The following is a 57,671-nucleotide window of genomic DNA, read 5'->3' as shown; positions in this document are numbered from 1 at the left end:
GACGATCGCGGGCGGGACCGGTCTCGCCGCGGGACCGGCGATCGGTCACCTCGCCGACCGTGTCGGCGCGCGCGAGGTCTACCTGTGCACGCTGATCGCCGAGGCGCTGGCCACCGCCGGCCTCGCCCTCGTCCACAGTTTCGGGCTCTTCGTCGTCGTCGCTGCCGCGATCGGCATCGCCGAACAGAGCAGCAGGGCGGTGCGCGGCGCGCTGATCGCACGGATCGGCGGTCGCGACCGCGCCCGACTGCGCGGCTACCTGCGATCTGTCACGAATATCGGAGTGGCGCTAGGTGCCGCCGGTGCGGGGCTGGCCATCCGATTCGACACGCGCACCGCGTATCTGGCCCTGATACTTGTCGACGCCGCGAGTTTCCTGCTCACCGCGCTGGTGATCGCCCGTATTCCACGCCAGCCCCCGCTGCCGAGAACCGAGCGTGACCGCGCCGTACGTCCCGGCCGTTTGGATCTGCCCTACTTGGCCGTCACCGGGATATGCGGCGTGCTCTCGCTGCAGTACGCGGTGCTCACAGTGGCGCTGCCGCTGTGGATCGTCGCACACACTTCGGCTCCGGCCTGGCTGATCTCGCCGCTGCTGCTGACGAACACCCTGCTGGTCGTCGTCCTCCAGGTGCGAGCGGGCCGCCGCGTCGATTCCATCGCCGACGCGACCACGATCACCCGCCAGGCCGCCGCCCTGCTGGCGCTTGGCTGTCTGTTGTTCTGCGTAAGTGGCACGGGCTCAACGGTATTCGCCACGCTGGCATTGACGCTCGCGGTGGCGGTGCACACATTGGGCGAAATCGGCCAGGCCGCAGGCGAATTCGAACTGAGTTTCGCGCTGGCGCCAGATCACGCACAAGGCCGCTATCAAGGAATCTTCGGCATGGGAACCGGAGCCTTCATCGCCGCCGCCCCAGCGCTGCTCAGCGTGGTCTGCATTGATCGGGGCCGGGCCGGATGGATTCTGCTCGGCGGCATACTGCTCACCGCCGGAGTCTGCATCGGGCCGGTCGCGCGCTGGGCGCAGCGCCGCGCCGCGCATCTGATCGATGTGTGAATCCGAGCAGTGCGGCATGCACAACTTCCTGGCGTGCCGGTCCCCCAAAGTGAAGTCTGGGCAACGGCTGCCGATCTCGCCCGGCACGGCGTACGGCTGCTGTGCCACGATCGATGGCTACAGAAGCTGTCTCTGCCGATGATGCACGGGCGCAGCGGCGTCCAGCAGGCGTCACCAGGGCCATCGCATCAGTGGCGTCCATCGAACTCGGCACTGGACTCGAGAAGCGGGTCACCTGGCCGAGGTGGTGGTCGGGGCGGTATACCGGTGTTGGTGAGCGATGAATTGGTAACCGGCGAATTGGCCGTTGACGGTCTCGCGCGCAGTTTTGCCGTGCGTCCGCCGCTCGACCAGAATGCGCCGTTGGTGTTGGTTCTGCACGGCAATCACTCGGGCAGCGCGCGGACATACGCCCGGCCGATCATGTACGACTGGACCAGTTTCGCCGCCCATGCCGACGAATGGGGCATTGCCGTCGCCTACCCCGATGGTCACGGTGGTTGCTGGGCCGACGGGCGCGGGGTCACCACGGCCGACGAGGCAGGCGTGGACGATGTGTCGTTTCTGCACGCGGTGATCGATTGGTGTGCCGACCGGTTCGGCACCGCACCGGATCGGACCCTCGTCGTCGGTATCTCCAACGGCGCGTTCATGTCTCATCGATTCGCACTGGCAGCCGCCGACCGAGTACCGGTATTCGCCGCGGTCGCGGGTGGCTTCCCCGCGGCATTGCTCGATATGCGCCCCAGCCATGCGGTGTCGGTGATGCTCATCAACGGCGATGCCGACCCGATTCAACCGATCACCGGCGGCCACTCGCGCCACCGCGGCCGCAACGGCGAACCTCGCGGCCGCACACTGGGATTGCTCGAAACCGCTCGACACTGGCAAGCACTCGACGGCTGCACGGACGACGGACCCACAATCACCACCGAGCATTCGAGCCGACACACGATGATCGGTGGGATCGGCGGGACCGAGGTCACGGCGTGGACAGTATTCGGCGGCGGCCACACCTGGCCGGGCACACCCGTCCCCGCGGAATGGGCCCACACTCCCGGCGCGGCCGTCACCATGGAATTCGATGCCGCAGAACAGATCTACCACTTCGCCCACCCCCTCCTCACCCCCGCCCAAGCCCGCAAACTCTGAATCCCCCGCCGCCACGGAGGGTCCCGCGCACCGATTTGCGCGCCACGCACCTTTCTCGCCCGTCATGACGACACCGCTGCCGCCCGCCCCGGGTGCGACTGCGATAACCGTGGCGGAACATCGAGCCGTCCAGATCCGCGAGTCCCTCCCGAACGGCAAGCAAGCGGGCTGCACCATCACCGTCGCCGCAACGGTCGGGGGGTCGTTCAACGTCGAGGTCGCCATTGTGGGTGCGGGCAGCGAGACTCGCACCGCCGAACCGTGACGTCGAAGAGGTCTGCGAGTGGATCGACGCATGGCAGCGACATTGGAGCAGCGGTGTCCAGGCGCAATGGGCGGTCGCGGACGTCCACATCGGTGACTTGGTCGGCAGAGTCTCCCTGGCATCCATATGAGTCCACGCGCGGGCGAAATCACCACAATCCCGACCGATCTCGCCCCGCGTGGCCCAGCTGGTCCGATCAAGCACGAACGTGTAGTCCGAAACCCTTGCGGCCCTTGGCTTCCACACCTTCGCGCAGGCGTAGGGCGGGCAGTTCGTAGTCGCCGCCGTTCTGGGTGCGGAAGGCGATCGGGTCGGTCTGTTCGATCGACAGCAGGCGCTGCTCCCATGCCTTCGCGGTGTCGGTGAAGTCTTCGGGCGAAAGGCGGTCCGTGCCGTAGGTCACGAATGGGGGCAGCACGTCCATGCCGGGGTAGTAGAAGATGCCGTGCTGGATCGGGAAGAGGAGATCGTCGATGGGGCCGTTGATGCCGCGGTCGCTGTAATGCGGTTCGCGACCGCCGATCGTCACCGACAGCATGGCTCGCTTGCCCGCGAGGGTGCCCTCGCCGTAGCGGTCGCCATAGCGGGTCTCGCTGTGTTCGCCTACGCCATAGGCGAAGTGGTAGGTGAAGACCCGGTCGACCCAGCCCTTGAGGATTGCGGGCATCGAGTACCACCACAGCGGGAACTGGAAGATCACGGTATCGGCCCAGAGCAGTTTTTCCTGCTCGGCCGCAATATCGGCGGTGAGTGTGCCGGTGTCGTACGCGCGGCCGGAGGCTGCGGCCACGCGCAGCGGGCCGCTCATAGCGCCGAAATCATCGGCGTCGACCGCCGACTTCCATCGCATCGCGTACAGGTCGCTGACCTGCACCTCGTGCCCAGCCTCGCGCAGGGTGGTCACCGCGATATCCTTGAGCGCGCCGTTGAGTGACTGCGGTTCGGGGTGGGCGTGGACGATGAGTGTCCGCATTTGCTGCTCCTTCGGATCGGATGTGTTCGATATTCGGCGTCGCCGTGGCCACCGTTCAGGGACGCTTCTTCCATCGGACGGGACTTCCTGGTATCAGCAGGACCACCCTCGCCCCGCGAAGCCGTGGCAATACTGGATGGATGGACGAACTCAGCGACTTTCTGCGCACGCGGCGGTCCCTGGTGGACCCCGGATCCGTCGGCATTGCCACCGATTCGCGCCGCCGGGTGGCCGGATTGCGCCGGGAGGAGGTCGCACATCTGTCCGGGGTGAGCGTCGACTATTACGTGCGCTTGGAGCAGGGGCGGGCCCGGCAACCATCCGCGCAGGTCCTCGATGCGCTGGCCCGGGTGCTCGGCCTCGCCGAGGTGGAACGCGAGCATCTGCACCGGCTGGCCCGCCGTCCGCAGCGCCCGGCGAAGTCGGCTCCGAATGTCCGCATCCGCCCGGAGTTGCGGCGGGTACTGGATCTCATCCCCGACGCACCGGCATTCATCGTCGATCACCGCCTCGAGGTGATGGCAGGCAATCGACTCGCGGAACTGCTGTACGGGCACAGCCCGATGAAGGGCCTGAATATCGCTCGCCACATCTTCTTGGACGACTGCGGCGAGCGCTCACTGTACGCCCAATGGGAGGTCTGCACCCGCGATGTCGTCGGCCACCTGCGCCTCGCGGCGGGCAAGTATCCCGATGATCCGAAACTGTCGGCACTGATCGGGGAACTCGCCGTGCACAGCGACCGGTTCCGCAAGCTGTGGGCACGCGCCGACGTCCGCTCGCGCACCCACGGCCGCAAGGCCTACATCCATCCCTTGGTCGGCACCCTGGACCTACATCAGGAGAACTTCGCGCTGCCCGAGGAAACCGGCACCGAACTTGTCATCCTCTCCGCGGAACCCGGCAGCGAATCGCACGACAACCTGCGCCTGCTGGCCAGCCTCGGTGCGACGGATGCCGCCGCGCCCGATAGGCATATGACACAATCCTAGTGAGCGTCACGTTCATGTAATAAGGTGAATCGGGGGCGCCACAGGAGAACGGGGCCGCTGATGACCATCCGACGTGACGCACTCGAACGGAATATCGTCACCGATTTCAGCTCTCGCATGAGCTACGGCGCGTACCTGGACCTCGACACCCTGCTGAGCGCGCAGCATCCGGTCAGCCGCCCGGAGCAGCACGATGAGCTGCTGTTCATCATTCAGCACCAGACCACCGAGCTGTGGCTGAAGCTGGTACTGCACGAATTGCATGCCGCGCGTGCGGCTTTCGACGCCGACGACATCGGTGTCGCGCTCAAATGCATTGCGCGGGTGAAACATATCCAGAAGACGCTGACCGAGCAGTGGTCCGTCCTCGCGACGCTGACGCCCACCGAATACGCGCAGTTCCGCCACTTTCTGGGGAACTCGTCCGGGTTCCAGTCCTATCAGTACCGGGCCATCGAGTTCATTCTCGGCAATAAGAACGCCACCGTGCTTCGGGTGTTCGAATCCGATCCCGCGGCGCATGAACGGCTGGCCACGCTGTCGGGCGAACCGACCCTCTACGACGCATTCTGGCGTCACCTGGCCCGCACCGGGCTCGCTGTGCCGCGCTCGACGCTGAAACGCGATGTCACCGAGGCCCATACCCTCGACCCCGAATTGCTCGCCCTGGTGCAGTCGATTTACGAAGCGCCAGAAGAACATTGGGCTGTATACGAGACATTCGAGGAGCTGGTCGACCTGGAGGAGAACTTCCAGCTGTGGCGGTTCCGGCACCTGCGAACCGTGCTGCGCGTCATCGGAAGACGAGGCGGGACAGGCGGATCCAGCGGGGCCGGATTCCTGCAACGCGCACTCGAGCACACCTACTTCCCGGAACTGTTCGCCGTGCGCACCTGACCGGACACTGACGCTCGAATCGCGATCGGAGCCGGACGCCTGCTCGACGCACGATGCCAACGAGACCATTCGCCTCGCTGACCGGAATGCCTGTCACGCGAGGACCACCGACCGATAGCCGTGCTCACAACCGCAGTGCTCGACGATTTCGACGCGTGCCCCGGCAGCGCGACCACCCACACGACGCTCGGCGCGTACGTCCACGACCTCGAAGGGATACCCGACGCGATGACCACCGACCAACAGCCGTTCGCAGCAGCCGCGGTGCTCGACGACTTCGATGCACGACCTGGCAGCGCGACCTCGCTTACCCGCACGGTGCTCGGCGCATATGTCCGCGACCTCGGCGGATGGATCGCGGTGGCGGATTTCACCGAACTGCTCGCCGTGCTCGGCATTGCGGCACCGAGCACGCGCACCGCGATCACGCGCTTGAAGCGCAAAGGTGTGCTGTACGCCGAAAGCCGCAGCGGGCGTGCGGGTTACGGGATGACCGACGCCGCGCTGGCCATGTTCGCCCGCGGCGACCGACGAATCTTCGGGTTCCGCCAGATGACCTCGGGCGATGCGTGGCGGCTGCTGTCCTACGGCATTCCGGAGTCCGAACGCGCCGCGCGGCACCAGCTTCGGCGACGACTGTCGGCGATAGGCTGCGGCACCGTCTCGGCGGGTCTGTGGATCTGCCCGGAGCACCTCGCGGCCGAGGCAGCCGCCATTGTCACGGCCCTGGACCTCGACAACTATGTGACCTCGTTTCGCGCCACCGACCCCACCGTACCCGGCACCCTGCGCGAGGCCGCCGCACAGTGGTGGGATCTCGACGATCTCGCGGCCGAACACCGGACCTTCTACGAAAAGCACCGCGGAATCCTCGACCTCGACACCAGCGACCGAAATGCCTTCGCACACTTCACCCTGATGCTCGACGAGTGGCGAATCATCCCCTATATCGATCCGGGCCTACCCGACGACATGCTGCCCGCCGACTGGCCGGGCCCCGCCAGCGTGCACCTGTTCGCCGAGGCCCGACGACGGTATCTCCCACCGAGTCGGCAGTGGGTGCGCGCTTTTATCGATGCGCGACGGGTTGAGGAAACCATTCGGTCAGCACTCGAATTCGAACGCTGACCGCCGCCACACAGCACTACATCAACTCGGTCGGGATCGATAGCGTTCGCCCGCGGCAGGAACAGTACCGACGCGATCACACCCAGCACGGCAATCGCCGTGCAGGCATCGTGGCAATACTGTCCACGGAAGCGCTTGGTCACCGAATCGAGCAGCGGCAGCGAATTAGCTGGCGCACATACCGGCACCGGCGATCGCGATCCAAGACCAGCGAAAGGCCGAGCCGACCTGGCGCAAACCTCGTTCGATCGACCCGAAACTTCCCATGGCCGGGAAAGCTCCGTGGTGTGCGCGAGAATAGCGGGGTTCTTCGGGTCGAAGATCGATTGGTACGGATATCCCGGCCGCGATGCATAAACGGGTTCGAGCACGGAGGACTTTGGGTATGTCGGCGTGGCCGCGCGGCGCGGTGGTGACGGATGCCGCCGGGTGCGGTGTGACGGGTTCAGGCCGTAGATGACACTGACTCTCCCGGCGTGGCTGCCCGCACCGGTAATCGACTGCGTCGCCGGGCACTTCCCCCGCGGCGACGAAACCGCTGCCCGACGCAGCGCCGACTACTGGTCCGACAAAGCCGAACAATGCCGCAGCCACGCCGACCACCACGACAACCTCGCCACACACACCGACAACATCCTGCGCGGCGACACCGGCACCGCCATCGCCAAAAACCACCGCGACCTCGCCACGAAATTCCGCTCCCAAGCCGACTTCATCGACACCCTCGTCGAACAACTCTACGAATTCGCCAACAGCATCGAACAACAAAAATGGACCGTCATCGGCTTCGCCACGGTCCTGGCCTGGCAACTCGCCCGCGCCGCACTCATGTTCTCCCCCGCCGGCGCCGCCATCGAAGCCCGCATCGACGCCATGGCCACCGAAAAAGCCTGCCAAACCGCCACCCGCAAACTCCTCATCCTCCTCACCGGCCAAACCGCCAAATACGGCACCCAACGCGGCGTCATCGTCCTAGCCGGCAAAGCCATGTTCTGGGGCACCCTCCAAGTCGGCGGCATCACCGCCGCCGTCCAAGCCGGACAAATCGCCACCGGTAACCGCAAAACCATGGACTGGAAATCCATCGGCGTCGCCGCCACCGCAGGCGGGGTCGGCGGCGCCACCGGCGCCGCCGCCGGCATGTGGATCGGCGGACGCTGGATCATCCCCAACACCATCGCCCACGCTGAACAAGCCACCACCACCGCGGCACGCATCGCCTACCAACTCGCCGGCACCTCCCTCACCGGCGCCGCCGGCGGCCTCGTCGGCGGCATCACCGGAACCCTCACCTCCCTCGCCATCACCGGCGAACCCCTCACCACCAAAACCATCACCGAATCCCTACTCCCCGCCATCACCGGCGGCTTCCTCGGCGCCGCCGCCCACGCCACCACCGAAATACGCAACACCACACCAACGGCCACGGCCACCACACCAGAACCCAACGCCCCCACCGTCGCCGCACCAGCCCAGCCCAGACCCGGCAACGGCTCACCCCCGATCACGCAAGCACTCGTCAACGCACTCGCCGACCACGGCATCCTCACCCGTGACTTCGACCCAACAGATCCCACCGCATCCCAACAGCAACTCACCCAGATACTCGCGCGACTGCGCCAGCCGGCGGCCGAGGCGAACCCGCTGCCAGCGCCGGCACCGTTCCTGCGCGAGGACTACAACACCAACATCTGGAAACCCAAGGAACCGCAGGGTCCTCTTCCCGATGCCGTCAACCAGGCCCGCGCCGACGACATCCAACACTCGGCCGCCGTGGTGGTACCGAACGAAGCACCGCGGCTCCAGACGGTGTACACACCCCACAGCGCGATCACACCGCCCATAGTCGCCCAATCCCAGGGCACGGCAGCACAACCCACCGATCCCCAAGCCGGCGACGGCCCGGTGCGCCTTGGCGATGATGGCGGCCCGCGCCCGTTCACCGCCGATCCGGCAGCCAGTGGCCAGCGGCCGACCCCGCACCCTGGCGACAGCGAACCGGTCAACCTTCGCCAACACTCCGACGAACCAGCAGCGGGCGGCCAGCGCCCGCACCCTGCCGACAACGAACCGCCCGGCACCCGCCAACACCCCGACGAGCCAGCCCCGCAACCGATTCGGCAGCCCGATCCCATGCCGAAGGACCCTGGCACCTCGGAGCGGCCCGTTGCCGTCGACCGCAGCACGGCGCAGGACCCCGCACGTGCTCCGGTACCACATCCCGCCGACAGCCAGTCGGCCGATACCCGCACTAACGCGGACGAACCGGCGGCCCTGGATCCCGCTCCGCAAAACACGCCGGATGAGGCCGCCGCATCAGGCAGTCAGCGCCCTGCCGACACCGATGCGACCGACGGTGCACTACCACATCCCGCTGACAGCGAACTGGTCAACGCGCGCACCGACACCGACGAATCCGAGGCCCAACCGCCAACTCGAGACGGTCCGGCACCTGATGAGGCTGCGGTATCCAGCGGAGCACACCCCGCCGACTCCGACACCGCGGACGGCCCACGACCACACCCCGCCGACTCCGACGCGGATAGTGAACAACCACAACCGGTTCCGGCCGCGGCAGCTCCCGCCGGCGCTCGCCCCGCCGACGCGGCGGCGCCGGTTGCCGCTCGACCGGCCGATGCCGCGGCCGCACATCCCGCTGACGGCGGTGCGGCCCGGTCTCGCCAGGACAATCCGGCAGGGCCGCAGCGACGAGGCCGGGACCGTCGAGTCACGCCGGATACGGGACCGCCGCAACGTGGCGGTCGTCGCCTAGTGGTGGCCCCCGAGACCGACACCCCACCACCGGATCTCGCCGCAGCGGTACGACAGGACCAGCCAGTCGGACAGGACCGGTCCGAATCCGAACCAGCTGACGGTGCACGGGCGCACCCCGCCGACACCGACGCAACCACCGGACCTCGCCCACACCCCGCCGAGCACACAGCGGATTCGGTGTCTCGTGATGCTGATCGGTCTGCTGTGGATGGGTCGGATGGGGTTGAGCGATCGGTCCGGTTGGCGGGAGAACTGAGAACCGAGCTGTCGGAGTTGCCGCGGGCTGATCCGCAGACGAAACAAGATCTCACCGAGCAGCAGGGCGAGCAGTCCACCGCGGTGTCGGAGAAGATTCGGGATCTGTATCGGGCGCGGCAGGAGGAGTTGCTCGGTGAGTCGTGGGCGCAGCGCCGGCGGGTGGCGGAGGGCGGTGATGAGCTGGAGGCGCTGCTGCGCTGCATCGCCGCCGTGCATGAGGGCACGGGAAAGATACCGCGAGCGAACCAGATCAAGGCGTTCCTGCTCGGACAGCGCGGGTTCATGCGGCAGATGGGCACCGGGCAAGGCAAGTCTCTGGTCGGCGCGTTGGATGGGTTGTGGCAGCTCTCGCGGGGCGAGCCGGTGCAACTCGCCGACGGGCGGTCGGTGCGGGTCCATCATGTGATCACCACAACCGAGGTACTGGCCAACGAAGGTGTTCGGGAGTTCGGGCCGATGCTGCGCAGTCTCGGTTACGAGGTGTCACGCTGGGATACCGACAATCCACCGGCCGATCCGCAAGACCCGACCGTCTATTACCTGACTTATGACGAGCGCGCGACCGCGCAGTTGTTCGATCGGCCGCCGCCGGGGGACACCGCCACGATCGACGAGGCCGACGCGGTACTGATCCACGACGAGACGATTCACTACCAATCCGACGGACAGCGTGCCCCAGCCATCTACACCGAGGCCGCCCGAGTGCGATCGGTGCTGAAATTCATGCGGGCAGTGATGGCGCATCGGGAGTTGACCTCGGCGGATCTGCGTGTCCGCCCGCTGGAGAGCGAGGAAACGGTCAGCCGGTTGTGGGAACAGCGGACCGGTCGCGCGTTCACCACCGAGGAAACCGAGATGGCCCGCGCTTTCCTCGACGTCAAAGCGGGCCGGTTGAAACTGAATCGGGACTTCCAGAAATTCGACGACAAGATCCAAATCCTCGACGCGAACGGTAAACCCCGCAGCGACCCGAAAACCGGCACCGACAGTCGTTGGTTCGGCGGCCGCCACAAAATGGTCGAAGCGATGTTCGACGCCCAAGTCTATTCCGACGGGACAGGGATGAAACAGGTCACCGTGGAGACCGTACTCGGCGGATACAAACGGTTGAACCTGATGTCGGGCACGCTGGAGCGCACCGCCACCGAAATCAAGGAGCAATTCCCCGTCCAAGGCGGCCTCGCGAAGATCGAGAACTTCGGAAAATCGAACCTGGTACCTGAGCAGGATCGGATCTTCCTCACCGGGCCGGAAATGTTCAAAGACGCGGTCGAACGGGTCCGTGCATTGCAGGACGAAGGCAGACCAGTCCTCGTCATCGCCTCCAACGACGTGGCCTGGAAATTCTCGCTGATGCTGAAAAAGGCCGATATCGAACACACCGGCATCACCGGCAGATGGTTCGCCGAATTCCGTGACAACAACGCCGCCGAAGGACACCTCACCGACGTCATGGCCACCGCCGGCAAACAACACACCGTCGAACAGTCAGGCACGGCGGGAGAACACGACACACCACGCGGCCGGGAAGAGGGCGACGCAGCCCACAGAGCCAGCACACACAAGAAGGGCAACGTGACCGTCGGCACCCCCGGGATGCTCGGACGTGGTTTCGACGCCGTCGTCGACGACAACGTCAACCAATTGGGCGGGCTCCACGCCCACATGCTCGGCCGCTCGGACAACCCCGACACCAACGACCAATGCGCCGCACGCGCCGGCCGCAACGGCCGCCACGGCAGCCACGGATTCAGCGACACCATCAACGGCAACCTCTACAACCAGACACAAAGTCCCCGCGCCAAGATCGCGATCACACACTTCCGCAACGCCGCAGCCGAACACGCCCAAGCCGTCAAAAACCACACCACAGCAACCCACGAAACCAACACACCCAACCCCACACAACCAGCCAACCCCGACCCCGCCGCCCCGACCGCGGCAAAAGCGAAACCCGACGCCACAGCCGCCGACGTCACCCCAGCCGAACAGAAACTCACCACAGCCGAGAAGAAACTCACCGCGGCCGAGAAGAAACTCACCGCGGCCGAACAGCGACTCCGCAATCTGACCCCCGAACTACAAAACGAAGCCGCCGAACGCGCCCGCCTCGAACGCGCCATCAGACGCGCCAACCAACCCCACGCACCACCCAACACCACCACCCAACCAACCCCACAACACCGGACGGCACGGGCGAGCGACCACATCCCCGACCCGACCATCGCCGAGCAACAACAGACCCTTCACGACAAGACCGGCAAGCCCGCCTCATCCACCCCCGAGCAGGCGCAGCGACCACGCCGGCACATCCCCGCACTGCCCTTCCCAACCCAGGCATTCGACCCCGCCACCGCCCAACAACAGCAACTCGACCAACTCGGCGCCATCCTGCAGAACCAGCAGCCCACAACCGCGGAAACCAACCACACGATCTCCGAAACATCGTCCGGCACATCCGCCGCGACCGCTCCGCACGCCCGCGCCGAATCGGGGCGCACCCATAGCACGACCAGCGCCCCTGAGTTCACGACCACCTCCACCCCGACACCCGCGCAGCCGATGCACACCGCATCCTCGGGATCTGGGCAGCCCAGCGCTCTGCAACCGGCCGCACCACACACCGGCCCCGACCCACACCGCACTGTCGCACAGACAGATTCGCTTCAGCACGCAGCACCGCGCGACACCACACCGCCGGCACACTCAGCACAGCACCCACCGATCGCAGCGGCGGCGCCATCGGGCGCACTGGCGCTATCCGACACCGAAACCCACGCCCCGACCGACCACACGTCCGAATCCGACGAAGCGGATGGGCCGGACACACCACCGATATCGAGCGAATCGCCTGTCGGCGATACGCCGCACGGGCCCACAGCGTCTCGAGATTCGACCACCAGGCCGAGGCAACCAGCGGTACCGGACCCGTTGAACGAATGGTCCGTCGACGACACCATCGCGTTACTGTCCTTGGCGCAGCAAGGAAACCGGGGTGCCGTCCAGACCTTGAATCGACGCTTCGGGCGCAGCACCGCCCAGCGGGTAGCGGCCCTTCTCGGTTGGGCCCCGACGCGTGGCACACCACCCGCGCCCGTCCAGCGGCTGGCGAACGCGATAACCTCCGCGGCGCTCATTTCCGCTGATCGCGGGCATTGGGCCGTGCCGAAGGGCGTCGACATCGGCGACTGGCTGTTCACCCTGTCGCAAACCACAGTTCGTGACAACCTCGCCGAACTAACTGCCGCCCAACACATCATCACCGCCGCGGCCCGCTCACGCCGCCGGATCGATCTCACCGAGCGCCAGGCGGCCGAGATCGACCGGCTTACCCGCCTGGTGTACGCGCAGTCCAACGCCGCCGAACCGGGTTACGCCACCGCCTTGGAGTGGGCCTCGGCGGACCACATCCTGGTCGAACGGTACGAGTCGCCAGTCGTACTCGAGAACGCCCGCGCCGCCGATCCGACCCCGCCCAGATCCGGGACCGCCGGGACCGCCGGGACCGCCGGGACCGCCGGGACCGCCGGGACCGCCGGGACCGCCGAATATAGCGCGAAAGGCACCAACGACCGCCCGTCCCCCGTCGGACACGGGTCGACGGCCACGCAGTCGGAATCCGCCGAGCGCGATATCAAGCAGGCGATCGCGGGCGAACTGTTCGACACCTACCGCATCGAGGTGGTTGGGCTGGACAAGGCGGATATTTCCGTCGAGACGGCCCTTTCGGTGCGAAATGCGATCGTGGACGAGTTTGACGAAGTATTGGGACTGCACGCATTCGGAGTCACTGTCGATACACCGCTTTCCGCTCGGAAGGCGATCCTGGACCAGCTCCCCGAATTTCCCGATATCGGTCTCGACCTGCTAGCCGTCATGCCGCTGAACCCCAGCACGTATGCATCTACCGGCACGCTCACACGGCGCAAGATCCGCTACATGTTCCTGAACGAACGCGCATTCGGGAACGCCGAGGAATTTCGGGCCGATATCGCGAAAGAAGTAGAAGCCGGCCATTTGCTGGCACCGACCGGCGATCCGGTATATGACACCGTGCGTCATGAGATGGCACACATACGCGACCACCTTGCCGGATCCGCCGGTCAAAGGATGCCAAGGGCCAGAGCATTCGGTTTTCTCTATGAATATTTCACGGATCTGCGCGACGCCGGCGATATCCCTTCGGATACTCGCTTCAACGATTGGCTGGATCAGCTCGACGGGTACAGTCGCGATATCAAGCCGCGACGTGATGCGGACAAAATGTTCGCGGCCTTCGACCAGTGGCTCCGGCAATTCGAGGACCGCAACGAATTATTCGACGCATGGGTGCGACGATTCGGGGTCGCGCGTACCGACGATGACAAGGTCGAACTGAAAAGCCTGTACGACGCATGGTCGCGGGAACTCGACGGCGAGACTCGGCGCCGGATACTGGCAGACGAAGAATACGGCGAAGTCCGCACCTACCAGGACCCGAATTCGAGGAGGCTCATCCTCGGCGCCCGACCGGTGTTCAACCCGATAGAAGCGATCGCAGAGGCGAACCTCGCGTTCGGACACAGTGCACCCAATGATTTCACGCATCCCGCCTATGCTCTGCAGGCGCTGCTGCGGGGGCTCACGGTGGCACAGGTTCGCAAGGATGCGCAGCGCCGCAATGCCGTGGCAGCGGCCAGGGCGAACGGTCCCGGACCGGCTCCAGCGGCAACCGGGGCTCGAGGAAGTATCAGGCCGAACGGTGCGGCGACAACACTGGCCCGGTGGTGGCGAAGCGCTGGTCCCGAAGATCAGTCAGCGTTCAATCAACAATCCGCATCGCTGCGAGTCGACAATAACCAGAACTATCCGCTGGATATTTTCGCTCGGCTGGTAGATCGGCAACAAGGCCATCTGCTCGGTGCGGGCGAGCCGTCGCCGCGGTTCGCTGAATTCCAGCACCTGCCCACCGGTGAACTGGCGCAAGAGATTCAGTTCAGCACCGATTCGGCCTGGAAGCGGGTGGAACTGCTCCGAGGCCTCCGTGACAGCATCCTTACCGGCGGCGCTCTTGCCGCGCTGCTCGGTCCAGCGGACTGGTCCGACGCCGCCCTGACGTATCTCGACCTGAACGTGCTGCGTGACCGCGTGACGAAGGTACTCGCTCGCGCCAACCTGCCCGGCCGTCTGCGCATGCATTTGGCGGTGCTCCGCGAGACGATCGATACGTTGGCGCCACAGTGCGCGACCGTCGACGCCGAGCTGGCGCGCGCGCTGGCCCGGGCACACGAGCTGGCCGTGCGCGCCGTGGTCGCTGCTCAGGACGGTAGTCTGCTGCGACCGAACGACGACGACATCGGGGCACGGGTGTACGCACCGAATGGTGGGGCGGTTGTGCACACCGGGGCGGAACAAGACGCCATCACAGAACGCGGAATTCCGGTCCGCGTACGACTCGACCTGGCCGGTCGGATACTGGTCGAGACGTTGCCCGAGCCGGTTCGCGAATCGCAAGCGCGGCGCCGGGATCTGCTGCGACGGTTGAGCATTCCAGCCGACACCCAACCACTACGAGCGGCGGACGAGCCGGGCGAGCAGGCAGCGAGCTCGTCCGAGCCACCGCGCTACATCGCCTCGGCGACCGAGCAGTGGGCAGACCATCCGGTCTGGGGTACGCGAATCGCCGCCGTCGACGAGGAGTTGGCCAGGCTCAGCGCGGACGCGCGCGACCACCTCCGCGCGGCACCGGATCCTGACCGGTTGACCCCGGATCAGGAGGCCGACCTGCAATACCTGCTCGCGTCCTTGACAAGGGTCACCGAGTTTCGGCAGACCATCCGTATACAAGCGGCGGCCGAACTGGCGCAGCAGCGATTAGCGCAGCTGCCCGGACGGCGGGTCGGCCGCTGGGCCAGGCTCGATGGCGACCGGCTGACAGTGCTGTCACCATTCGCCGACCCCGCGCACTTCTTCTCGGCCGAAGCGCTGAACATACTGACCCAGGCCGGTATTCGGCTCGACTACCGGTGTGTACATGTCGACGGCACGGGCCGGGTGCGCTGCTTCGTGCTCGGTTCACCTCACCCGCGAAGCCCCGGATCCGCCGCATCCGACACGCTGGCCGCCCACGCCACGGATGCGATGCTCAATGGCCCGATCGTGCACCTCGATCGGATGCTGCGACGCCACGGCGTCGCCGACGCTCCCACAGCTGACACCATGCCCCCAGCCGAAACCAGGCTGCAGACATTGCGCCCGCTGCACCGGATAGCGGTAATCGACCGTGAGCGGGTGCGGATTGCGCGAGATCTGTGGCGAGCCGAGCGTGACCGCACACGTACGGCGATCGAATCGGAGCAGCACATTCCGGATCCGGCGACCCGTGCGGCACAGGCCGCCGCCGACGGCAATCTGGCCCGATTCGAGCGAGAACTGCGACGGCTCGACGCGGAAATCGCACACCTCGTCTCGCGCTGGCTCGAGATTTCGTCGACGAGCGATGCCGGCAAACCGGTGGAGCAAATGATCGCGGTCGGCATGATCGCGCAGCAACGAGTCGAGACGGAGTGGTCGTCACAGCTACGGATGGTGCTCGACACGGAGGTAGCGCCGGTCGATCTCCAGACGCCGGCGACGGCATCACCGGTTACGGAGTTCTCCGACCGCAACCGGACCGAGGCCGCGACAGCGGAGTTGCGCCGGAGAGATCGCGATTCGGACCGGAGTTTCGCACCCGACGGTCCCGACGACGAGGTTCCCGAAAACTCGCGGCCAGCCCACAGCGATGACACAACCGCATCCACCCATCACCCCACCGCACCGCCAGCAACACCCGCGACCGCAAACGAGGTCGCGGATCCGGGCGCCACCGAACTCAGCAGTCGCGAGCGCGAAGTACTTCGGCTGATGGCTCGAGGCCTGTCGGCCACGGAAGTCGGTGCGACACTGTCCTTGTCGCCCCGCACGGTCCACAGCTACCTCGCTCGCGCGGGAGAAAAGTTCCACACCAGCGGAATGATCCCCACGATCTTGGCGGCCGCGCGCGCAGGGGAACTCGACGATGGCACCGAGCAGTTCGAGCCGGTGGAGCTGTCGGATGACGAAGCCAAGGTCGTCCACATGGTGGCAACCGGGCAGACGAACCGAGCCATCGCGACCGTGGTGGGGCCGGACCGGGTGACGCCATTGCTCGCCCAGCTGTACGAGACGTTCGGTGTCGACACCAGGATCGGCCTGGCATTGGCGGTGCAGAGCCGTGGACTGCTCCGCGGCTCCGATCCGGGTTCGATCGACGTGTCGGAGCGCGCCTCGGATGCCGTGACACCGCACACCGAACCCGCCACCGCGGAGACCGGAGCGGCGCCGTCCCACGATCCAGCTGTCCAGCAACAGCTTCACGCCGAGGTGCGCAAGGCACGTATGTCTGCCGAGACGGCCGAGCTTGCGCAGCTGTTGGATGTGGACCCGTCTCTCATGCGCCCTGGACCGATACTGCTGGCTCTATACACCATCCAGCAGCAGATCCGAGGCGCGAAGATCGCACCCCAGGCCGTCGCCGCTGCGGCTGGACCGATCACACAATGGATCCGATCCTGGCTCGAACTACACGACGCCACCGAAACCGCGACCGCGCAGGGCGCGCGGGGTATCCGAGCCGATCCGGTTGTCCAGCGGGACTTGATGAATCGGAACAGGCAGCTGGTTACTCAGCTGATCCGATCGCTCGGATTGACGAGGCAGGGACCGATCGACCACACACCCGAGACCGATCCACTGACCGTGCTGCGTCAGGTCGTCGATGCGACGGGCTCCCCGGAGATGAGTCGTCTCGTCGATGCGGTCGCGGCATTCCTCGACAGGTACGACAGCTCCGACCCGGAGCGCACTTTCGATGTCGTACAGGTGCGGGCGATCCGCCGGCGATTGGCCGACACACTCGGATGTGCACCACATGAGGTCGGTCGCGCAGAGCTGCTTGCGCTGGGACTCAGTGCAGCGGAGGTGGACCGGGCGCCAACCCGCTCCGCCATAGCCGAATTGGCCGGGGTGAGTGAAGCATTCGTCGACGAAGTGCTCGACAGTGACGAGCCGACATATTCTGAACCGGCGCAGCGGGTGCTGGTGGCGGCTCAATGGTTGGACTGCCTCGACTCGTTCGACGATGTCATCGATCCGGCTTTCGTCGAGCAGCGCTTCGTTCCGCCACGGATCATCGATGGCGGATTCACACCGGTCTGGTTCCGGCCGCAACCGCGCATGACCGACGTGGCGGATAGCATCGGCATGCCGCTGTCGACGTTCAGCCGGGCATTGCGAGGGGTCGGGAGCCCCACCCGGGTGCTTCGGGCCCGAACCGCTGCCGACGAGCTCCACTATTGGCACCACCCGACCGCGCCGACCAGCTGGCTGGGTCACGCGCCCGCGGTACATGATTCGGCCCCGGATTCACAGGCGTTGACCGGCGCCGAAATCAACACTGCGCCAGACGATTCGACCGAGAACCCGTTCTTCGTCGTCGACGAGCACCCGGATCGAGCGTTGCGGATCGAGCGGATCAAGGCCGAGCACTTTCTGCCTGCCCTGGCTCGGGCGATCGAGCTGTGGGAGGCCGAGGTGGCGGTGATCGCCGACAATGCGGAGGGGGCGACGTTCGAAAACACCGTGGGCGCGTATGCCAGGTCCGGACAGTTGTTCGGCCTGGTGACCGAAGTTTTCGATATCTTCATCGCGGAATACGCCACGCCCGCCCTGCGTGCCATCGCACCCGAGGTAGCGGAGTGGAGATCCGAATGCCGCCAGAGAATACTGACCGAAGACAAATTCTTCCGGCGGATCGAGCAACTGTACAACCGACGCGGGAAACTGAATACGACCCCCGAAGAGAACGAACATCTGGAACGCCTGTACCAGGAATGCCGACAGTACGGCATGGGCTCGACCACTCCGGAAAAAGAAATCTCCGCCGCGAAGGCGGCCGCCGACAAACGCGGCCTTTACTCCGACGCCGAGCCGACGCCTCCGCCGCCGAATGGCAGCACCTCGAGCAAAGCCACTGCTGGGGCCACCACAGCGCCGCGGATCCCGGCCGCGCCCTCGTTGCCGGAATCCCCCGTACCGCGTCCCGACGCGGAAGCCGAAAAGCATGTCAAACAGGCCATCGCGGCGGACCTGTTCCTGACCTACGGAATCGAGGTACTCGGGCTGGACGGTCCGACGATTTCGATCGATACGGCGTTGTCGATCCGAAATGCGATCGCAGACGAGTTGACCGAGAACGGCCCGGTTCGGATCGACGCGATAATTGTCGGCCCGCTGGAAAATGGCACCTACGCTGCCGCCGGAAAGTTACTTGACGCCCCGGAGCACATTGTCTTTCTCAACGAAACATACTTCGGACATCCGGAGAATTTCCTGGACGAATTCGAACGGGAAGTCGCGGCGGGCCGGTTGAACGGGCCGACCGGCGATCCGGCCTATGACCTTACCCGCCATGAAATCGCCCATTTGCGGGATCCGAATCATCTGTCGGAAGGCCCTGGCCTGCCGTATGCGGACCTGGTCGCGAGACGCAACGCGGGCGCACTGCGTCCAGATGCCCGCTTCGACCGACGCCGCGACTACACCGATTGGCTGGAGGCAAAGGCATTCGGCTTTCTGTACACCCATTTCGTGGGACTGAAGCAGGCGCGCGCGCTCCCTGCGGAAACCCGATTCGATAAGTGGCTGGACCTGCTCGACGGTTATAGCCAAGAACTGAAGCAGCCCGCTGACGACGGTCGGCGCAGGACATCTTCCGATGCCGAAAGCGACAAGCCGGGCGCAGCCGAGCCCGCCCTCGGCGATCGGCCCGTCTTCAACCCCAGGGAGGCACTCGCAGAGGCGAACAATGCGTTCGGCAAAAGCGCGCCCGATGATTTCACGCATCCGGTCTACGCCCTCCAGGCGCTATCGCGAGGGGTCCCGGTAGCGCAGGTATGGCGAGATGCGAAGCAACGCAACGACCAGGCCGCCGCACGAGCAGAAGATCGCGGACCGATACCCGAGGCGTCCGGATTCCGGGCCAGTATGCGGCCCGATGGGGTGCTGGTACGACTCAGCCGACGGTGGGGTGAGCTGCTTCCGAACCAACAGCATCAGCAAAGGACCGCGACCCCGGTCCTGATGGCCGTCGGCCGGGACGGTCGACAGAGCTTCGGATTGGACGAGTTGGTCCACCGGGTGGATCGGCAGCTGGCCGAAATGTGGGGTGCCAATACCCGTAGCCATGAATCGGATAGCGGCGATCCACTGCCCGGATTCTCCGAGTGGGACTATGCGCCTGCTGGTGACCTGGCACAACGGCTGCGCATGGTGTCCGAAATATCATGGGAGCGAGCCGAACTCCTGCAAGGCGTACGGCAGGCACTGGCCACAGCCGATGGTCCGGCGCAACTGCTCGGCCTCGGCGCCTGGGCCGATGCCGGTGCCGCACCGGCGTACCTGGACATAGCCGACCTGCATACCCGGGTTCAGCAAACACTTGCCCGCCCGGATATCGGAGACCGGGCGCGAAGCCAGCTGCGCGCACTGCAGGGTCATATCGATGCGATCGCGCTGCAATGCGGCAATCTCGACACCACATTGGCGTCCGCGCGTGCCCGAGCAGAGCAATTGGCGGTGGAACATGTTGCCGCGGCCCGGGGTGGACTGGCACTGGGACCGTACGGACGAATCGTCGATGGCAATCGGGTGGAGGTGTTCGAAGGGCGGAACGAGCCATCCGCAGCGGCCGAAATGCTGCGGAATATGTTGCGGCAGCAAGGAATTCCGGTGATAACGCGCCGGGCACGGGTGGATCCGACCGGCCGGGTCCTGGTCGAGGATCTCCCGGAACCGGTGCGCACGTCGATCGCCCGTCGCCAGGATCGGCTGTGGCAGTTGGGCACCCCGACCACCGACACGCGGGCGGCGGACGAACAAACACCGGCCGCACCCGAATCGTCATGGCGGCTCAGTGCTCCCACCACGGAATTGCCGCAGGCACTGCCAGCGTGGGGTGCGCGAATCACCGACGCGCAGCGCAAGCTCGCGCGAACTGCGGCTGTCCGGCAGCGCCTGTTCCCCGTGCCGGTCGATCCGAGCCGGATGACCTCGGCGGACGCGATCCGACAACGCACGCTGCTCACACGTCTGGAAATGCTCACCGAGCATCTGCGGACAATCCGCATCCAAGCCGCGGCAGCCGCGGCCCAGCAGTGCTTGGACCTTCTGCCGGGACAGCGATTCGGGCACTGGGCCCGCCTCGACGGCAACCTCCTCACGATCGTGGCACCGTTCGCCGACCCCGAACAATTCCTGCCGCGGCAGACGCGGGAAGCCTTGGCGCAGGTTGGGGTTCGCATCGCTTATCGGCATGTGCGGGTCGATACCCAAGGCCGAGCATGGACCACAGAGCTCAGCCCCGCGGACCCGGGCCACCTGTCCGAGGCAACCAGCGATCAATCCGCGCGATCACTCATCGACAGTATCGTCGGGTACCTCGATCAGCGCCTCGGCCACTACGGCGTAAACCACGCGTCCGGCGACCGAATCCCCCTGTCGGAGTTGTTCGATGACCGCGACAACCTGGTGGCCGAGCGTGAGCGGGCGCGGATCGCGCGAGACCGATGGCGCGAAGAGCGCGACCGATGGTCCACCGTCCGCGACCGCACAGCCGCCGAATCGGCGGCCCGCGAAGCCGCCGCGGAAAACGCCGCACAATTCGAGCGGGAGTTCGACCACTTGGACACCGAAGTCGCGCGATGCACCCTGCTCGTCTTCGACAGCACCGACGCGGTACCTGGGCAGCGCGAGCATCGAGAGTCGGCGCGCCGCATGCTCCGAACAGACGCTCGGACACAGAGCCTGGTCGGCGCGGCCCGCACGCCGGATCTGCTGCAGGCCATCAGCGATCAGCTCGTAATCCATCTACAGGCGGTTTCGCAGCAGCTCATGGCGGATCTCGACCAGCCCGTCCCCGATGAGGCGTTCGACCGGGATATGGCGCTGGCAGCGATGTTGGAGAGCATCAACGACCACCGAAACGCACCGTCGCACGATTCACCCGACAACGCGGATCCGATCGATACCAGGCGGCAACCCGGGATCGGCGTGCACTTGGCATTCGCGCGAGCCGTCACCCGGCAGACGCTCGAAACCACTTCGCGACAGCAGGATCCGATCGCAGCCGAGTCGGCCGGACCACCGGACACAGTCAACGCCACCAGCCCCGACAGCCGCCCGCTGTCCAAACGCCAGCGAGCGATCTACATGTTGATCACCGAGGGCAAGACCAACGCGGAAATTGCGGAACACCTGCAGATGCCGGTGGAAACCGTCAAGACGCACGTCCGGCGGATCCGTGACAAGCTCGGCGTGTCACGACGGAGTGAGCTCGAACCGCCGACCGGACTAGACCCGGAATTCCTCATGCTTCGACGCCGGATCGTGCTGACCTACCTCATAGCCAATCAGGTCGTGAGTACCGCCACCGTCCGCAGCATCGAGCGGGCCGCGGATAGCGAGCTGCGACGGATTCTCGCGAAACAGGAACGTACGGTATCCATCGAGACCGCGCTGATGCTCGCGAACATGGGCAAGGCGACACTGCGCCAGCTCCGGTCCCGCTTGAATTTCGCCCAGCGGACGCTGGTAAACCAGGCAACCGCAGCCGTCCGCAATGGCCGCAAGGTGAGCCACCTCCAGCTGGCTACGGTCAACAAGCTCGCCAAGGAAGTGCGCACAATATCCGCAACGAACCGCGCTGCCACCGCGCCCGAATTGTCCGAAATCGAGCTCGAGATACTCCGTGGGATCGCGGCGAGCCAGACCTACAGCGAAATTGCCGCCGGCACCTCGACCGACTATATCGAGCAACACAGGCGAAGTCTTTTCCGGAAGCTCAGGGCCCGCGACCGAACCAGCGCCGTCGTTCAGGCACTCCGCTATGAGATTCTGGCATTGCGCGAGATTCCTGAACCGGATCCCGCGGCCGCGCGGCGGTTGGATGATCGAGATCGCCAAGTATTGCATCTCCTTACTACGGACAGTACATATGAGGACATCGCGCAAACCTTGGGTACATCGGCGGCCAGCGCGGCAAACAGCGTCAGAAACATTCTGCGGATATTCGGTGCACGCACTCGAACCGAGGCGGTCGTGCGAGCACTGCGCCAGGGAATTCTCGATCTGGACAATCTGCCGAAATTACGCGCGACACCGAGCCGAGAACTAACCGACCGGGAAGTGGACGCACTCCGACGTGCCGCAGTCGGCGAGACGACCGGACGGATTACCGAGATTATCGAAGATCTCGGCGTGCGCGGCCGAACCGAAGCCGTAATTCAGGCATTGCACCGGGGCTATCTCGACTTGGACGACCTGCCACTGAAAGATGAATCCCACCGACTGTCGCCTACTGAAATCGAAATGTTGCGCCTCGTCGCAGCAGGCAACTCGAACGGACGAATCGCGTCTGCGCGGCAGCAGCCCGTCGAGACACTCAAATCCGCACTGTCACTTCTCTTCCGGAAGCTCGGGGTCCGCGACCGCACAGAGGCCGTGGTCGCCGCGCTACGCCTGGGATATCTCGACCTGGACCGCATCCCCGCACGCGGTAGCCGAGGAACGCCGCCCCCAGTTGCTGTGGCCACCGTAGCCGAAGCGGACAACAACGCGCAGTATGCACCCGAGGAACAGCGGTTCATCGAGTGGTACCTGACGCGAAGGGAGGACACATCCGGACTGCCGAGACAAGGCCTCGCCGACTACCTGGCAATGTACAAACTCGATATGGCGCAGGTATATCGCTGGCTGGCCCGTGCGGGATTCGATGCGGACACCGACACCATGGAGCAGGTGGGACAGTTCCCAGCTCCGGAAACCGATGATATGGCAACCTGGTTGTCCAGCGTGCGTCATTACCTCGGAGCAACGGCCGGCCGGATGGACGAATTGCTCGGTGTAAGGCCGGGAACATGGAAAGCGGCGGAACAGGGCCGAAGAGAACTGGACATACCAGCCGTGCGCGCATTGTTGCGGCGCGTGCCGGGTGCCCGCCGAACGTATGATCGCGTCGCACGACTCCTCCCTGCGCTATGCACACCGAATGGCGAGCCCGCATATCCGGAAGGATACGACCACATCGGCGAATACATTCTGTTCCGTCGAAACACCGCCAACACCGGAAAACCGATCGCGGGATTGACACAGTCGGATGTTGCCGAGCGTATCAAAAAGGCCGTGTACACCATCAGGCGTTGGGAGACCGGCGCGGCCCGTCCACCCGAGGCGGCCGTAGCGGACCTGCTCGAAGCAAATCCTACCGCCTATGCAATAACCTTCGACGAGCTCGCGGAGACCTTCGACTATCTACCGCGACACAACCTTGTTTTCCCTAGTTTCTACGCGGTCGAATCTTTCGGAGAGTATCTCCACTACCTGCGGCGATCGAATAATCTCACCAGAGCGGAGGCGGCGCGTAGATTCGGATATTCGAAGCATACGATCCGAGCCCACGAAGAAGAGGGACGGCAGGACGACGAAGCCTTCATAGTGGAGGCATACCATCGCTTCCTGCACCCCGCAGGGCCGTGGAACGATCTCGCGATGTCATGGAAATACCATCGGAGAATTCCGGACGATACCGGAGAAGCGATTCCCGATCCCGCCTACTGTAAATCTTTGAACGACTGGCTACACGCCCTTCGGATCCATCGCGGAATGACACTGCCGCAATTTGCCGAGCTGACCGAAAGGTCGGTCACCGCGATAGTCGATATCGAGAGCGGTAGCAGCCGACCCGGCATTCTCTTCCTCCGGAAGCTCCGAGACGCCCTCGGTATACCTACCAACGTCTTGGCAGACATTCTGGTGCGATTCCCCGCCCATCCGAATTCCCCGCTCGCGGACCCGATTCAAGAACTGCTGTTCTGGAACCTGATCGCAACCCGTCCCGGCAGTCCCGAGGAGTCGCAGATTCAGGACCAGATCTTCCACGCGTATGCGGAGATCGCCGACGAATTGGCCCGCGGCTGGAAACTTCCACCGGCGCAGCGCGAGGCCCTCGCGCAAACCGGCCGAGCCGCGATCCGAACGGCCATACTAAATTTCGTCCCGCCTGGGGACTTCGCCCCGGTCGCGGCGTCATCGGCGCGCTACGCCATGCTCCGATCCACTTACTACGCCGAGCAGTCGCCGAGCCTCGACACCCCGGCCACCGACCAGCCCACACCGACGCCATGGCACCCTTCGGATCCGCAACCGCAGGGATCCACCGAACCGAAGGCTCCTGCGAATTCGGCCCGACCCGACGAATCGGGCCGTTCCCCGCACCACGAAGCCGACGAGCCCGCATCGACCCCATGGCAGAGTTCGGCTGCGGCCGCGCTGCCGGACCCCGCGGGCGTCGATCATGTCCTCGACGTCGTCGGCGGCAGGCCGGGCGAGTTCAGCGAGGCGCCGCGCGGCAACCAGTCGGACGAGCGCGGAGTGCTGAACGCCTATGGAAAGGACTTGAAGGGTCACGCGCACCGGTTACCCGGCCACCGAGGGCGCGGCAGTGACGAGCGGACGCAGGATGATCGTGCCACCCCGTGGTCCGCGCTGAAGCGCAACGCAGGCAAGCGCTTATGGCATGCCCGGGATACTCCGGCCACCGAAACGAATGGGAATGCTCTCGCCGACGCCGAACCCGCGATGCCGGACCGCGCCCAGGCTCTGGTGGACCGGCTCGGGTTGGGACCCGTCCAGTTGAGACAGTTGGCTGCCGGCGCCATCGCCCAGTTGCGGACGTTCCTCGGCCCGGACGCGACGCTGCTGTCCTTGACGACGCCGGTGGATCCGAATGACGTGGTCCAGGCGTCGACTGCCCGCGCCCACGCGGTGGCGCGGTGGTGGAACTCCCTCCCCCTTCCACAGCAGGCCGCCCTGATCCTGTCGCATCCGCATCAGATCGGTAATGCCGACGGTGTTCCGTACTCGGTTCGGGACGAGGCGAACCGTCGATCGATCATCGACGACCTCAAAGGCTTCCTGAAACGCAAGGACAATGCCGATCACACGGGACTCCTTGCCGAGGCAAGGACACTGCTCGGTCTCGGACGGCCCGGCCGCGCACTCTCGCCCGAGCAGAAGGTCCATCTGACCAATCTGGTCAGAACCGTCCAGCACCTGGCCGCACTCGAGCAGGATGTACGCGAGTACGGTTCGCCGCCAGTGCAATTGATCGCATTCGACGCGACCGCCTACGACGGCGATGGCCGGATCATCGTATCGATCGACGACGCGGACGAGGCGGCGATCGTGACACGGCAACTCGGCGGAGCGGGTAATACCCTGCAGAAATTGCCGAAACGGACGCAGGCCGGTATTGCGCAGTACGTCGAGTCGGCCCGACACAATCCGGGCGTCCCGACGGCGACCATCATCGATATCGGTTTCCATCATCCGAACACGATCGAGGAGATCAGATCCTCGGAACTTGCCGAGCAAGGCAGCTATATCGTGGCCGCCGACATCGCCGCCTATGACGCGACACGCGCCGCCTGGGCGAACCTGCCCGGGGGTGCGGCACGGCCGCGACTGAGAACCGTTGTCGCACACAGTTATGGCTCGACCACACTGTGCTACGCGGGCATCGGGGGCCGATTGGCCGCCCATCTCGATCAGGTGGTGCTGACCGGATCCCCTGGTGCCGGGCCGATGGCCCATGCGGACGAATTCGGCATCGGCGCCGACAACGTATTCGCGGTGGCCGACGACCGCGATCCGGTGACGAAAGCCGGGAGCGCCACCCCGGAGCCGACCGACCGGTACTTCGGCTTCACCCATGGCAGTAGCCCGGTCGGCCCCTGGGGTGCGGTCCGGCTCGCGGCCGCGATGCCGTCGACAGTCCGCAGTGTCCAGCGGATCCACGGCGGTTACCTGGCCTACCTCGAACCGCGGCAGCCGACGATTTCGCTGCACAATATCGCCCTGGTCTGTGCGGGCAGAGCCGACCTCGCCGAACGTGCGCGGCACCGGCCCGCCGCGACCGCGACCGGTCGACTGCGCGAGCTGCGCTGGTGGCGGGCGAACGAGATCGCACTCGCCGTTGTCGTGGGTGACGATGAACCGGAAGGTGTGGCCGAGCCGAACCGACCGGCGGACAACGGAACCCGGCTTGTACCCGGCCCGTCGGCACCCCCGGCCACATCATCGCCGTGGCGGCGGGCCGGGGTAGGCGAACTCGATCGCGCGCATACCGGTGCCGTACCTGACGTGGCAGCGGCTCTCGACCTTCCCGATGGCAAGCGTCCGGACCTGACCGGCATCGATCGCGATCCACTGGCGGCGTTGCGCGAGCGGCAGCGCACCGGGGTGGTATTCGCGGCCGACCCGAATCTCGGTGACTACGCGCACGCCTTCAGGCCGACCGGAAAACAGCCGGATCCGCCTGCCGAAGACTCCCGCCGGGGGCCGATCACGGCACCACCTGCCGACTCCACCGCCCCCGAGAACGATCCGAAATGGTTCACCGCCGAGGAACTCGAAACCATCGCCGACCTGAAGCGGCAGCTGCTCGAGATCGATCCGGAGGCCTTCCGGTACATCCGCGACCTGCCGCTGCCCGAGCCCGGGGAGCCCTACGGCGACGATTGGGTCAGCAATCGGGGTGCATGGTTCGACGCGTTGTTCTCGAGAGAAATCGAAAAGCTACGCGAAGTGGAGCTCACTGAGAAGGACTTCCTCGAGTTGGGCCGGATACTGGAACGATTTCCGGTCTATGTAACCCTCACCCTGCTCGTGGCAACGGGTTTGAAGGTCGAGCAGCTGTTGCACCTGCCACGCACCAGCCCCGGCTCACTGTTCTTCAAACAGGTCAAAAGGGTGCAGGGCGATAAGACGACCACCGTGTACAAGTTCCGGACGATGCCCGAAGACGAGCCGGAGCATTCGAGCAACCGAAATACCGCCGACCGCATCAGCAGGGGGCAGCAGTTCGCCCGCGACACATCGTGGGACGAGCTGCCACAGCTCCTGGCTATCGCACGCGGCCGGATGCAGTACTACTCGGGCAGGCCGATGCTCGACGAAGACCGCGCGCGGATGCGCAGAGTGCTCACCCCCGATGAATTCGCGTTCTGGGATGCGCATCTGAAGGACGACCTGTGGTCGGCACTGCATTTCCCCGGCTGCCGCGCGCTCGACCCCGATTCGGACGAGTACCTGCGCTCGCGGTATCTGGCCGCCCGGCTCTGGTCGATGATCGGCAGCCGACGGACCGAGGAGTACATGATGCAGGTTGTCGACCAGTACCTGCTCGGCATTCTCCCCGGAAAACTGCGCGAGTTGGTGTGGGGCACCGGAACCGATGTGCTCGCCGGTGTCGGCCATATCCTCGGGCGGATCGGCAACTGGACCCGGCGCATGGCCCTCAGCGTATTTCCGGATCCCGACGCGCAAGCGGCAGTCGTCGCCGACGGCACCGCAGATGATCAACGCGCACGAGTCCCGGCGCCGGGCGCGATGCCCCCTGGCGCCGATGCCATCGCGGCCGCCCTCGGCATCAGCCCGCGACGCGCACGCGAAATCTGGGTGGACCAGACGACCGCCCCTGTGCACAACGAAGCGAACCCCATGGTGCTCAGCGGATGCGGCCCAGGAGATGCCGGGCGCCCAGACGAACCGGAGGAACCGCTCTGAGTCGCGGGCGGGCACCGCGGTCGCCATGGCTGTCACGGCAGGCTCCGACAGCACCGAACAAATTCCGCCTGCACCCGTAGGTGCTGCCGAACACGACCGAAGGGCCGAACCGGACTAGGGCTAGGCTTCGGACTGAAGGTAACAAGGCCGAACGGAGAGGGCTGATATATGGCGTCCGCAACAGCATCCGCACAGATCGGGGTTACCGGCCTGGCGGTCATGGGTAGCAATATCGCCCGGAACTTCGCCAAGCACGGCTACACCGTGGCACTGCACAACCGCAGCATCGCCAAGACCGACGCACTGCTCGCCGAGCACGGTGGCGACGGCAACTTCGTGCGCACCGAGACGATCGAGGAGTTCGTCGCGGCGCTGGAGAAGCCGCGTCGGGTGCTGATCATGGTCAAGGCGGGCGATCCGACCGATGCGGTCATCGAAGAACTCGCCGACGCGATGGAGCCCGGCGACATCATCATCGACGGCGGCAACGCGCTCTACACCGACACCATCCGCCGCGAAGCCGCCATGGCCGCGCGTGGGTTGAACTTCGTCGGCGCGGGCATCTCCGGTGGCGAGGAGGGCGCGCTCAACGGTCCCTCGATCATGCCCGGCGGCCCCACCGAGTCCTACGAATCCCTCGGTCCGATGCTGGAATCCATTGCGGCGCAAGTGGACGGCACACCGTGCTGCACCCATATCGGCCCCGACGGTTCCGGACACTTCGTCAAGATGGTGCACAACGGCATCGAATACGCCGATATGCAGCTCATCGGCGAGGCCTACCATCTGTTCCGCGACGCGCTCGGTCTCGACGCCAAGCAGATCGCCGATGTGTTCACGCAGTGGAACTCCGGGGAACTGGAGAGCTACCTCGTCGAGATCACCGCCGAGGTGCTCAACCAGGTCGACGCGAAGACGGGGCAGCCGCTGGTCGATGTCATCGTCGATGCGGCCGAGCAGAAGGGCACCGGCCGCTGGACGGTGAAGTCCGCACTCGATCTGGGTATCCCGGTCACCGGCATCGCCGAGGCGGTCTTCGCGCGAGCGCTGTCGGGTTCGCGGGCCCAGCGCAAGGCCGCGGTCGGTCTGGCCGCGGGCAAGCTCGGCGAAAAACCCACCGACACCGCGCAATTCACCGAGGACATCCGCCAAGCGCTCTACGCGTCGAAGATCGTCGCCTACGCCCAGGGCTTCGACCAGATCGCCGCGGGCAGTGCCGAATACAACTGGAACCTGCGCCCCGGCGACCTGGCCACCATCTGGCGCGGCGGCTGCATCATCCGGGCCCGGTTCCTGAACCGGATCAAAGAAGCCTACGACCAGAACCCGGCCCTGCCGAGCCTGATCCTCGCACCGTACTTCCGTGAGGCCATCGAGACGGCCATCGACAGCTGGCGCCGCGTGGTCGCCACCGCCACCCTGCTCGGCATCCCGGTACCCGCGTTCGCATCCTCGCTGTCCTATTACGACGCCCTGCGCGCCGAACGCCTGCCCGCCGCCCTCACCCAGGGCCAGCGCGACTTCTTCGGCGCGCACACCTACGAACGCATCGATGCGCCGGGCAAGTACCACACGCTGTGGAGCGGCGACCGCAGCGAGGTTCCGGCCGACTAGCCGAGCACAATTCCCAATCGTGGCAACGCGTTATCGTGGTGCTGGTGTCGCGGGACGAACCGAAGATCGTCTCGCGGCCGCACGGAACTCATGATGGGATGGACGACCGTGCTGATCGCGGCACGGTCGGTCCAGCACGCCCCATGCTGGACCGTTGAACTTCTCGGCCCGCCCAACGTGCCGCTGATGCGGATGTTTCCGCCGCGAATGGCGGATGATCTTGCCGCACCACTGCCCTAGATTTCGAATTGCAGTAGCCGGTCCCGGCCAAAGCCGGGCGGGCACGGCATTCGAGCGCAGAGGGATCAGGTATGCGGTTGATCGTGGTCGACGATAACGACGTTACGGGCGACGCACTGGTGCACAAGTTGCGCCAGCGTGGGCACCACGCCGATCGCAAACGTCGGGGCTCGGACCTGCTGGTTACTCATCATCGCTATCACGCGGTCATCCTCGACCTCGAGCTGCCGGATATGTCCGGGCTGACGGCGCTGCGCAAGCTGCGCGAAGTCAGCTCGGTGCCGGTGGTCATGCTCACCGCGGATACCGACGAGCGCTCGGTGGTGCGGGCATTGCGCAGTGGTGCCGACGACTATCTGGTGAAGCCGCCGCGGGTGGCCGAGTTGACAGCCCGGCTGTACGCGATCACGCGACGCCTTCCGGTGCGCGCGGTGCCCGAGCCGACGACAACGGTCGTCGCGGGCGATGTTCGGGTGGATCTGGAGGCCGGGACCGTTGAAGTCGCCGGTCGAAATGTGCAGCTGACCCGGGTCGAATTCGCGGTGCTACGGGCGCTGGTCGAGCAGCCGGGTACCGCGGTGAGCCGTCAGCAGCTGCTCGACCGCATCTGGGGCGATGCGTTCGTCGCGGTATCGCATGCGCTGTACGTGCACGTGAATGCGCTGCGCACCAAGTTGAACCGCCCAGGACTGATTACCACCATCCACAGCTACGGCTACCGGTGGAATCCGGGTGCCGCCGTGCCGAATTCGGTCGTTGCCGAAGAGGCGATGGTGTTGAGCGCCCTGGCGAGTCACACAGCCTGACCGACTACCGCAACGATGGTTCCGGCCATCGCGGCATCAGGGTCGCGGCGAGTACCGCACCGGAGAGAAGCAGTGCGCCGCAGACCAACAAGGCAACGCGGAAGCCATTGCCGAACGCGACGGCATCGGTGAGCCGCGCGCCGGAAATGCCGACGAGCCCCGGCAGTGCGGCGACCGCGAGCAACTGTGCGGTACGGGCGACCGCGTTGTTCACCCCAGAGGCAATTCCGGATTCGGTTGCCGACACCGCGGCGAACACCGCGCCGGTCAGCGGAGCCACGAACACTGCCAATCCGACACCGAGCACGACGGTCCCCGGGAAAACCGCGCTGAGATAGGTTGCGCGCGGTCCGATCTCGGTCAGCAGCAGGGCACCGACCCCGGCCAGCGCGGGCCCGAGGATCATCGGGATACGCGCGCCGTGGCGCTGCGCCCATCGACCGGCCGACGCGGACGACACCAACATGATCCCGGTAATCGGCACCGTCGCCAGGCCCGCCGCGAGTGGCGAGTACCCCGCCACCATCTGCAATTGCAATGGCAGCAGGAAGTAGACGCCACCGAGACCCGCGTATACGGCAGCAGTCACCAGGTTGGCCGCGGTGAATACCCGCGAGGAGAACAGTGCCGGCGGCAGCAGCGGATGATCCCCACGCATCTGGATCACAGCGAATATCCCGAGCAACGCCACCCCGAGCAGCGATATCCATCCACGCGCACCGATGCACCCATAGGTCAGCGCACCCAGTCCGGCAACGGCGGTCGCCGCCCCCGGCAGATCGAGTGGTCGCGCATCCGCATCCCGGGATTCCGGAAGGTAACGTACCGACACAACGGCCACGGCAATGGCGAACGGCACATTGATGAGGAAAACCGAGCGCCACCCGGCCAACTCGGTCAGCCAGCCACCGACAATCGGTCCAACCGCTTCGATGACGCCGATGAGCCCGGCCCACAAGCCGATTGCGGCACCGTGGTCGCGGCGATCGATCGAAGCCGAGATCAATGCCAGGCTGCCCGGCGTGATCAGCGCACCCGCGATCCCCTGCACGACCCGCGCCGCAACGAGCATGTCCATCGAAGACGCGACACTGCACACCAGAGATGCCAGCGCGAAACCGACACTGCCCCAGATGAATACCGTGCGTCGCCCCAGCCGATCTCCCAGTGCGCCACCGACCAGAATCAGCGATGCCAGGGCCAGGGTGTAGCCACCGACCACCCACTGCAGATCGGCAACATTGTCGCCGAGACTCGAACCGATCTGCGGCACAGCGATATTGACGACCGATGCGTCGAGCACCACCACCGCCGAACCGAGCACGCCCGCCGCGACAACCCAGCGTCCGGTGACCGAACGCAGGCGCGGTGCGGACGCGGCCAGGTTCGGTACGACGAGATCGCTCATGCTCTGCAGGCGAGAACCAGCGCGAACCGATCATCGGAATCGGTCCACGAATGCTGCACCTGGAAGCCGGAGGTTTCGAGCTCTCGGTGAAATTCGGTCAGCCGGAACTTGGCCGAGATTTCGGTGCGCAACTGCTCCCCAGCCGCGAAGTCGACGACGAGATCCAGCTCGGCGACCGTGACCGACATATCGGCGGTGGCCTCGAGCCGCATCTCGATCCACTCGTTGTCGGGATCCCACAACGCTATGTGCGTGAACCGGTCCGGCTCGAAATCGGCGCCGAGCCGCTGGTTCACCACGTGCAGGATGTTCCGGTTGAACTCGGCCGTCACCCCCGCGGCATCGTCGTACGCGGGGACCATGACGGCCGGATCGACCACCAGTCCGACGCCGAGCAGCAACTGTTCGCCAGGCTCGGTGACCTCATGAACACAACGGTAGAAATCCGCGCGCTCGCCCGGAATCAGATTGCCGAGTGTGCCGCCGAGCAGGGCGATGAGCCGCCGGTCACCGCGCGGCAGGGTATGCAGCATGCTGGTGAAGTCGCTGACCACCCCGTACACCGCGAGTTCGGGATACTCCTCATGGATCCAGGTCACCGCGTCACGCAGCGCGGATTCCGAAACATCCTGCGGCAGATACGATTTCAGAGATCCGTGCGCGCGCAATGCGGTCAGCAGCAGACGTGTCTTCTCCGATGAACCCGAGCCGAGTTCGATCAGCTCCCCCACCTCGGCCGCCGCCGATGCGATCGCATCGGCACTCCGACGAAGCAGCGTCCGCTCGGTGCGGGTCGGATAGTACTCGGGCAGCTCGGTGATCGCTTCGAACAGCTTGCTGCCCTGCGCGTCATAGAACCACTTGGACGGCAGCCACTTCCGACTGCCGGTCAGCCCTCGCAGGACATCGGCACGCAGTGCGGCCGCTAGGTCGTCCTCGGTGAGTTGGATATCGATGCTGACGTGAGGCCGCACTGGCTTACTCCGATCGATGCTGAATCGCCGACGCAGGATCAGGTGTCGACTACAAACCTTGCGGTCCACTTCTCCGACAACGGAATTGTCGACGCTGCCACCACACCCCCGCCAACCGGCCGATCGCACATTTACATCGACTTAAGTTTGGCCGTCTTCATTCCACACATTGCGGATCAATGCCCAGCTCGGAGCTGGCTCATGCCCTGTCGCCAGCCGGACCGTGCACGTACGCGGCATCCCCGGCGAGGAAGATCCGTCCGGCGCGGGTAGTGCTCGGCCAAGCGCTGGTGCACGCGGAAACGGAGCTCCACACGATCCTGTAGACAGTGCCCACGATCAATCGGAAGCGCCCCCACACCTTCTTCTCAATGCCGGGCGGCGGTGGCACCTACCGTGGGTGGTGTCCAGTTCCAGAGGCGGGCCGATTTGCGTGCGGCGATTCCGCCACCAGTGACACGGGTGAGCTGGGTCAGCAGTCCATAGGCGAGCGGACTGGTGGACAGGCTGACCCGGGGATCCTGTCGGGCCATGCGCTGCACCTGCTGGCTGCGGGGGCGGCGTTGCCGATCGTATTGCGCGAGCGCCGTGGGGATTTCGACACTGCCAGTGAGTTCGGCGGCAAGCACGACAGCATCCTCGAGGGCTTGGCATGCGCCTTGGGCAAGGAATGGTGTCATGGCGTGGGCCGCGTCGCCGAGTAGGGCGATCCGGCCGTCGGCATAGGTCTCGCGCGGGTCGAGGTCGGCGATGTCATGGCGCAGCACGGAACTCGGCGGTGTCGCATCGAGCAGCTCGGGAATCGGATCGTGCCAGGCTCCGATGCGGCGGCGGACCTCGCCGAGATCGTCATCGAAGTGCTGTCCTGGTTCGTTCTGACGGATAGCGAGAAACCAGAACACGCGTTGTTCGGTCAGCGGGTGTGCGCCGAATCGGGCACCACGGCCCCAGGTTTGGAAGCCGTCAACCGGCCGTACCGTACCCGGCGTGGTCACTCCGCGCCAGCACAGGATCCGCTGGAAGACCGGCGACGTCGGCCATACCGTGCTGTGGATGCCGTCAGCTCCGACCAGCACATCGGCGTCGATCTGGCACGCACCTTCGGATGTACGGTAGAAGACGGTTACACCGGTGTCGGACTGGTCGACACTGGTGACTTCGGCTCCAGCGCAAACACATTCGGCGGGTATGTGCGCGAGCAACACGCGATGCAGATCGGCACGATGGTTGGCGAGCAGACTGGCATCGCGGCCCTCCCGGAATCGCATCAGGTACTTTCCGTCGGGTGTGCGCAGCGTCGCTCCAGCGTGGGTCGGTACCGATACGGCACGGAATTCGGCACCGACACCCAGCGCGTCCGCCGCACGTAAAGCGTTGGGCGCGAACGACCAACCGGCGCCGATCTCCCCCGGATCGGCACGCCGCTCCAGCACCGTCACCGACCAACCGGCACGGCGCAGGCCGATCGCCGCGGCGAGTCCGCCGATTCCACCGCCTGCCACAACCGCCGTACGCTGCGCTGTCATCGGTCGCTGTCGTTTCGTATCGGCAGTGGCTCCTCGGTGAGCCGCTTGGCCATCCAGTCGTAGACGTCATGGGCGACCTGTAGGCGGCGGGCGCGCGGCCGGCCGGTGCCCGCGAGTTCCATGCCCGCGGCGGTGACATCCCGGAAGGCGGCCAAACTGGCGACCCGGCGGCGCACCACGGTCTCCCATGCGTCGTCGTCGATGCGGAAAAAGTTCGTGCGCTCACCGGGTTTCGTACGCCGCCGCACGAATCCGGCATCGGTCAGCATCCGCATGTTTGTGGTCAACGATGCCCGGCTCGCCCCAATCGCCGACGAGATCTCCTCGGCGGACTGCTCAGCGGGCTCGCAGATCATCAACCACCCCAGGATCCGCCCGGCGATCGGCGGCAGCCCGTATTCATTCGTGCAGAACATGGCGACTCGCTCGACCCACTGCAGCACCCGCTCGTGGTCGGGATCCGACTTCGTCATCCGGCGCCTCTCTTCGATTTGCGCTAGTTGTTTCAGTAATAACTGAAATAAGGCGCCCGTGCAAGGAGCCGGAGGGGCAAAACGAATCGCGGGAGCACCGTTCGTGCCGGATGACGTATCCGATCCGATGACGGCGGCCGGTCCGGTGTGGTCGTGCCGGAACAGCGTTCGAACCAGTTCAGTTGTCCGGCTTCGCCGTACGCCGGCGTGGCGCCGTCGACGGTGCGTGTGGGGGGGCGAGTTGATCCTGCCGCATGCCGATGACGCGCATACCCGGGGCACCCGGCGATCTCGGCTCGTTGCATCCACCGACTGAATCCGCCTCGGCCGATGCCGCCGAGAACCATGGTGATTCCTGACCAGCTACGTTGTGATGGAACCCCGCCTGCAACGGGGTTATGCATGCCACGATGTGGGATGAGGCTATCCGGGGTAAGGAGGCGGCGGAGATGTCAGGGGATCGATTGCGGGCGCGGCGGCCGACCAGTCATGAGCGGATGACCGGGGTGTCGTGGGATGCGTCGTATCAGGACGAGCCCGCGCCTTGGGACGTAGGCCGGCCACAGCAGGCGATAGTGCGGTTGGGGACTGCGGGCGGGTTCACGGGCGCGGTGCTCGATGCGGGTTGTGGGAGCGGGGAGAATGCGCTATATGTTGCGGCGCTGGGATTTTCGGTGCTCGGCGTTGATGTGGCGGAGACGGCGCTGGCAATCGCGCGGGCGAAGGCCGCCGAGCGTGGGATAGATGTGGAGTTCGTCGCGGCCGATGCGCTGCGGTTGGAGCGTTTGGCGCGCAGGTTCGAAACGGTGCTGGACTGTGGACTGTTCCACACCTTCGACGCGGACGAACGGCCGGAGTATGTGGCGAGTCTGGCGTCGGCGACCGTGCCCGGTGGCACCCTCTATGTGTTGTGCTTCAGTGACGAGGGTCCTGATACCGGTCCGCACCCCGTCACTCGGGACGAACTGGCAGCCGCGTTCAACCCGGATACCGGATGGAATATCGCTGCCATCGATCCGGATCGGCTCGAGACGAGATTCCACGACAACGGCGCACCTGCCTGGTTCGCGACAATCAACCGGGTCTAGGTATCCCGCTGTCGTCGGCAACCGACTCGGAACATCGCGGTGGAAGGTCGCCGCGATCGATCCGGATCGGCTCGACACGAGATACCACCACGCACCTGCCTGGTTCGCGACCGTCGAACGAGTCCAGTTCTACAGCCTGAGGTCACGACCCGAGCTGAGTAGCCGACCGTGCGGACACCGACCCCGGACTGCCCGACCTCCAGTTATCGCCGTTCGACTACCTTCGCGATGATCGGGAACTTGGGGTTGAGGGTGAGACCGGACATCGGGGTGAAGTCCGGGTTCTCGATGGTCACCTCGAACCGCCGGACAATGGTGGACAGCGCCAATTGCATCTCCATCATCGCGAACGCGTTGCCGATACACAGGTGGCCGCCCGCACCGAAGGGCAGGTACACGTTCCGGTCCCGAGCCGCGACGGCGGTGGGAGCGAAGCGGTCCGGGTCGAAGGTGTCGGGCTGGTCCCAGCACTCGGGGTTTCGGTGCGCGTGATAGTAGCTGTAAACCACCGGAGTGCCCGCGGTGATGCGGTAGCCACCGATCTCGTCGTCCTCGACCGCGCGACGTTGCCCCATCCATGCTGGTGGCTGCATCCGCAGCACCTCCTCCAGCACCTGTTTGCCGTAGGTCAGCGCGGGCAGGTCGGCCATGGTGGCATGTCCGTCGGACAACGCGTTGTCGACGTCGGCGCAGAGCCGCTGGCGCACCACGGGATTCGATTGCAACTGCAGCATCGCCCAAGTCAGTGCCGAGGCGCTGGTCTCGTGACCGCCGAAGAGCATGGTGACAACCTCGTCACGCAACTCCTGGTCGGTGAGTTTTTCGTTGGTTTCCTCGTCGGTGGCGTTCATGAACATGGACAGCAGGCCACTGTTGTCGGAACCGCGCAAATCGGCGATCACCTGGTAGACGATCGCGTCCATCTCGCCGATCGCCCGCCAGAAGCGGCGGTGGCTCGGAGTCGGAAACTTCAACGGCACCACAGGCATTTGCACGAACTTCCCCAATTCGGCAAGCATCTTGTGCATTTCGCGGGCCAGGCCGGTGACCTCCGGGCCGTGCGGGTCCAACCCGAACAGCGACCGCACCACGATCCGCAAGGTCAGGTTGCTCATCTGCGCACCGAGGTCGATTGTCCGTCCGGCACGGGCATGTTCGGCCCATTCGTCACACATGGAGTCGATCTCGGCCACCATGATCTCGCCGAGCGCGCTGATCTTCTTGTGGTGAAAGGCAGGTTGGGCCAGGCGCCGGTTGCGTCGCCACCGGCTGTGGTCGGCGATGGACGCCAGTCCGCGACCCACGAACGGTTCGATGGTGTCGTACAACTGGGTCTCGCGCGTGAAGTTCGCCATGCGCTCCTGCAAGATGTACTTGATGTGGTGGGGATGGGTGACCCCGACCATGTTCCCGTTGAGCAGCTGGAGCTCGAAAACGTTGCCGTGCAGCGTCATAGCGTCGGACAGAAGCGCAATCGGATCCCCGATGAAGCGCTTGGTGTTACGCAGACGACCGGCGAACCTCGGAGGTAGCCCACCGGTAGCGGCATTTAGTGACATGCACTAAGTAAAACCGATCGTGTCGACATCCGCACCGTGAGTGCCGATCTGCCACAAGCCGCGAAGGACTTCGAAGTCAGCCTTAATTTCCGGATAGCGCCACGGCGATCTCACGCCGGGATCCGACGCCGAGCTTGGCCAGGATATTGGAGACGTGGGACTGAATTGTCCTGCGCGACAGGAACATCTGGGCGGCAATGTCGGAGTTGGAGAAGCCCTCGGCCACCAGGGCGGCTACCTTGCGTTCGGTATCGGTCAAGGCGGCGCGGCCGGATTTCGGGCGGTTGCGCGGTCCGCGGACACCGCGGCGAATTCCGTACGGGCGCATGCGCGCGACCGCGCGAGCGGTATCCCAGGATGCGCCGAGACCGGTGTAGAGCTCGACGGCGGCATCCAGAGCTGTGCGGGCGTCCGAGCCGGACCCATCCGCGGCGAACAATACGGCGGCGTTCTCGTATGCCTGCGCCTCGTAGAGCGGTCGCCCCGCCCGTCGGAACTCGTCGGCGGCCGCGCGCACAATGGCGGGATCGCGCTCGGCAACGCCGCGACACAGCAGGGCGGTGCCGGTTCTGGAAGCCGTCGGTTGGCGCCGCGCCAGTTCGGCGGAAGCCGCGACCACCGAACGAGCCGCTTTCTCGTCGCCGACATCGGCGGCCAGACGGGCGATATCCGGGAAGATGTAATACAGCGTGTGCGCGGTCAATCCGTCTGCGAGGCGCAAATGCGCGTCGACGAGCAGATCCAGTGCGCCACGCGGATCGCCGTGGGTCTCGAGCATGAGGGCCTTGATCCACGGATAGAGTTGGCCGTAACTACGGGTGCCCGGCAGATCGGCGGGTGCGGGGATGGTATCCGGATCCGGCAGGAAGGTGCCGCGGTGGATGCCGATCAGCGCGGACAGGAAGTGCAGGATCGGGGTGTACCCTAAGGCGTCGGGCACCGATTGGCCCGAAGTGCATTCGACGAGCGCATCGTCCCAGCGTCCGTCCAATACATATAGCCGCGCCTTGGCGACCATAATCGTGCCCAGATAGACACCGTGGACCCGGTGACTGTATCCGATCGCCTTGTGCAGCATCGCTTCCGCATCGGCGAGTCGATCGAGCTCGATCAAGCAGTGGGCGTTGAGGATATGGGGATCGAGCTGGTCCGAACCGAATCCGCTTTCGAATACTTGCAAGATGCGGCTGCTCAGTTCCAGTGCCTCGTCGAGATAGCCCCGGGAATAGCGCACTCCCCCCACGGTCAACAGTCCGTATCCGGTCACGAGGGGATTTTCGATGGCTTCCCCGATCGCCAGCGCCTGCGCGCCCGCCGCCTCCGCGGCGTCGAGCCGGTCAAGGAAGACATTGGTCAAGCCGCTCAACCCGTGGAATCGGCCCGCGTCCGAATCCGTGAGATTCGATGTAGCCAGGGTCTTTTCGGCAACGGCGACGGCTTCGCGCAGATCGCCGAGCGCATGGCAGGCCTGCACCAGCAACCAACGCAGTTCGATATCGTCCTCGGACCGGTTCAGCAGCGCCGTGCGCACGAGGGCTTCGGCCTCGGCCGCGCGACCATTCCACAGCAGCGCGTGGGCGTGCAGTCGCAGCAGTACCGGACGCATGCCGAACTCCGCGGTGTCCGCCGCGCGCCGCAACAGCTGCAGCGCGATCTCGGGCGCGCGCACGATCAATTTGTCGGCCACTGCGACCAGCCAGTCGAGCGTCGGCTTGTCGAGCCCGTTCTCCCCCGCCAGCAGGTAGTACGCGATCCGCTCGATCGGCGCGTCGGTGGCCAGGAGGATCTGCCCGGCCCGGCGCAGCAATCCGGCGCGCAGCGAATCAGGCAGCTGATCGGCGAGCACCTGACGGATCAGGTCGTGCCGGAAGATCAGTTCGGAGTCGGCGCGGGTGAGCAGACCACCGTCGGTCGCCTCGGTGACCACCTTCCAGATTTCCAGGATCGGACTGTCCAACACCGCAGCGAGTTCCGCGACGTACACGGTCGGTCCGAGCGCGGCGGCCATCGGCAGTAGCTGCCGCGCCGATCGGGACAGGAATTCCAGCCGCTGCGCGATCGCCCCCGCCAACGACGCGGAGGGGCCATCGGCCAGGTCGGTCGGATCGGCGGTATCGGCGACAACCGTGATTGCCTCGTCGCGCAACAGCGATGCCACCAATTCCGTGATGTAGAGCGGATTTCCGCCCGCACCGACAACCTGCCGCATCAGGGCGGGCCCCGGAGCCGCACCGACCATATGCCGAACCAGTTCCGCCGCGGCACGTTCCGGCAGCGCGCCGAGTCGAATCACCGGCGCACGGCGTTGCGCCAGTTCCACCGTCAACGCCGCCAATCCGGTGTCCCGGGGCAGCGGACGCGTCGCCAGCACCAGCAGCAGCGGCATATCGCCTGCAACCCCGCAGAGCAGATGCAGCACCGCCAGGCTCTGCCGATCCGCCCAGTGCACATCGTCGATGACCAATGCGACCGGACCGGCGGCACACCAGGTATCGACCAGATCGAGGATCGCCTCGGTGATCGCGAACTCGTGCGTCGCCGCACCGTCGCCCACCGGATCCCCACTGCGCAGCAGCGCCCGCACCGGATCGGATCCCCGATCGCTGTCCAGCCAGGAGCACACCGCCGCGAACGGCACCTGCCGCTGCAATTCCTTCGCGGCGCCTCGACGCACGGTCAGACCGTCGGCGGCATATCCGGCGACGGCCGCATCGAGTAGCGCGGTCTTGCCGATACCCGGCTCGCCCTCGACGAGCACCACCGCCCCCTCCCCCGCGGCGGTACGGCGGCCGAGCGAGACCACACGCTCGACCTCTGCATCACGACCGACGAAGACCGAGGTAAGGGGACCCTGCACGCACAGAATCCTATGCCCCCGCATGAGCCTGTGCAGGATGCACATCCCCCGGTAGGCGCGATATCTCACCGCCCGATGCGGATATTCCTACCCGCTATGACGGATGTTCCGGCTTCGCGGCTGCCCTAGGGTCCGACTACGGCGGCTCGTGACCGGCGAATCAGCCGGTAGAGCAGGTCTGATCGGCCGCCGAACAAAGGAGAACCGTTGCAGTCCGAGGCACCAACACGGCACCCCGCACTCGCCGTAGTGCGCGGAATCACTCGCGTCGGTGGTCATATCGCGCGGGAAGCGGTCACCCGTCCACAGGCCCTGCGTGCGGCCGATGTGCCGGTGACCGGTCGAGAGCTGACCACCGATTGGCTGACCGCCGTGCTGTGCTACGACCATCGGGGTGCGAAGGTCGAAGCGTTCGCTACCACGGATCGCAGCAGCGGTACCTCGAAATCCGCCCAACATGACCGGCTGTATCGCGCCCTGGAACGCTCGCTCGGGATCGCGAGCACCGGACCGCGGATGCGGAGCACCGGCACCCGACTTCGACACAGCCTGGCTGGCCTACCGCCAGCAGGCGTTGTATCCGTATTTCATTTGGCTCTCCACCATCGGCCACAGCGCCGTTGCGCCCAAGTATCAGCCCGATGAGGTCTGCCTCGGCATCATCGAGCGCACCGCGAACGCCGTACTCGACCTCGATGCCACCAGAGCCGTCGAGTCGGCCGGATGAAAGGATCAGAGGGAGTCGATGCGCATCGTCAGTAATCGTTGCCGCACGGTCGAATACACCGTGACGACAGCGAGCCCGTGCGCCATTGATATCGAACCGTCGATGATCGGGGCACGCAGATGCTTCCACGACTGCCTGCTGCTGACGATCGGGGTGGACCGCGGCGACCGGGCACTTGCGGGCACCGCAGTGCAGCTGGTCCGGCGCATTGTCACCGAATCCGACGCGGGACCGATCGTCGTCGAGGGCTTCGCATGCCTGCCCCGCCCCGGCGAAAGAAATTGCACCCCGACCGGATTCGATGTGCTTTCCGAACTCGCCGAGGCCCTCGACGTGCTGACCGAAGTTGCCGAGCGGCTCGAGGAACGTGGTGAGCAGGTGCATCTGATGCCGTTCGGCTGGTACAAGCACTGCCGCGTCGACCCGCTCGACGGTGCCGGGACACAGCATGTGATCCAGATGTCGGCCGACGACAACCGGCAGTGCGAGCCGGTGTCGCGCTGGCACGGTCCGCGCTCACAGTTCCTCTCCAATTCCGCGCTGGCCGCACGAGTCAGAAAGGTGTGCGTCACCCCCGAACGTGGTCGACGCTGAACACCGAGCATGAAGATCTTCAGTAGTCGTTGCCGCACCTTCGAGTACACCGTCACCACCGCGAGTCCGGCCGCCGTCGATCTCGAATCGGCGGCGATCGGCGTGCCCAATACCTTCTCCGAGACTGCCTCCTGCTCATGGTCGGCGTGGAGCGCGGCGATTCGACCTCGTCGACGGCGGCCGCGAAGATCGTGCGACGCATCGCGTCCAAGACCGATGCGTCGCATATCGTCATCAACGGGTTCTCCCATCTGGCCACCCCCGGTGAACGATCCGATATCCCAACGGCTTTGCACATACTGACGAATCTCGCCGAATCCCTCCAGGCCCGCGGCGCCCACATCCATCTCATGCCGTTCGGTTGGAACAAGCGCTGGCAGGCCGACGTCCTCGACGGCGAATGGGAACAGCGCGTCGTCCACCTGCCGATGTGAGGCGCGGCGGCCCGCATTCTCGGTAACCCCTCCCCGCTGCTGGAAATCACTCCCGCGCGACAAGCACTACGCTGTCCGACCGTGGCCGAACATGTGGGTGGTTGGGCACACCACCGCCGAAACTCCTTGCCGCCTCGGCGAATTGAGCGGCGGACCGGTTGCCGTGGCATGCGCCGGGGTTCGCTGGCGGGAGTCAGCTACCGGGGATCATTCGAATCTCCCTGACCGGAACCCTCCACCTTGCTCCCAGGAATGGGGATGCGGCGGGATAGTGCAGATTTTCGTAACGGTTCACTATTGATTGTGCCGTCAAATAGCGGCACAATAGATCTAACGCAACCTGCATCCCCGGCACACCCACTACCGACCATGTCCGGGCTCGGCGGGACGAAGGAGATATCGGTAATCATGAACCTCAAGTCGAAGAAGGTCGTCATAGCCGGTGCGGTCGCCGGCGCACTGGTGATCACCCCCGCCGCCATGGCGATCCAGTCGACCATCGCGGCGCCGGGGACCCACAGCAACAGCAATGGCGGCGGCGCCCGCGGCAACTACGGCAACAGCACCAGCGGAGGCAACCGACGCGTCTCCGATCAGGATCACGCTGCCACCGGCAACAACAACTCGAGCCGAGGCTCCTACAACAACCCCAGCGACGGCGGACGCTGGGTCTGGGTGCCCGGTGAGGGCAACAGCCGCTGACCCATTCCCCTTGCGGCCCTTCATAGTGCGAATGCGACCGCCGCTCCGGAAGGAGCGGCGGTCGCATTCGCATATATCTGCCATACATCCGATGGGATCGCCGCCCCGAAAGTACCACCGCGCCAGCGCGGTCAATTGCACTGCGCTAGTGACCAATTGATTGCGCACACAGACCGATGCCCTCGCGGTCGGCATTGTGCGCAATCGCACGGCCGCCCGAAAGGGCATCGGCGGTATGAAGTTTCGGTTGGTTACTCAGGTCAGGTTGCCGTCGATGCACAGGCTCGACGACCGCCACGACGGCCCCGGCCGGTTCGCGGCCATATCGAAGGTCCAGTCCGAAATCGGACCGGCCGCACGCCAGTACAGCCCGCCGCGGCCGTCCGCGACAGCCTCATACATATCTTCACGGCCCTCGATCAGCTGACTGCCGACGCAGTAGTCCATGTAATCGGTGCCGGGCTGCTGCGCACCCGGGCTGAACTTGCCCGCCGGATTACCGTTGGTACCAGGGTTGTACACGCTGCTGCGACCGGGGGCGTAGCCCTCACGGGACCAGCGCGCGAAGCCGAAGAAATCGGACTGGCATCGGTACATCCAGCCGCCTGCGGCGACCGCCACACCCTGCTGAACCGCCTCACCGGCCCACAGGCAGCGCACGCCGATATCGGCGTTGGCCGCGGGCGCCCCGGTGCCGATGCCGAATCCGCCGACCGCCGCCGCGATCGCCGCAAGCATGGACAGTGCTCGGATCTTGTTGCGACCCTGGCCATTACGTGCCGAGTCAGGACATTCGATAGGTCTGGGTGCCTGTTCGCTGACGTTGATCATCGACGTCTCCTTCATCATTGTCTCGCCCGCCGGCCGACGTCGATACGGGCCGATGGGAGGTGCTGTTCCCGCTGCCTAATGTAACGCTATTTAACGGCACGTTATGCGAAGTATCGCCATATATGGGAACAACAAATGAGGAAAGGCCTGGCCAGGGATGTGCAGCAAAGAAAGACCGGCCGCAAGCCAGGCAAATAATTGCGCGTATCGGCGCGAGCCGATCGCGTCAGGCCTCGGGCATGGCCTCGGTGAGTTCGCTGTCTTGTTCGAGATACTTTGCGACAAAGCGGTTCACGAGCTCAGCGGCCGCCTGCCCCGGACGGACCCGAGTTTCAGCCACCCGGTCGGCGAGTACGGCCTTGTCCGCGGGTGTGCGCCCGGAGTTCTGATACGGCTCCCACGCCGACCGATGAAACAGATCGACGAAGCGGCGGGCGATCCGGTCGCAGTCGGCGCGCAGCCGCTCCAGTTCACCGAGCAGCGCGTCAACCGGCATGCCCGCGCCCTCCAACTGATCGAAGATGCGGATCAACTGCGGATCGGCGATGCGGTAGGTCGCGGCGTCCACCGGTTCGTACAGACCGGCCGAGACCACGCGGGCCAAACCATGGGGAACATCGCGATAACGCTGCTCGAGTTCGGTCGCCGGGATTGTGTCGCCAGGAGGCGGCACAGTGGACTGCGTAACACCAGGCTCCGCGACGCCGAGGATGTCGCCGAGATCGTCACCGCGATCCCATGCCTCCAACAGTTCCCGGATGCCGTTGAGCTTGATCCCCCGGTCCAGCAAACGGCTGATCGTCTGCACCCGATTGAGGTGATCCGGTCCATAGAAGCCGGTGCGGCCCTTCACCTGTGGCGGGGGCAAGATGCCGCGCTCGGCGTAAACCCGCAGGCTGCGCACGGTCGTACCAGCCTCGCGCGCGAGCTCATCGATCGTGTACTCCACGTCCCCTGCCATATGTCTAGGAAACCACACAGAAACATTACCCGTAGGTAAGCATACGTCAGTGATGTCGGGTACCTATGGTCCGCGAGGAGCCGTCAGGCCCTGAGGACAGGACAAACTATTCCCGCCGTTGGTAATTCGCTACACCGGATCCGGCGTCTCCGGGGCCTATCCTTCGGATATGACCGAGGCGCAGGCTTCTCGAATTACCGTGGCGGAGCGGGAACGGGCGCTGGAACAACTGTCGCACCATCTCGGCACGGGGCGACTGAGCCTGACCGAGTTCGACGAACGCAGTGCGATTGCCGCGGCGGCGACTACCAAAGGACAATTGGCGGAATTGTTCGTCGACCTGCCTGGTACCACACCGGCCGCACCCGAGATACAACCCGACAATCGGCTGCGGCAGCTCTCGACATTCGCCGCGGTGATCGCGATCATCGCGGTCGTACTCGCCGTCGCGACGGGGAACTGGCTGTGGCTGCTGGCCGGCACCGGCATCGTCGTCGTATGGGTGGTCGAGCGGCTGCGCTGAGCGACCGCTGCCCTACCACCTCGTGCGTGGACGGACGTAATTGGCCAGATCCACCAGCCGGTAGCGATGCCAGCGATCCGGTGCGGTTCGGGCCAGCGCGCGCAGACTCGTCTCGAGTCCGAGTCGCAGCCCCGCGTGGGTGAGCGGGAAACCCAGGATGGCCTGGCTCGATTTTCGTGGTCGACCGCCGACGCGCAGCCACTCCATAGCGGCGCCCACCACGATGACCTGCAGTTGCAATGTGCGAGCGTCATCCGACAACGCCTCGAGCCGTCCGGCGGCAGCACAGATATCCGCCTCGGTAATTTCGGCGATCGGTCGCGAGACCAGCAGCAGGCAGCCGGTGGTGTGCGCGACGCCGTGATGGCGTGACGCGGCAGGCACCTGATCCAGCACGGCGACGGCCTCGAGCAGTTGTCCGTCGGCCGCGAGGCGTCGGGCCAGCCCGAAGGCCGCGCTCACGACACCGTGATTGGTCCGCCACACCGCCCGGTAGTGCTCCATCGCAGCCCGGTGCCAACGCTCGGTATCTGTCGGAATATCCAGATGCTGCAGCACTAGTTCCGCCGTCGCGGCCAGCGCCAACTCCGGGCCGATCTCACCGGGCAGCATCGCGTGCACGGTTTCGAATTGCTGCCAGGCCCGGTCGTATTGGCCGTCGAGCAACTCGGCGACACCCTCGTACCACTCGATGCGCCAGTCCGCGCCGTAATCGGGTCGCAGACCGGCGAGCTGTTGGCGGGCGATGGCCGTCTCCCCCAGGTCGAGATAGGCGCGCACCGCCGTGAGCGGCCCCTCCAGTTCGAACGATTCCGGTGCGACGATCGTGCCGGAGCGGATACGTTCATGGGCGCGACGCAAGGCGTCCAGCGCGTGCCTCGGCTCACCGTGCAGCAGACTGGACAGCAGTTCAGCGCTCGGATCCTCGCTGTCGATCATTGGTGTCGGCAGTGCTGCCACAACATCGCCGACCGCGAGCATGGGCATGCGGGTAACCCCGTCGGTGATCCCGTCGGTCTGGCCGATAAGCGTATCGGTGCCGAAATCGTCTCGCATGACACTGAATTCGACCGATGGCTGAGGATGTTCCAGTCCGGTGTCGATGGCGAGCACCATCCGCAACGCACCTGCGAGTTGGCAGTACATCGAATAGGCGGACGGGAACCTGCGCTCGGGCTCCGGATCGGTGGCGCGCAAGAGAATTCGGTACAGGCACTGGTAGCGCGCCAGCAGCGGATCCTCGTCGGGCTCGGGTATGCCGCCGAGGAAGTGACCGTCGCGGTCCCTCGGCAGGTTCAGCGCCAGAGCGGCCAGCGTACGGCCGACCGTGTAGATATCCGACACCACGGTGGGCCCGGTCTCGGTGATCTCGGGCGCCTGGAAGCCGGGAGTGCCGTAGATGCTGCCGTAGGAGTCCATGGCCGCGACCGCGCCCAGATCGATGAGCTTGACCTCGTGCTCGCTCACCATGATGTTGTCGGGCTTCAGATCGTTATAGGCCAATCCGAAGGAATGCAGATAGTCGAGCGCGGGCAGAATTTCCAATATGTAAGCGATGGCCTCGACAACCGGAATGCGTTCCTTGCCCCGAGTGTCGAGTAGCTTCTTCAGCGATTGCCCGCCGACATATTCCATGACGATATAGCCATCCGGAACATCACGCGCGGACCGATGCTTGACGAAGTTGTAAATCTTCACAACGCCGGGGTGGGCGACTTCGGAAAGGAATTGCCGTTCGGCAAGGGCGACCACATGCGCCTCGAAGTCGAGCGGATTCTGCAATCCCTTCAGCACGACCCAGCGGTCGCTCACATTGCGGTCGATGGCCAGATAGATCCAGCCGAGGCCGCCGTGCGCCAGCGACCCCTGGACCTCGTATTGGTCGGCTACCAGTTCGCCCGGCTGCAGGGCGGGTCGGAAGTTGAACGGTGATCCGCAGCGGCCGCATTCGCCGACCACCTCGCCCGGTCCGGATGCGCTCCGGCGGCCCACCGGTTCCTGACACTTCCAACAGAACCGTTTGAGTTCGGGCACTTCGGGATTCGGTTGTATGGCACTGCGCGGGTCGACGGGCGCCACCCGCGGCATCGGCACCAACCCGGCGCCGAGCCGGCGCACACTCGGACGTGACCGGCCACTGCGCCCGGAACCAGGGTCCTCGAGCTCGTCGAGTCCGACGATCGGACCGGAGACCGGCTCGGAGGTATCCGTGATCGGCTGGGTCATGCTCGGCTCGATCGGCGACCCCCGCGACCCCAGGCCAGGGAGTGGGAACCGCTGCGACGGGACACCCTCGGTAGTACGCGGACGCGACCACGGATGCGGAAGACGTTGGGACGGCTCGACTTTCGACATGCCCCTGGTTGCCCAGGGGAGCGGAGTTCGCCGCGGCACTTCGGTGCCGCGCATCCGCCGATTCGCCCAGGGGTGCGGCAGCGGATTCTCGGAGGGCCTGGCTTGCTCCGGCATGGGAACCTTTCGAGCCTGTTGAATCGAGGTCCCATTCTCTTCCGCCATCCGTCGCCGTGGGTTTACCCTGTTCCCCTCTATGGGAATAGCTCCGCCCCGGACATGTTGTCCGGGGCGGAGTTCGGATTATCTACTCCTCGTCGGGCTTGTCGAGAACGACGACCGTGTCACCCTCGCGGCGCGGCCGCTCGGCCAGCACCGGGAACTGACCGGTGATGCCCTCACGTTCCTGCGCCACCTGCAGCACCCGCTTGCGGGCCAGGAACCAGCCGCCGACGAATGCCGGAACCACGACCACCGCCATGGCGATCACAGCACCGCGCTGCTCGATTTCGTGGCTGCATGCCATCAGCACGATCACCGCGACCAGGAACGCCAGCGTGGCGTAGCTGGTGTAGGGCGCGCCGATCAGCCGGAACGACGGACGTTCGATCAGACCCTTCTTCGACCAACGGAACAGCTGCAGCTGGCAGATCACGATCGCACCCCAGGCCGCGATGGTGCCGAGTGCGGACATGTTCAGCACGATCTCGAATGCCTTGTCCGGCACCATCGCGTTGAGCCCGACCCCGACCAGCGCGATCGCACCGGTGGCGAGGATGCCGACGTAAGGCACACCGCCGCTGGACATCCGCGAGGCGATCTTGGGCGCACTACCGTTCATCGACATCGAGCGCAGGATGCGGCCGGTCGAGTACAGGCCGGCGTTGAGGCTGGAGAAGGCCGCGGTCAGCACCACCAGATTCATGATCGAGCCGGCACCGCCGACACCGAGCTTGGAGAAGAAGGTGACGAACGGGCTCTCACCGGACTTGAAGACGACGTAGGGCAGCAGCAGGCCGAGCAGCACCAGCGAGCCGACATAGAACAGCGCGATGCGGGCGATGACCGAATTGATGGCCCGCGGCATGATCTTTTCCGGATTCTCCGCCTCACCGGCCGCCGTGCCGATCAATTCCACTGCGGCGTAGGCGAATACGACACCGGTGGTGACAGTGACCAGCGGCAGCAACCCGGTCGGGAAAAGCCCGCCGTTATCGGAGATAACGTTGAAACCGGTGGTCTCACCGTCGACCTTGAATCGGCCCGCCAGGAAGATGGTGCCGATCACCAGGAAGGCGACCAGCGCGACGACCTTGATCAACGCGGCCCAGAACTCCAGCTCACCGAACCACTTCACCGAGATCAGGTTGATGCTGACCACGATGGCCAGCGCCACCAGCGCGATCAACCACTGCGGTATCGCCTCGGTGGCTCCCCAGAAATGGACATAGGTGGCGATCGCGGTGATGTCTACGATGCCGGTCATGCACCAGTGGAAGAAGTACATCCACCCGACCGCGAAAGCCAGCTTCTCGCCGTAGAACTCACGCGCGTAGGAGACGAACGATCCGGAGGACGGACGATGCAGCACCAGCTCGCCCAGCGCCCGCAGGATGAAGAACACGAAGATGCCACACACTGCGTACACCAGGAACAGTCCCGGACCGGCAGTGTGCAAACGACCACCTGCACCAAGGAACAGTCCGGTTCCGATCGCGCCACCGATCGCGATCATCTGCAGCTGGCGCGGGCGCAACGCCTTGTGATAGCCCGCATCCTCAGCATGCAGAGCATCCGCGGGCGCCGGCACTTCCGCGGAGTGTTGAACGGTTGTCATGGTGAAGCCTTTCACGTGACGGCGATCATATCGCTGCTTAATGTAACGCTATTCAACGGTACGTTCAATAGGGAATCAAGAGTTGTAACCACGTGGAAACGTCGCGGAGCCGCTCTACCCACCGTGACCTCGGTGTTGGTTGATCGTACCGCTGAACATCGGTACGCTGGATACGTTTACGGCTGATGGAGCGCGAGCATGGCATGGTTCGAACGGGAGTTCATCGCGGTCCCTGAGGACCGCAAGAATCAACTGGTCTACAAGTGGCCGGATGTCAATATCCGCCGCTACAGCCGCGCCATCGTCAATGCCGACGAGATCGCCCTGTTCGTCAAGTCCGGGCAGGTCGTAGCCGCCATGGGGCCTGGTCGGCATCGGATCGATGCCGAGGAGCTGCCGGTCCTCGGCGCGCTCGTGGATACGCTGACCGGCAACAACTTCTACCGCGCCGAACTGTATTTCGTCTCCACCCGCGAGTTTCCCGGCATCAAGTTCGGCGGCCGTCTGGCCGATATCGCCGATCCGGTCAGCGAACAGGTCGTGACGCTGCGGGTCTTCGGGGAATTCGCACTGTCGGTGCGTGACCCGGCCGAACTGGTCACCTCACTGGCGGGCACCACCGACCTGAACGTCCCGGCGACGGTGGAATCCTGGAGCTCGGACTTGCTGCTGAAGTCCATGAAAGTCGCTGTCACACAGGGAATTTCCCGTGGCGACTGGCCGGTGCTCGGCCTATCCGGACAGTTGGAGCCGATCGAGGCCGCCGTGGTGCGCCAGACAAATCTGACGCTCTACGAATACGGCCTGCGCATCCCCCGCCTGGGCAACTTCGATATCACCCTGGCGCCCGAGGATGCGGAGCGCATCAAGCGACTTGCCAAGGACGTCACCTACATTCGCCTGGCCGGCGACTTCCAGCGCTACGCCGCAGGCGAAATGGCCCTCGGTGCGGGCCAGGGCTTCGCCAACGGCCATGGCCACGGCGGCGACGGATTCCTCGGCGCCGCACTGGGTTTGAATGCCATCCAACAACACGCCCCGAGCAATCCGTGGCAGCGACAGGCAATTTCAGCTGCCGCACAACCGCTTCCGGCCCTCACACAGTCGGCATGCGCCAGCTGCGGAACCGACAACCCGGCGAATGCGCGATTCTGCATGAACTGCGGTGACCCACTGGCCCCCCGCCCACGCCACTGCACCGAATGCGGATCCGAACTCATCCCAACCGCAAAGTTCTGCGCCGACTGCGGCACCCGAGCCGACGCCTGACGCACACCTTCCACAGGCTATGAAAATGCCTGTGCGACAAGGAGTACCCCGTCGTCTCGGCGAACACCGGGATCCGCTGCGGAGGTGCGGATCCCGATGTTCGCCGGAACGACGGGGTAGTCATTCAGCGAAGCCCCGCGATCTCGGATGTGCGCCCCGAGACCGCGGGTCGATGTCGGCTAGCTCGAAACGGGGGCTGCCGCAGCGGATTCCCCGCTGCTGACCATGCTGCGCACCTGCCGCGCGGCCACCGAGAGCGTCGCGAGGTCGTGGGTGCCCGCAGCGAAGATCTCACCGAGTGACGCACCGGCACGCGCCAGGCGGGGGCGGTTGACCGACTCCCATTCGGCGATCTTGTCGGCGGTGCTCTCATCCGGTTCGGATGCGGTCAGCACGTCCAGGGTCAGCGAGCGCAGCGAATCGTAGAGATCATCGCGGACCGCGAGCCGGGCCAGCGTGCGCCACCGGTCGTCGCGCGCGAGGTTGCTCACCGCGGTCAGCAGCCGCTCGATCTGGAAGTGATCGTCGAGTGCGTAGTAGAGCTCCGCGACCTCCTGCGCATCCCGCTCAGCGATATCGGCCACGTCGACAATGTCCAGCAACGGGAACATGTGGATCAGCCGGAACACCTCCTGCGCCAATTCCGCCGGTGCACCGCGCTCGACGGCCGACCGCGCATGCGTGGCCAAGTCCTCGGCGTGGGCCGCGGGGAGCCGGGCGGGCTGCATGTGTCCTGCGAGCTTGCGCACGCCGTCGCGGTAGCGGGCGATATCAGCGCCGATGGCAATCGGTTGCGGACGACTGGTCAGCAACCAGCGGGATACCCGATCGAGGGTGCGCCTGGTCTCCCGCTCGAGTTCGTCACGCGCTGCCGTCGGCATCGGCGTGGTCCGAATGCGCTGCCAGAGCGTGTGCAGGTCGAAGATCTCCGTCGCGACGGTGAAGGCGCGCACCGCGTCGTCGGTACTCGCACCCGCCTCCTCTGCCAGGCGGAACGCATAGGTGATGCCACCGTGGTCCACCACGTCGTTGACCACCATGGTGGCCACGATCTGGCGGCGCAACGGATGCTTCTTGATCGCGTCGCCGAACCGTTCGCGCAGCGGCCCGGGGAAGTACGACAGCAGCACCGACTCGAACGCCGGATTATCCGGCAGATCTCCGGCCAACAGATCATCCTTGAGCGAAAGCTTCACGTGGGCAAGCAGATTCGCCAGCTCCGGCGAGGTGAGCCCGCGCCCGGCCGCGGCCCGCCTGGTCAGCTCGGCATCCGAGGGCAGTGCCTCGAGCCGCCGATCGACACCGCGCCGGAGCTCGAGATCGGTGATCAAACGCCGGTGCACACCCGACATCGGCACCGCTTGTGCGCGCGAGAGCCCCATCCGGAAGTTCTGCGAAATATTGTCGCGCAGTACGAGTTCGGAGACCTCGTCGGTCATCGCGGCGAGCAGCTGGGTGCGGTCGGCGGCGGCGAGCTCACCGCCGGAGATGACCGCGTCCAGCAGCACCTTGATATTGACCTCGTGGTCCGAGCAGTCGACGCCCGCCGAATTGTCCAAAGCGTCGGTATTCATCCGGCCACCGTTGGCGCAGTATTCGACGCGGCCGAGTGCGGTCGCACCGAGGTTGCCGCCCTCACCGATCACCTTGGCGCGCAGCTGGTTCGCATCGACGCGCACCGCATCGTTGGACTTGTCACCGGCATCGGCATTGGTCTCGGTGGAAGCCTTGATGTAGGTGCCGATACCGCCGTTCCAGAACAGATCGACCGGTGCGAGCAGAATCGCCCGGATCATCTCCGGCGGGGAAAGGGTGGTCACACTCGGATCCAAGTCCAGTGCGGCCCGTACTTCCGGGCTGACCGGAACAGCCTTGGCGGACCGATCGTAGACACCGCCGCCCGCGCTGATCAGCGACTTGTCGTAGTCGGCCCAGGACGAGCGCGGCAGTGCGAACATCCGCTGCCGCTCCCGGAACGATGTCGCCGAATCGGGATTCGGATCCAGGAAGATGTGCCGGTGGTCGAAGGCCGCGACCAGGCGGATGTGCTCGGACAACAGCATGCCGTTGCCGAAGACGTCGCCGCTCATATCGCCGACCCCGGCGACCGTGAAATCGGTTGTCTGCGTGTCGATATCCATCTCGGCGAAATGCCGTTTGACGCTCTCCCACGCGCCCTTGGCCGTAATGCCCATCGCCTTGTGGTCGTAACCCACCGAACCACCCGAGGCGAAGGCGTCACCGAGCCAGAAACCATACTGGCGCGCAACATCATTGGCGATATCGGAGAAGGTCGCGGTGCCCTTGTCGGCGGCGACGACGAGATAGGTGTCGTCGCTGTCGCGGCGCACTACCCGCTCCGGTGGGAGCACTTCGTCGGAGGCGTGGTCGACGTTATCGGTCACATCCAGCAGACCGGAGATGAAGGTGCGGTAGCAGGCGATGCCCTCGGTCAACTGCGCCTGCCGATCCGCGGTCGGGTCGCCGGTCGCCGTCGGCGGCTGCTTCACCACGAATCCACCCTTGGCGCCGACCGGCACGATGACCGCGTTCTTCACCGCCTGCGCCTTCACCAGACCCAGGATCTCGGTGCGGAAGTCCTCCAGACGGTCCGACCAGCGCAACCCGCCACGCGCCACCGGCCCGAAGCGCAGATGCACACCCTCGACCCGTGGCGAATACACGAAGATCTCGAATTGCGGCCGTGGCCGCGGCAATTCGGCGATGGCATGCGGATCGAACTTGAACGACAGCGATTCCGGCGCATTGCCGTCGGCGTCGAGCCGGAAGTAGTTGGTGCGCAGCGTCGCGGTGATCAGTCCGAGCACGGCGCGCAGGATGCGGTCGGTGTCGAGGCTGACGACCGCATCGATCTCCGCCTGCAGCCGCTCCGCGATACCGGCGGCCCGAGCCGAGGCGACGGCACCGACGCCGTCGGGATCGAAGTAGGCATCGAACAGTTCGGTGAACAGCCGCGCCATTGCCGGCTGTGCCAGCAGGACCCGGGAGATATTGCCGAGGGTGTAGGCGAATCCGGCCTGCTGCAGATACTTGGCGTAGGCGCGCAGTATCGAGATCTGCCGCCAGTGCAGACCGGCCCGCAGCACCAGCTCGTTCAGTGCGTCGACCTCCGCGCGGCCGAACCACATCGCCGCCACGGCCTCCGGGAAGCGCCTGCGCACACTGCCTTCGGCGACGGGCTCGTTGGCGGACCGAGTCAGATCGGCCTCGAGATCGGCGTCGATCGCGGTGCGCAGCAACGTGGCGGGCACGCGCAGCCCGAAGTCGTAGATCCACTTCTGCTGCCCGTCCTCGAGCGCGACGCGATAGGGCCGCTCATCGACCACTTCCACGCCGAGACTGTGCAACACCGGCAGCACCCGACTCAGCGAAACCCCCTCCCCCGCGACGTAGAGCGTGAATCGCCATTCCCCCGAGGGCGATTCGGCATTGCGGTACAGATTCGTATCGATCGCACCGTCGGCGAGGTTTTCCAAACGCTGCAGATCGGCCAGTGCACGGGCCGGTTCGAACTCCTGCTGATAGCTCGCCGGGAATGCGGCCGCATAGACCGTGGCGACCTTCGATATCACCGCACTCACTCCGGTGGCCTCGGCGATCACGCGATCGGCCCAGGTCCGGGTGGTCGCGAACAGCAACTCCTGAATGCGCTCGCGGTTGGATTCGGAGACATCGGCCGGATCGGCATCGGGGCGGCGGTGCACGGTGAAATAGACCACGGCCAACTCGGATTCGCTCGCGCGCGCCGAGTATGCCACCTGTTCTGCATCGAACTGGTCCCGCAGAATGGCTTCCATGCGCAACCGAACCTCGGTCGAATAGCGATCACGCGGCAGATAAACCAGGCAGTACACCGCGCCGCTGCGCCCGTCGCGCCGGATGAACAGCCGAACCTGCCTGCGCAGTCCCAAATTCGTGACCGCGGAAACGGTTTCGAACAGCCGACGAGCATCGGTCGAGAACAGCTCGACTCGCGGGAAGGACTGCAGGATCTCCAGCATCGCCTGCCCGGAGAACGAATTCAGTTCGAAGCCGGCCCATTCGATAACCTGGTGCACGCGACGGGAGATGACCGGGATATCGAGAATGTTCTCGTGCAGTCCGGTCACCGTGAAGGAACCGACGAATATGTGCTCACCCTGTACCGGACCCAGCCCCTTGGCCCCCGCACCGCCGCTGCCGTAGTCGGCCACGCTGACGAAGTAGAGCTCACCCGACCCCGGCATCAGTGAATCGACCGAACCGTTGGCCAGGCGCAGCACCGGACGCGAGCCGCCGAGCACCGGGACGTCGATATCGATATTCGATCCGTTCCACAGCACGCCGAGCCCGGTGCCCGGGGCCTGCTGCGGTTCGGTCGACCCGGCCGAGGCGCCGTACCGGTAGTAGCCGTAGCCGAGCACGGTGAAGTGGCCATCGGCCAACCAGCGCAACAACTTCGCGCATTCGGGAATCTCGGGATCGTCGGACCGCTGCGCGATGTGGTCGAGCCGACCGGCCAGCGCGACCATCGCATTCGTCATGCTCGGCGTATCGTCGACGACCTTGCGCAATACCCGCAGCAGGCTCGGCAATTCGCGATTGATCCGGTCCAGCTCCGCCGCACCGACCGAGGGACTCAGCTGTACGTGGATCCAGGACTCGGGCAGGGTGTGGCTGTCGGGCACCTGTCCGCCCTCGCGATCGCGCGGAGCGATCGCGCGCAGTCGACCGCGGCGGTCACGCACGATATCGAAGACCGGGTGGACGACCTCGGTCACCGTGGCGCCGAGTCGGCGCAGCGCGGTGGTCACCGTATCGACCAGCAGCGGCATATCGTCATTGACGATCTGGATCGCCGGGCCGAGCCCACTGGCATCCTCGGGGCGATACACCCGGGTGATCGCCGCCCCCGGCAGGCGGGTCGCCGCCAACTCCAGGTGGTGGCGGAAGATCTGTTCGGCACGATCGGTGATCGTCGGCGCGGTGGCGCCCGGCTGGATCCACCGGAAGTAGGCCGCCTCGAGATCGGTCGGATCATCGCGGAACCGCTTGAAGGAAATCGTCTGCTGGGTGGGTGCCGCCATCGACCCGTGCCTTCCCGAGAATTTGAGACCGTTGTGTACGGTTCCCATACGTTACCTGTTTAATGTGCCGTTGTATAGCGGTACGTTAGATGTGTAACAAGCATGACCCGGCCAATCGGTCCTGGTCAAGCGTCATAGATCGACTCGGGCCGCACGACTCACCGCGCGAGACCCGATCGCGACAGGAAGGTCTGCGCACCGGTACGGCCGGTGAACGACCCCGTTTCGATGCGCACGCCGGACGCGGTATTCGCGTACCACACCGTTGCCGACGGTCCGATCGCCACGAAGACCGGTCCGTCGGCGAGCACCGTGCCGCCCGCCGCGCGCCAGCGGGCGATGTTGGCGGGCAAGCGATCCGGCGGATCCACCGTCACCGAGAGGGACAGTTCCCGACCGCCGGTGATACCGCCCGCGAGTAGCGGATTAGCGGCCAGAATGACACATTGCTCGGCCGCGGTGGAGATTTGCTGACAGGACGCGGCCGAACGCACCGTTTCCGGCAGGGCGGCGGAGGCACCGACCGAGGCACCGAGATCGGGCAACGAAGGAACCAGCGCCCCTGAACACGAGTGCACGATCGCGAAAACGAAGCCGAGCACGGTCGCGACGATCCCGGCGATGGCCGCGCGCCATTGCCAGTGCTGCGGATAACGCTGGACGAACTTTTCCACACCGGTCGCGATGGGCTTTTCCACACCGGCCGCTACGGATTCGGCACCCGCGACGACTCTCTCGGCACCTGCTACGGCCTTTTCGGTGTCGCCGACGACACCCTCTCCCGCCCGTCCGGCCGCGGCCGCGAGGCGGTGCAGCGGCGCGCCGCAATGGCCGCACCGGGACTCCGTGCCCGCGTTCGGGTGCGAGCAGTACTGGCAGACCCGTTCGACGAAGGTCAATGTCCCGTTATCACAATCGATGAGATGGCAACGGTGTTGATCGTCTGATCGCCCTTCGATTGCAGGACCGTGAGAGTTATTTTCGAGGCACTCACCGGCGGCTCCAACTTCGTGACCACCAGGGTGCGCTGATCCAACGTCTGCTGGGTATAGGTGGTCTTGTTCGAATCGTCGACCTGGTACGAAACCCGGCTGACCGTACGGTATTTCGCCCACTGGTCCGAACCGTCGGTACCGATGCTGTCCCAGCCGGGAACAATGCCGATCGAATCGATCTGATAAGACTTGCCGAGATCGATGGTCAGCACCTGTCCGTCGACCTTGAAGGCGCGCACGCACGACCAGGCCTTGCCCTGCTGTCCGCTGAACGCGTCCATACCCGGCGTACTACCCGACGGGCAGTGGGAGGTAGCGGATTTCGGGGTGATCGCTCCGGACGCGGCCGTGGAAGCGTCCGGTTTCGAGGTCGGCGCCGACGCGGTCCCGGTCGAGGTGACAACCGCGAGCTGCTGTGGCCGCTTCGTCTCATCCTTGCCGCCGGTGGTCATCAGCGCGAGCACCAGCAGCACCGCCATGACGGCGCAGACCGCCAGGGCCACCTTCGGGTTCTTCAGATGTGTGACGACCTTGGTGACCCGCTCGGAGAACTCCGGCTGGCGCGCGGACGACGTTCGGGTCCCGGCACCACCGGACGCGGACTCGGCCGGTGGCGCCGTCCGGCTCCCGGCCTCGGAGAAATCCGACGAAAAGTCCAGTGCCGGTGCGGAATCCGACGTCTGGCCGTTCAGC

The 57,671-nt window shown here is 65.4% G+C and carries 30 protein-coding genes (1 of these 30 running past the window's edge); 16 read left to right on the top strand and 14 right to left on the bottom strand.

Annotated features, from left to right (window positions below):
- The 3 genes from ON44_RS40715 to ON44_RS40705 form a co-directional block, all read left to right on the top strand.
- Window positions 1-1,060, top strand: partial view of an MFS transporter gene (locus ON44_RS40715; protein WP_040700185.1) — the 3' portion only. Its footprint begins 149 nt before the window's first position; the window shows 1,060 of its 1,209 coding nt (coding positions 150-1,209); its start codon lies beyond the left edge, outside the window; the stop codon is at window positions 1,058-1,060.
- 273 nt (window positions 1,061-1,333) lie between these two features.
- Window positions 1,334-2,212, top strand: coding sequence for a CE1 family esterase (locus ON44_RS47520; protein ID WP_157187565.1), 879 nt, complete (start codon window positions 1,334-1,336; stop codon window positions 2,210-2,212).
- Window positions 2,213-2,276: 64 nt separating this feature from the next.
- Window positions 2,277-2,477, top strand: coding sequence for a hypothetical protein (locus ON44_RS40705; RefSeq protein ID WP_040700184.1), 201 nt, complete (start codon window positions 2,277-2,279; stop codon window positions 2,475-2,477).
- 196 nt (window positions 2,478-2,673) lie between these two features.
- Here ON44_RS40705 and ON44_RS40700 read toward each other — a convergent pair whose 3' ends face one another.
- Entirely contained in the window at window positions 2,674-3,450 is a 777-nt protein-coding gene (locus tag ON44_RS40700; protein ID WP_040700183.1) for an NAD(P)H-dependent oxidoreductase, read from the bottom strand.
- A 140-nt stretch (window positions 3,451-3,590) separates the two neighbouring features.
- Here ON44_RS40700 and ON44_RS40695 point away from each other — a divergent pair, with 140 nt between their 5' ends.
- The 6 genes from ON44_RS40695 (at window position 3,591) to ON44_RS40670 (ending at window position 30,841) form a co-directional block, all read left to right on the top strand.
- Window positions 3,591-4,442, top strand: a complete 852-nt coding sequence (locus tag ON44_RS40695; RefSeq protein WP_040700181.1) for a helix-turn-helix transcriptional regulator — start codon at window positions 3,591-3,593, stop codon at window positions 4,440-4,442.
- Between the two features lie 60 nt (window positions 4,443-4,502).
- Window positions 4,503-5,339, top strand: coding sequence for a tryptophan 2,3-dioxygenase (locus ON44_RS40690; RefSeq protein ID WP_040700180.1), 837 nt, complete (start codon window positions 4,503-4,505; stop codon window positions 5,337-5,339).
- A 120-nt stretch (window positions 5,340-5,459) separates the two neighbouring features.
- Window positions 5,460-6,467 (top strand): PaaX family transcriptional regulator, encoded by a 1,008-nt coding sequence (locus tag ON44_RS40685; protein ID WP_245567527.1) that lies wholly within the window; start codon window positions 5,460-5,462, stop codon window positions 6,465-6,467.
- A 456-nt stretch (window positions 6,468-6,923) separates the two neighbouring features.
- Window positions 6,924-28,181: a LuxR C-terminal-related transcriptional regulator gene (locus ON44_RS49715; RefSeq protein WP_040700178.1), complete on the top strand. Its 21,258-nt coding sequence runs from the start codon at window positions 6,924-6,926 to the stop codon at window positions 28,179-28,181.
- Window positions 28,182-28,349: 168 nt separating this feature from the next.
- On the top strand, window positions 28,350-29,795 hold the full coding sequence (gnd, locus tag ON44_RS40675) for an NADP-dependent phosphogluconate dehydrogenase (protein WP_040700176.1): 1,446 nt from the start codon (window positions 28,350-28,352) through the stop codon (window positions 29,793-29,795).
- Window positions 29,796-30,106: 311 nt separating this feature from the next.
- A complete protein-coding gene (locus ON44_RS40670; protein ID WP_063721716.1) occupies window positions 30,107-30,841 on the top strand; it encodes a response regulator transcription factor in 735 nt (244 codons plus the stop codon).
- A 4-nt stretch (window positions 30,842-30,845) separates the two neighbouring features.
- Here the strand turns inward: ON44_RS40670 and ON44_RS40665 are convergent, their stop codons facing one another.
- From ON44_RS40665 to ON44_RS40650, 4 genes are all read right to left on the bottom strand, one after another.
- Window positions 30,846-32,249 (bottom strand): DHA2 family efflux MFS transporter permease subunit, encoded by a 1,404-nt coding sequence (locus ON44_RS40665; protein WP_063721715.1) that lies wholly within the window; start codon window positions 32,247-32,249, stop codon window positions 30,846-30,848.
- On the bottom strand, window positions 32,246-33,223 hold the full coding sequence (gene egtD, locus ON44_RS40660) for an L-histidine N(alpha)-methyltransferase (RefSeq protein ID WP_040700174.1): 978 nt from the start codon (window positions 33,221-33,223) through the stop codon (window positions 32,246-32,248). The genes ON44_RS40665 and egtD overlap by 4 nt, the downstream gene beginning before the upstream one ends.
- Window positions 33,224-33,591: 368 nt before the next feature.
- Entirely contained in the window at window positions 33,592-34,749 is a 1,158-nt protein-coding gene (locus ON44_RS40655; protein ID WP_040700173.1) for an FAD-dependent monooxygenase, read from the bottom strand.
- Window positions 34,746-35,222 carry a GbsR/MarR family transcriptional regulator gene (locus tag ON44_RS40650; RefSeq protein WP_040700171.1) on the bottom strand — a complete coding sequence of 159 codons (477 nt, stop codon included), beginning with the start codon at window positions 35,220-35,222 and terminating at the stop codon, window positions 34,746-34,748. The genes ON44_RS40655 and ON44_RS40650 overlap by 4 nt, the downstream gene beginning before the upstream one ends.
- 497 nt (window positions 35,223-35,719) lie before the next feature.
- Between ON44_RS40650 and ON44_RS40645 the strand changes: the two genes are divergently transcribed.
- Window positions 35,720-36,310, top strand: a complete 591-nt coding sequence (locus ON44_RS40645; protein ID WP_040700170.1) for a class I SAM-dependent methyltransferase — start codon at window positions 35,720-35,722, stop codon at window positions 36,308-36,310.
- A 203-nt stretch (window positions 36,311-36,513) separates the two neighbouring features.
- Here the strand turns inward: ON44_RS40645 and ON44_RS40640 are convergent, their stop codons facing one another.
- Both ON44_RS40640 and ON44_RS40635 read right to left on the bottom strand, forming a co-directional pair.
- The gene (locus ON44_RS40640; protein WP_083898474.1) at window positions 36,514-37,869 is read right to left on the bottom strand and encodes a cytochrome P450; all 1,356 of its coding nucleotides are present in this window, start codon (window positions 37,867-37,869) and stop codon (window positions 36,514-36,516) included.
- A gap of 82 nt (window positions 37,870-37,951) precedes the next feature.
- Window positions 37,952-40,726, bottom strand: a complete 2,775-nt coding sequence (locus tag ON44_RS40635; protein ID WP_169338158.1) for a helix-turn-helix transcriptional regulator — start codon at window positions 40,724-40,726, stop codon at window positions 37,952-37,954.
- Between the two features lie 457 nt (window positions 40,727-41,183).
- Here ON44_RS40635 and ON44_RS40630 point away from each other — a divergent pair, with 457 nt between their 5' ends.
- The 4 genes from ON44_RS40630 to ON44_RS40615 all read left to right on the top strand — a co-directional run bounded on the left by ON44_RS40630 (window position 41,184) and on the right by ON44_RS40615 (window position 43,183).
- Window positions 41,184-41,453: a hypothetical protein gene (locus tag ON44_RS40630; RefSeq protein WP_040700168.1), complete on the top strand. Its 270-nt coding sequence runs from the start codon at window positions 41,184-41,186 to the stop codon at window positions 41,451-41,453.
- Window positions 41,454-41,471: 18 nt separating this feature from the next.
- On the top strand, window positions 41,472-42,047 hold the full coding sequence (locus ON44_RS40625; RefSeq protein WP_040700167.1) for a hypothetical protein: 576 nt from the start codon (window positions 41,472-41,474) through the stop codon (window positions 42,045-42,047).
- Between the two features lie 29 nt (window positions 42,048-42,076).
- The gene (locus ON44_RS40620) at window positions 42,077-42,481 is read left to right on the top strand and encodes a threonyl-tRNA synthetase editing domain-containing protein (RefSeq protein ID WP_281005726.1); all 405 of its coding nucleotides are present in this window, start codon (window positions 42,077-42,079) and stop codon (window positions 42,479-42,481) included.
- Between the two features lie 408 nt (window positions 42,482-42,889).
- Window positions 42,890-43,183: a hypothetical protein gene (locus tag ON44_RS40615; protein WP_157187563.1), complete on the top strand. Its 294-nt coding sequence runs from the start codon at window positions 42,890-42,892 to the stop codon at window positions 43,181-43,183.
- A 255-nt stretch (window positions 43,184-43,438) separates the two neighbouring features.
- On the opposite strand, the gene ON44_RS40610 is transcribed toward ON44_RS40615, so the two are convergent.
- Both ON44_RS40610 and ON44_RS40605 read right to left on the bottom strand, forming a co-directional pair.
- A complete protein-coding gene (locus ON44_RS40610; protein WP_157187562.1) occupies window positions 43,439-44,014 on the bottom strand; it encodes a hypothetical protein in 576 nt (191 codons plus the stop codon).
- Window positions 44,015-44,240: 226 nt separating this feature from the next.
- Window positions 44,241-44,975: a MerR family transcriptional regulator gene (locus ON44_RS40605; RefSeq protein ID WP_040700162.1), complete on the bottom strand. Its 735-nt coding sequence runs from the start codon at window positions 44,973-44,975 to the stop codon at window positions 44,241-44,243.
- A 169-nt stretch (window positions 44,976-45,144) separates the two neighbouring features.
- Here ON44_RS40605 and ON44_RS40600 point away from each other — a divergent pair, with 169 nt between their 5' ends.
- Window positions 45,145-45,498, top strand: coding sequence for a DUF1707 SHOCT-like domain-containing protein (locus ON44_RS40600; RefSeq protein ID WP_051183117.1), 354 nt, complete (start codon window positions 45,145-45,147; stop codon window positions 45,496-45,498).
- Between the two features lie 12 nt (window positions 45,499-45,510).
- On the opposite strand, the gene ON44_RS40595 is transcribed toward ON44_RS40600, so the two are convergent.
- Both ON44_RS40595 and ON44_RS40590 read right to left on the bottom strand, forming a co-directional pair.
- Window positions 45,511-47,724 carry a serine/threonine-protein kinase gene (locus ON44_RS40595; RefSeq protein WP_245567526.1) on the bottom strand — a complete coding sequence of 738 codons (2,214 nt, stop codon included), beginning with the start codon at window positions 47,722-47,724 and terminating at the stop codon, window positions 45,511-45,513.
- Between the two features lie 373 nt (window positions 47,725-48,097).
- Window positions 48,098-49,627 carry an amino acid permease gene (locus ON44_RS40590; protein ID WP_051183131.1) on the bottom strand — a complete coding sequence of 510 codons (1,530 nt, stop codon included), beginning with the start codon at window positions 49,625-49,627 and terminating at the stop codon, window positions 48,098-48,100.
- Window positions 49,628-49,825: 198 nt separating this feature from the next.
- Here ON44_RS40590 and ON44_RS40585 point away from each other — a divergent pair, with 198 nt between their 5' ends.
- The gene (locus ON44_RS40585) at window positions 49,826-50,896 is read left to right on the top strand and encodes an SPFH domain-containing protein (RefSeq protein WP_040700160.1); all 1,071 of its coding nucleotides are present in this window, start codon (window positions 49,826-49,828) and stop codon (window positions 50,894-50,896) included.
- Between the two features lie 179 nt (window positions 50,897-51,075).
- Here ON44_RS40585 and ON44_RS40580 read toward each other — a convergent pair whose 3' ends face one another.
- From ON44_RS40580 to ON44_RS40570, 3 genes are all read right to left on the bottom strand, one after another.
- Window positions 51,076-55,983 (bottom strand): NAD-glutamate dehydrogenase, encoded by a 4,908-nt coding sequence (locus tag ON44_RS40580; protein WP_051183129.1) that lies wholly within the window; start codon window positions 55,981-55,983, stop codon window positions 51,076-51,078.
- A gap of 158 nt (window positions 55,984-56,141) precedes the next feature.
- Entirely contained in the window at window positions 56,142-56,882 is a 741-nt protein-coding gene (locus ON44_RS40575; protein WP_040700159.1) for a hypothetical protein, read from the bottom strand.
- On the bottom strand, window positions 56,879-57,671 hold a 793-nt coding region (locus ON44_RS40570), incomplete at its 5' end, for a discoidin domain-containing protein (RefSeq protein ID WP_040700158.1). The genes ON44_RS40570 and ON44_RS40575, both read right to left, overlap by 4 nt.

Origin of the sequence: Nocardia vinacea NBRC 16497 (assembly GCF_000308835.1) — a bacterium.
Taxonomy (GTDB): Bacteria; Actinomycetota; Actinomycetes; order Mycobacteriales; family Mycobacteriaceae; genus Nocardia; species Nocardia vinacea.
Note: the sequence above shows the minus strand (reverse complement) of the source record. Positions and strands in the feature narration are given on the sequence as shown.

Excerpts from the sequence above, each read along its gene's own strand:
- ON44_RS40705 (WP_040700184.1), top strand. The coding sequence starts at position 2,277 with ATGACGACACCGCTGCCGCCCGCCCCGGGTGCGACTGCGATAACCGTG.
- ON44_RS40700 (WP_040700183.1), bottom strand. The coding sequence starts at position 3,450 with ATGCGGACACTCATCGTCCACGCCCACCCCGAACCGCAGTCACTCAAC.
- ON44_RS40695 (WP_040700181.1), top strand. The coding sequence starts at position 3,591 with ATGGACGAACTCAGCGACTTTCTGCGCACGCGGCGGTCCCTGGTGGAC.
- ON44_RS40690 (WP_040700180.1), top strand. The coding sequence starts at position 4,503 with ATGACCATCCGACGTGACGCACTCGAACGGAATATCGTCACCGATTTC.
- ON44_RS49715 (WP_040700178.1), top strand. The coding sequence starts at position 6,924 with ATGACACTGACTCTCCCGGCGTGGCTGCCCGCACCGGTAATCGACTGC.
- gnd (WP_040700176.1), top strand. The coding sequence starts at position 28,350 with ATGGCGTCCGCAACAGCATCCGCACAGATCGGGGTTACCGGCCTGGCG.
- ON44_RS40670 (WP_063721716.1), top strand. The coding sequence starts at position 30,107 with ATGCGGTTGATCGTGGTCGACGATAACGACGTTACGGGCGACGCACTG.
- ON44_RS40665 (WP_063721715.1), bottom strand. The coding sequence starts at position 32,249 with ATGAGCGATCTCGTCGTACCGAACCTGGCCGCGTCCGCACCGCGCCTG.
- ON44_RS40655 (WP_040700173.1), bottom strand. The coding sequence starts at position 34,749 with ATGACAGCGCAGCGTACGGCGGTTGTGGCAGGCGGTGGAATCGGCGGA.
- ON44_RS40650 (WP_040700171.1), bottom strand. The coding sequence starts at position 35,222 with ATGACGAAGTCGGATCCCGACCACGAGCGGGTGCTGCAGTGGGTCGAG.
- ON44_RS40645 (WP_040700170.1), top strand. The coding sequence starts at position 35,720 with ATGACCGGGGTGTCGTGGGATGCGTCGTATCAGGACGAGCCCGCGCCT.
- ON44_RS40640 (WP_083898474.1), bottom strand. The coding sequence starts at position 37,869 with ATGTCACTAAATGCCGCTACCGGTGGGCTACCTCCGAGGTTCGCCGGT.
- ON44_RS40630 (WP_040700168.1), top strand. The coding sequence starts at position 41,184 with ATGACCGGCTGTATCGCGCCCTGGAACGCTCGCTCGGGATCGCGAGCA.
- ON44_RS40625 (WP_040700167.1), top strand. The coding sequence starts at position 41,472 with ATGCGCATCGTCAGTAATCGTTGCCGCACGGTCGAATACACCGTGACG.
- ON44_RS40615 (WP_157187563.1), top strand. The coding sequence starts at position 42,890 with ATGAACCTCAAGTCGAAGAAGGTCGTCATAGCCGGTGCGGTCGCCGGC.
- ON44_RS40610 (WP_157187562.1), bottom strand. The coding sequence starts at position 44,014 with ATGATCAACGTCAGCGAACAGGCACCCAGACCTATCGAATGTCCTGAC.
- ON44_RS40605 (WP_040700162.1), bottom strand. The coding sequence starts at position 44,975 with ATGGCAGGGGACGTGGAGTACACGATCGATGAGCTCGCGCGCGAGGCT.
- ON44_RS40600 (WP_051183117.1), top strand. The coding sequence starts at position 45,145 with ATGACCGAGGCGCAGGCTTCTCGAATTACCGTGGCGGAGCGGGAACGG.
- ON44_RS40595 (WP_245567526.1), bottom strand. The coding sequence starts at position 47,724 with ATGACCCAGCCGATCACGGATACCTCCGAGCCGGTCTCCGGTCCGATC.
- ON44_RS40590 (WP_051183131.1), bottom strand. The coding sequence starts at position 49,627 with ATGACAACCGTTCAACACTCCGCGGAAGTGCCGGCGCCCGCGGATGCT.
- ON44_RS40585 (WP_040700160.1), top strand. The coding sequence starts at position 49,826 with ATGGCATGGTTCGAACGGGAGTTCATCGCGGTCCCTGAGGACCGCAAG.
- ON44_RS40580 (WP_051183129.1), bottom strand. The coding sequence starts at position 55,983 with ATGGCGGCACCCACCCAGCAGACGATTTCCTTCAAGCGGTTCCGCGAT.